Below are 46533 nucleotides of genomic sequence, written 5' to 3' on the forward strand. Positions count from 1 at the left end.
TTCCTCAATATGGGCTGCAACTATTTTTTCTCGGAGATCCACTGAATATGCTTTCATGACAGTATTATCTTTATTATTACTAACTGTACCTCATAACTTCGGAAACTGCTGTAATACCATTTGCCTACTTGTCAAGTAATTTTTATGTCACCACATCAGACTTTAATCCCCATGATTTTTAATATCTTCTTAGTTCCTGTTATACTTGTAAAAGTGATGTTTTTGTAGCTATTACAGAATCGTAAAATCTACATTGACAAGATGGCTGGATAAAATATTATAAAATATTAGTTCTATTTAATGGAGGGTAAATTAGTTAATGAAAGAACAGTTAAAAATCGCCTTGCGGAAAGCATCAAGTCAGGGACTAATAGTGTTACTTCCTATTTTGGGAAGTTTCCTATTTTTAACTAGTGCGAGTGCCAATTTTAATGGTAATTTGACGATTAATGTGGCAGGCATAAAAAACCAATCTGGAAAAATTTGTGCTAGTCTTTTTTCTGGAAGTAAGGGATTTCCTAGTGATAGTGAAAAAGCTGTACAATCCGAATGTATCAAGATCACAGAAAATCCTCAAAAACTGAGTTTTAAGAACTTAAAACCAGGGAATTATGCCGTTGCTTTAATTCATGATGCTAATGAAGATGGTATGATGAATACTAATTCTTTTGGTATTCCCGTAGAAGGTTTTGGGTTTTCTAACAATCCAGCAATTCTGACAGGTCCACCTAAATTTAATCAAGCGGCTGTTTTGGTAGCAGGTTCAAATACTGATCTTCAAATCAAAATGCAATATCTTTTGGGTCGTTGATTTACAACAAGTTCAGCTTGAGTGAGGTAGACCTTATGCGGGCAAGATGCCCGCACCACAAGAGTTTTATCATTAATATCTGTACTTTGTGAATACCGGTAACTGCTGTATGTTGATGTAAATATTGGCGTTGCATAATAGCGGTATGAATTTAGCAACGCCTAAATATTCTGAGGTCATTATTGATAATGCTTGGAAATTTTGTATACCCAGCTACAGCTAACAAACCATAAAACAAAATAAAGAAATCCAACTTTCATCTCGCAAACCCATAAAATAATAATAGTATTAGGTAATACATAAAAACTATATTTACTGTCATCAAAGCAACGATTCTGAAGCAATGAGTACAACTGAATATATCTGAAAATATCTTACCTAAATAGCTGCAAAGTCTTACAGGTTAAGGGATTTGTTTTGAGTACAAAAATGCTGTATCCCTCAACCAAAAATACCAGTACCCCTATCATAAAAAGCTAGTACCCCTACCCCAACAGAAAATGTAAAGTTCTGTTAAAGAGGGGTTTAAACCCATTGAGTACAAAGGTAATAAATTTAATAAATCTAATCTGCGTTACTAATTTTGTCCCTTGGAAAGTTATCTGATATAAGCATGAAAACACTACAGGATCTTTTCACCTCACAGTATCAATGCACCAGTCTTTAAACAGTATCAGTAAAACCGAAAATGTCAATACAAAGCTGAAAAAACATGAACCTTCTGGACTATTTTTAGAACCGTTAATTAGTGATTTTCGGATGATTTTTGAGCGTGATCCAGCCGCTTCTAATTGGTTAGAGGTGATATTTTGTTATCCTGGGTTTCATGCCCTTTGTTTACATCGTCTTGCCCATTGGTTACACCTCCATAAAGTGAGTTTTATTCCTCGGTTTATCTCCCATTGGGGACGGTTTTTGACAGGAATTGAGATTCACCCAGGGGCAAAAATTGGCAAAGGCGTATTTATTGATCATGGTATGGGTGTGGTAATTGGTGAAACTGCGATTATCGGAGATTATGCTCTTATTTATCAGGGTGTAACATTGGGAGGAACTGGTAAAGAAAGCGGTAAACGTCATCCTACTTTAGGTGATAATGTTGTCGTCGGTGCCGGTGCGAAAGTATTAGGAAATATTCAAATTAGCGATCGCGTTCGTATTGGTGCAGGTTCAATTGTCTTGAGTGATGTGCCTCCAGATGCCACTGTAGTCGGCGTTCCGGGAAGGATTATTTCTCGTAAGTCGAATAACCACATTTCACCCTTAGAACATGACAAATTACCCGATCTAGAAGCAGGTGTAATTCGTTCTTTACTTTCTCGGATTGACCAACTGGAAAAACAAATACAAATTCTCACAAATCATCATCAAGATGATTAATCAAGTCAACTTTATCCAGTTTGAATTACTCATGCCACACAATTGTAATTTTTTAAATATTGGTGAACAAATTTTGCAAATTCCTCTGGGTGATAGATGGTGTATTTATCACCGTTTGCAAGAGTTAATGATTTCTTGTTCCTGTCCCCCGGATGGGTCTTTGCGTATCCAAGTGAATAACCTTCAAGAAGCGATTCTAGTTCGTAGTACATTAATGCAATTTTTTGCTTCTCGTCATCAATTAGTGACATGGTTAGAGAATTGTTTGTGTAACGGTGTGGAGTTTTGATCAGTATGAATGATGACTATTAATGATTTTGGGAATATCTAATCAAAAGCATATCAATCCTAAGTCATTGTTCGCTCACAAACTATCTTGCATATTCAAGATAATTCACCTAAGCTTAGGTTCACCCAGTTTGCTCAAACTAAAATAATTAGTCATTGCTTATGGGAATAACTTGTACTTTATATTGATTTCGATTGTCAATGTCCAATTATGGTGATTAATAGTAGTAATAAGAAGTTATTGCAATTCCTACAAAAAGAACTAGCACTTTCCACCGCTGATATTGCAGTAGCAACGCGACACCCTGAATTTAATCATTGTCCTTTACCGATGCTGCTTTGGCAATATGGTTTAGTGGATTTACAGCAATTAGACAGAATTTTTGATTGGCTTGCAGAACATTCTTAGTGAAGGTAGATGAAAAATTATCAGTGAACATCAGAGGTAAAATTATGATTACTAGCTTCATTGCTGGCTTGAGTATGTTATTTTTTACAGGATTTGTTAATGTTTATCTGGGTTATTGGCTGCTGACAAAATCCACAAATAATACCACCAAAAATATTTGAGCAGTGATACCAGTTTTTGGTTTCATACCATACAGATGCAACGGAAATATTGGAGTAATAATTAAGGATCGTAAATCATGATTCATGATTTATTCGCTCAATCAAGTATTTATTGCACATCTACCCTTACTCAGACCTTACTCAGAATTGTAGCGAACAAGGATATTACAAAAAAACTCCGCTAGAGGGATGTTAAAATGTATCAAATCATGATTAATGATACGACATTACGCGATGGAGAACAAGCGGCAGGTGTTGCTTTTAACTTAGAGGAAAAAGTAGCGATCGCTCAATTCTTAGATACCATTGGTGTCCATGAATTAGAAGTAGGAATTCCCGCCATGGGAGAGGAAGAAATTCGCGCCATTGTTGCCATTCGTAACTTAGATTTACAAGCTAAATTATTAGGTTGGAATCGCGCTGTATTATCAGATATAAAAGCTTCTATAGCCTGTGGATTGCAGCGAGTACATATTGCTATTCCTGTATCTGGAGTACAAATTGCGGCTAAATTTCATGGTCAATGGCGAGTAAGTTTACAAAGACTAAAAGACTGTATTAGCTTTGCATTAGATGAAGGTCTTTGGGTATCAGTTGGTGGCGAAGATTCTTCTAGAGCAGATGAAAATTTTCTCCAAGATGTTGCGTTATTATCCCAAGAATGGGGAGCGTCACGGTTTCGTTTTTGTGATACAGTTGGGGTACTTGATCCCTTCAGCACTCACATAAAAGTTCAGCGTTTAGTATCAACCCTATCAATTCCTATTGAGATTCACACCCATAATGATTTTGGACTAGCAACTGCTAACGCCTTAGCCGGAATCAAAGCTGGTGCTATGTCTGTAAATACCACCGTTAATGGATTAGGAGAAAGAGCCGGAAATGCAGCCCTAGAGGAAGTAATTATGGCTCTCAAATGTATCTACGGTGTTGATTTAGAAATTAAAACTCAACACTTGTTAAAACTATCTCAATTAGTTGCTAGAGCTTCCGGTGCTAACGTTCAACCTTGGAAAGCAATTGTGGGTGAAAATACCTTTGCTCATGAGTCTGGTATTCATGCTCATGGTGTACTCCAAAACCCCATTACTTATGAACCATTTTCCCCTGAAGATGTGGGCTGGGAACGGCGTTTAGTCATAGGTAAACACTCTGGCCGCCATTCATTATCTAACTTATTAGAACAGCATGGAATCTTTCTTGATTCTCAAGAAACCCAAGCTATTTTGGATATAGTTCGTCAACAATCAATTCTCAAAAAACGTAGTCTCACTACAGAAGAATTATTAAATTTAGTCAGCGAAAAAAGGTATTCCCATGCAACGTGATGAAATAGAACTGAACTCGCAACCTATTTTTGAAATTGGTCAAAAAGTCCGAGTTAAGAAACTAATCAAAAACGATGGAACTTTTCCTGGTCGAGAAATTGGGGAAGTTTTAGCAAGAATTGGTGATGTGGGTTATGTATCCAGTATCGGCACATTTTTGCAAGCTTATTATATCTATGCTGTACATTTTTTGGAAACAGGGTACATCATCGGTTGTCGAAAAAGAGAACTAGAATCTGCTGAGGAAAAACATGAGAGTAATGTTGCGAATGAATGATGCTGGTACTTTAGTTGTCTATGTCGCTAAAAAAGACTTAGAAGAAGAAGTAGTCAAACAAACAGATAGTGAAACAGGTAAAATTTTGACTTTAGCTAATGGTTGGGAATTAGAATTTAGTGAAATACCAGATAAAAGCTGTTTACCTTTAACTGTGGAAGCTAAACGTCTTTCTTAAAAACTGAGAAAATATCAAGAAGGTAAAAGTTAGAAATCTCTTTTTTCCTCTTCCTTCTTGCTGGTAATTATCAATATTACCCCAGTAAAATGGGGTTTATTATTTTCTTTTACAAAGGTTGAGTTATTGAAAATGAGTGAAAAATATCTGACATTATCGGAATTAAATATTGAGGGACAATTTTTAGGATTTGTGGGTAAGGAAACAGGTAAATGTAAACATTTACGGTTGGGAATTGGCTCAGGAAATATCAAAATCAAAATTCCTAAAAATTTACGTTGTTCTCTCGGTTCATCTTTATTACCTGGTGAACAAATTCGCATTAATGCTATTAGTAAATTAAACCCCCACAGCCATAAGCTAAAACTCCAAGCTGATCACATCCAAGCGGTTGGTTTTTGTCCTCTGAAAAATCCCCTTCCTCAACCTAAAGCCAAGATTATGGTATGTCAAAAATCTGGTTGTTTGAAACGAGGTGGAAAGGGTTTATTATCAGAGTTAGAAAAAACGTTGGGCGATCGCGGTTTATCTGATCAAGTCATAATTGAACATACTGATTGTCAAAAACGCTGTAGTAGCGCCCCTAATTGTGTTTTAATGTTAGGTAAAAAGCAATACAATAAAGTTCATCCAGAAGCGATCGCCTCTTTGTTAGAGAATCATTTAAGTTGTCAAACCCCATAGCTTAAAAACTGAGTGAGTTACTTAAATAGTTCCGGCACTCGTATTGCCAACTCTTGATTTAACCTGGGTAAATCTTCGCACATTTGCAGATACCAATTGCGCCGCTGCCGATAATGTTGAGACAATAAACGATGGTCTTTGACCCATTGGTAAGCATTCTTGGCTAATTGCTGCTGCCACACCGTATCCTTGATTAATTGCCGTAGTTTTGTTTCAAACTCTAATTCTGAACGGTAAATCAAACCTGTCTGTCCTTCGATAATAGAGTTTTCATACACAGTAGGACTCGCTAAAACTGTGACACCATGACCAGCACACTCAATGAATTTTAGATCCGATTTCATACTATTAAATCGGTTAAAATTCAGTGGAAGCAAAGCAATATCACACTCTTTCATTAATTCCTGATATCGTTCGTAAGCACAGAAAGGTTCTAACTGTTTTTGTGAAGTTGCTAAAGCATCAAAAAATTTCTGGTCATAAATAACTTGTACAGAAACAGTTTCTGGATAGTCAGCTAAAACCCGATTTAAGGCTGGCATAATTACCGACCAATCTTCTTCTCGATTGATTGCGCCAAAAAACAGCCTGATAGTACCATCTGTTTTGTATTCCCTTGGTGGTGGTAAATGAGCCAGTTGATTTTGAAAAACCACAACATTGGGATTAATTTGGCGCAAAAATTCTGCTATTGGCTCCGTTGAAGTTTGGATACAGTGACAAGCTTTATAAGTAAAAAACTCATTATCTGCATAAGCAGGCCAGCGCATGGGGTCATCGTCCATTTCTGCCACAATCAAATAGTTCTGCTGCAGCAGTTTTTGAACTTTAGGAAGATCATCTGGATTTTGCAACAGGCCGCGTTGCCAAATAAATACTTTTTCTTCTCCTGGTTGGGAGATATCCAAATCAGCAGTTTTTACTGTTGATACAGTGCGGATACCAGGAATTGTTAAACTGAGACGATCTGGTTCTAATACCCGCACTCTGTCACAGGCAGCAGGAGCCATCATCATAGTTTGAATTAATAGTCTGCGGGGTGGTTGTTGTGACTTCAACGCCCTAACTACATACTGCAACGCCCCCGTTTGGATGGCAAATTGGGCGGCATCAAGACCTAATGCTTGAACCACTGGGGATAAAATTTGTTGAAATGCCTGATAATTTTCCTCTTTGCGTCCCCGCCTCCGAATTTCATAAATTTGCAACCCGGCTTCGGCAAACCACTTTTTAATACTATTCAAGGTAAAAAAGCGTAAATGGGTACGGTCTAACAATCCTTCATCCTCGTATTCCCAGACACCGCGCAATATTTTGTCAATTAAACTCCAATGTTGGATGTTGGGGATACAAGCTAATATTTGCCCTTCTGGTTTGAGCCAAGCAATATGACGATTTAATACAGCCCAAGGATCTTGCATATGTTCCAGCACATCGCCATAAACAAGACAATCAACGCTATTAAGGTCAATTCCTGTGGCTAACGTGGGGTCGTCCGCATTGCCGACAATAACGCGGTCTAGTCTGGTAGTGGCAATCTCGGCTGCGGTGGGATTTAGTTCTAGCCCAATATATTGACAGTGGGGATTAATCTGTTTGTACTGTGCGCCTAATGCTCCAGCACCACAACCTACCTCGACTATAACCTTAGCATCTGCTGGTAATAATTTTAGTAAGTCTGGATTAATGCGATTGTAATATTCAATAGAGGTTTGAGAATTTTGGTTGATTTGTTGGTTGTGAACTGCTATCTCTGGCTTTGCTAAAGGCAGTTTTTCCTCTTTAACCATTTTTTGAGAGCCTTTTTCAATTTGATTTTGAGTTTAGTATACAATTTAATCGAACTAAGTAGGTTGGTGTTAAAAATAATCGTTATAGCAAGGCAAGGAGCCAAGACTTACGCAACTGGCACCAGCGATCGCTACAGAAGGAAGCGGATGATTTTAAATCAGACCAAATACATTTGAACATCTGGACGTTTTAGTGGCTGAATTAAATAATTAGACAGTAAATTGTGCTTGATTTTATAAATAGTTTGACCTGTTTGATAGGCTAAATTTTTTAATCTCAGCCAAACCAACATAGCACAAGCAAGTTTATAATATTTTGTCATATTTTGTCTGATAGCGAAGCGTGGCGTTAGCCATATCAGGATAACGAGGATTAGATGATTAACAGGATGGTTATTTGATGGTTAATGGCTGGTGTTTATAATATTTTATTTTGTCAGAATCAGGATAACGAGGATTATAGGATTAACAGGATGGTTATTTGATGGTTAATGGCTGGTGTTTATGTATTTATTCTTACATCTCGCTTTAAGAATATTTACTTTTCTCTATCCTAATCATCAACAACTAACGAATAATTAAACAATCACATCCTGTACATCCTGATTCAGAGAATAATATGCTATTTTGAATATAGGATATATCAAAGTAACCATTAACTCAGAGTAATTGTTAATTAACAATTATGCTAAATCAACCTATTTCCACTGTTTTAACCCAAGTACAGCAAAAGTTAAAACAACTTTATGGAGAACAGTTAGAAAAACTAATTTTATATGGTTCACAAGCTAGAGGAACAGCACAACCAGATTCAGATATTGATATTTTAATTGTGTTAAAAGATGTTTTTAACTATTCCCAAGAAAGTGAGAAGATTAGTCAATTAATCGCTGATTTGTGCCTAGAATATAATGTTTTAATCAGTTGTGCCTTTGCTAATTCTGAACAATTAGAAAATTATGATAGTGGTTTTTTTGGTAATGTGAGAAAAGATGGTTTAGTAATTTAGTAATATGAATCTTTGTCAGAATCAGGATATCCAGGATGATAGGATTTACAGGATAAAAGTTATATTTTCCTCCATTATCAATTAATAAAGGGATTTTCAATCTTTAGTCCAGTAATTCCTTTAAAATCACCGACATTTCTTGTTACTAAAAATGCGTCTTGATTTATTGCTGTAGCTGCGATAATTGCATCAGGAAGTTTAATTTTATATTGTCGTTTGATTTGGATTGTCTGATTTTCAATTTCTCGTAACAATGGAACTGTGTTAAACTGGGATAGCAAATCTTCAATAGACTGTTCCTCTTCTTTTGATAAGCCAGTAAAACTCAGTAATTCAATGCGGATAATCGGTGAAATTAAAATTTCGTGCAAATTCAAAAACTCTTCTGTAAACTATGAATTAACTGTTATATCATCGGCTAGATAGTAAATAAAAATATTGGTATCATAAAGATATTTCATTCTTCCCATTCCTGACGCAGAGTATCTAAATGAGCTAACATTGCTGCTTTTTTATGCTTTAAAATTCCTTTAGCTTGAATAATTTTTTGATAGTCTTTTTTCCAATGTGATAGCATTGATTCTGGTACATCTACTGTAATTGAATCTTCATCTTGAGATACAAGATAATGTCTTGGTATTTTGATTAATGGCATAGTTTTATGCTCCTGTTTCTCTCAATTCCGATTGTAACATATTGTCAGAATCAGGATAACCAGGATGAAAGGATTAACAGGATGGTTATTTGATGGTTAATGGCTGGTGTTTATCATATTTTATTTTGTCAGAATCAGGATAACCAGGATTAGAGGATTAACAGGATTGTTATTTGATGGTTAATGGCTGGTGTTTATAATATTTTGTCAGAATCAGGATAACCAGGATTAGAGGATTAACAGGATTGTTATTTGATGGTTAATGGCTGGTGTTTATCATATTTTATTTTGTCAGAATCAGGATAACCAGGATTAACAGGATTAACAGGATGGTTATTTGATGGTTAATGGCTGGTGTTTATCATATTTTATTTTGTCAGAATCAGGATAACCAGGATTAGAGGATTTACAGGATGGTTATTTGATGGTTAATGGCTGGTGTTTATAATATTTTGTCAGAATCAGGATAACCAGGATTAACAGGATTAACAGGATTGTTATTTGATGGTTAATGGCTGGTGTTTATCATATTTTATTTTGTCAGAATCAGGATAACCAGCATGATAGGATTTACAGGATGGTTATTTGATGGTTAATGGCTGGTGTTTATCATATTTTGTCAGAATCAGGATAACCAGGATTAACAAGATTAACAGGATTGTTATTTGATGATTGATAGATGAGATTCATATATTTATTCTTCCATCTCACTTCATAAATATTCACTTTTCTCTATCCTAATCATCAACAGCCAACCAATAATTAAACAATCACATCCCGTACATCCTTAAATCCTGGACATCCTGATATGGCTACGCCACGCTTCGCTATCAGACAATAATCTTCTATCTCACTTCATAAATATTTACTTTTCTCTATCCTAATCATCAACAACTAACGAATAATTAAACAATCACATCCTGTACATCCTCAAATCCTGGACATTATCTCGACTTCGCTCGATAACCACCTGATTCTGACAATCTTAAAATTATGTAAACAAATAACAAAATGCCCTAAATATGCTATTTTAGATACAGCATACATGAAACCAACCATTAACCAATCATGAATCATCCACAACAACCGCGAGAATACGATGCTGTGCTTGGTGGTAATAGTCCATCACTAGAAGGTGCGGCGGTTTTAGGTGGTATTGAAGGGGTAAAATTGCGGTTGCAAAATCCAGATGCAAAGGTGAGAATTGCTGCACTTGAGCAAGCTGTGAATTATGGAGAACAGGGTTTAGATTTAGTAATTGCAGGTTTAAAGGATGAATCTTGGGATATTAAAAATGCGGCTTATTTAATATTAAATAAAAGAACAGAAACAAGAATTAAGGAAATATTAGAAAATCTTAATCAACTAGGTTTTAAACTAGAACAAATTGAAGTAGTCACAACTAACAAATATGGCGAAATTATTCAGCGTCAGCCCTGTGTAGCTAGATATTTTATAGAAGATTTGGGTAATGGTGTGACATTAGAAATGGCTGCAATTCCTGGTGGTACTTTTATGATGGGTTCACCAGAAAATGAAGAGGGAAGAAGGGATGATGAAAGTCCCCAGCATCAAGTTACTGTTCCAGGTTTCTTCATGGGAAAATATCCAGTAACACAGGCACAATATCAAGCTATTATGGGAACTAACCCTTCTTTTTCTAAAGGTAGTAATCGCCCTGTTAAAAGCGTTAGTTGGAATGATGCGGTTAAATTCTGTGAAAAGTTAAGCCAAAGGACAGGAAAAAAATACACCCTACCCAGCGAAGCACAATGGGAGTATGCTTGTAGAGCCGAAACTACCACACCATTTCACTTTGGAGAGACGATTACAACGGATTTAGCTAACTATAATGGTAATTATACTTACGCTTCTGCTCCTAAAGGTAAGTATCGTAGACAAACTACAGATGTAGGCTCTTTTCCCCCTAACGCTTTTGGATTATATGATATGCACGGAAACGTCTGGGAGTGGTGTTTGGATGATTGGGTAAATAGCTATAATAACGCGCCTACAAATGGTAGTGCTGTGACAAGCTCAACTACGTCAAAGCTGCTGCGCGGTGGTTCGTGGGACTTCTATCCTGGGAATTGCCGTTCTGCTGCTCGCTTCAACGACGGCCTCCTCGACGGCTACTACGACTTTATTGGTTTTCGGGTTGTATGTAGTGGTGCGGCGAGGACTTAATAGCACTATGCGCTTTTTCCCTCTTGCTCTTTTCTTGTCTTATCTCTCTCGCACAGCGAGAAAATTTTTTTGTCAGAATCAGGATATCCAGGATTAAAGGATTTACAGGATTGTAATTTGATGATTGATAGATGAGATTCATATATTTATTCTTCTATCTCACTTCATAAATATCTATTTACTTTTCTCTATCCTAATCATCAACAACTGACGAATAATTAAACAATCACATCTTGTACATCCTCAAATCCTGGACATCCTGATATGGCTACGCCACGCTTCGCTATCAGACAATAATCTTCCATCTCACTTCATAAATATTCACTTTTCTCCATACTAATCATCAATAACTAACAAATAATCAAACAATCACATCCTGTACATCCTCAAATCCTGGACATCCTGATTCTAACAATAATCTTCTATCTCACTTCATAAATATTTATTTACTTTCCTCTATCCTAATCATCAACAACTAACGAATAATCAAACAATCACATCCTGTACATCCTCAAATCCTGGACATTATCTCGACTTCGCTCGATAACCACCTGATTCTGACAATCTTAAAATTATGTAAACAAATAACGAAATGCCTTAAATATGCTATTTTAGATACAGCATACATCCAACCAACCATTAACGAATCATGAATCATCCACAACAACCGCGAGAATACGATGCTGTGCTTGGTGGTAATAGTCCATCACTAGAAGGTGCTGCGGTTTTAGGTGGTATTGAAGGGGTAAAATTGCGGTTGCAAAATCCAGATGCAAAGGTGAGAATTGCTGCACTTGAGCAAGCTGTGAATTATGGAGAACAGGGTTTAGATTTAGTAATTGCAGGTTTAAAGGATGAATCTTGGGATATTCAAAATGCGGCTTATTTAATATTAAGTGACAAAACAGAACCAAGAATTAAGCAAATATTACAAGATCCTTATAAACTAGGGTTTAAACTAGAACAAATTGAAGTAGTCACAGTCGACGACGAAGACAACGAATTTGACGACGAATTTGACGACTTTATCTTCAAATCCGATAAAGTCGGCGAATTTCAATATGAAATCGGCGAATATCAATTTATTATTCACCGTCAGCCGCGTATAGCTAGATATTTTATGGAATATTTGGGTAATGGTGTTACTTTGGAAATGGCTGCAATTCCTGGTGGTACTTTTATGATGGGTTCACCAGAAAATGAAGAGGGAAGAAGGGATAGTGAAAATCCTCAACATCAAGTTACTGTTCCAGGTTTCTTCATGGGGAAATATCCAGTAACACAGGCACAATATCAAGCTATTATGGGAACTAACCCTTCTTTTTTTAAAGGTAGTAATCGCCCTGTTGAAAGCGTTAGTTGGCATGATGCGGTTAAATTCTGTGAAAAGTTAAGCCAAAGGACAGGAAAAACCTACAGATTACCTAGTGAAGCTGAATGGGAATATGCTTGTAGAGCGGGAACTACTACACCATTTCACTTTGGAAAGACGATTACAACGCATTTGGCTAACTATAATTACGATAATGGTAACCATAGTTATACTTATGGCGTTGGGAACGATAGTTATATTTATGGCTTTGGGATTGAAGGAATTACAACAGTAGTAGGCAGCTTTGGAGTAGCTAACAATTTTGGATTATATGATATGCACGGCAATGTATCGGAGTGGTGTCAAGATAATTGGCATAGTAACTATAAAGGTGCGCCTACAGATGGAAGCGCATGGTTAAATAATATATCAAGTAGTGATGAATATCTGATGCGCGGTGGTTCGTGCCTCTTCGGTTCTCTTACTTGCCGTTCTGCTTGTCGCTACGACGACTACCTCGCCGACGACGGCAGCTTCTATATTGGTTTTCGGGTTGTATGTAGTGGTGCGGCGAGGACTTAATAGCACTATGCGCTTTTGCCCTCTTGCTCTTTTCTTGTCTTATCTCTCTCGCACAGCGAGAAAAATTTTTTGTCAGAATCAGGATAACCAGGATTATAGGATTGACAGGATTGTTATTTGATGGTTAATGACTGGTGTTTATGTATTTATTCTGACATCTCGCTTCATAAATATTCACTTTCCTCTATCCTAATCATCAACAACTAACGAATAATCAAACAATCACATCCTGTACATCCTCAAATCCTGGACATCCTGATTCTGACAATAATCTTACATCTCACTTCATAAATATTTATTTACTTTTCTCTATCCTAATCATCAACAACTAACGAATAATTAAACAATCACATCCTGTACATCCTCAAATCTTGGACATCCTGATTCTGACAATAATCTTCTATCTCACTTCATAAATATTTATTTACTTTCCTCTATCCTAATCATCAACAACTAACGAATAATCAAACAATCATATCCTGTACATCCTCAAATCCTGGACATCCTGATTCTGACAATAATCTTCTATCTCACTTCATAAATATTTATTTACTTTTCTCTATCCTAATCATCAACAATTAACGAATAATTAAACAATCACATCCCGTACATCCTCAAATCCTGGACATCCTGATTCTGACAATAATCTTCTATCTCACTTCATAAATATTTATTTACTTTTCTCTATCCTAATCATCAACAACTAACGAATAATTAAACAATCACATCCTGTACATCCTCAAATCCTGGATATTATCTCGACTTCGCTCGATAACCACCTGATTCTGACAATCTTAAAATTATGTAAACAAATAACGAAATGTCCTAAATATGCTATTTTAAATACAGCATACATCAAACCAACGATTAACGAATCATGAATAATAACAACTAACCAATAATCAAACAATCACATCCTGTACATCCTCAAATCTTGGTTATTATCTCGACTTCGCTCGATAACCACCTGATTCTGACAAAAAATTTTCTTCTTTGCGTCTTTGCTCCTTTGCGACTTGGCGCGAAATAAAAACCCAATAAACTAACAACTAATCCCCCTATTTATACATAATGAATAACCCCCATCAACAACTACTCCAACAAATAGACCTCATGCTTCGCGCCCGCTATCCCCTACTATATATAGTCGGAGTCGAAGAAGAACCAATAGAACAAGTCCTCCAACAACTCACCCAAATATCCCAGACACCACGACAACTATTATTATGGGATATCGTCACCGGTTGGGATGATAATGGAAGTGATAAAGGTTCAGTCATGGGTGCATTATCAAGAATTACCAAAACCTCAGAAAATACAACCACAATTTTTGTATTGCGAGACATACATTTTATCCTCAAAAACTCCGAAACAGAAAAAAATGCTCCCGTAATTCGGGCTATCAAAAACCTCACCCGTCAACTGAAACGCACACGCCAAACTCTCATCCTCACTAGTCATATATTAACCATTCCTCCAGAATTACAAGAAGAAGTTACAGTTATTGATTTTCCCTTACCCAACATCGAAGAAATTGATTATTTAATTCAGCAATTAATAGTCCCGGAAAAACTTAACTTAAATGGACTAGGAAAAGAACAATTAATCAAAGCCTGTCAAGGATTAAGTCGGGCGAGAATTAGAAGAGTTTTAGCCGCCGCTTTAGCAGCCAAAGGACAAGTTAACGAAACAGATATTGATAGAGTTTTAGAAGAGAAAAAACAAGCAGTTAAACAAACCGGAATTTTAGAATTTTACACGGCCAATGAATCATTAAAAAACGTCGGTGGCTTGGAAAATCTCAAACAGTGGGTAAGAATGCGTCAAGATGCTTTTACCGAAGAAGCACGACGTTATGGAATACCCAACCCCAAAGGCGTTTTATTAGTAGGAATCCAAGGCACAGGTAAATCATTATCGGCTAAAACTATCGCCCACGAATGGCGTTTACCATTGTTACGTTTGGACGTGGGGAGATTATTTGGGGGTATAGTGGGAGAAAGTGAAAGTCGCATTCGGCAAATGATACAATTAGCAGAAGCAATATCACCTTGTGTATTATGGATGGATGAAGTAGATAAGGCTTTTGGTAATATTAATAGTGGTACAGATGGTGACTCTGGAACATCGCGCCGGGTATTTGGTACACTCATTACCTGGATGCAAGAAAAAACTAGTCCGGTGTTTATGGTGGCTACTGCTAATAATGTGCAAATATTACCAGCGGAGTTATTAAGGAAAGGGCGATTTGATGAAATATTCTTTTTAAATTTACCTACGGAAAAAGAACGCCATGATATTTTTAAAGTCCACTTGCAAAAAATCCGTCCTTCCCGACTGCGAGAATTTGATTTACAGAAACTTGCAAGTCATAGCGAAAATTTTAGCGGTGCGGAAATTCAACAGGTAATTATTGATGGTATGCACCGCGCTTTTGGTAGTTTAATTGATGGTAATAGGCGGGATTTTAGCACGGAAGATATTTTAGCTGCGGTATCGGAAACTGTTCCTTTGGCGGCTATTGCTAAGGAACAAATTACTAGTTTAAAACGCTGGGCTGCGGAAGCTGGCGCAAGAACGGCTTCTATTGATACGCTGTTAATTGAGGAGTTGAAGGTTTATTCTCAGCAGCAGGGTTTGGGTCCTTTGGAGGTGGATTAAATTCAATATTTTTTTAACGAACCACAGAGGCACAGAGGACGCGGAGGGAAGAGGTTTTGGAGAGTTTTTTATAGGAGTTGATTTTTTATGTCTCATTTTACAACTATCAAGGTGCAAATTAAGCAGGGTGAAGTTTTGCTTGAGGTTTTGCAGGAGTTGGGTTATCAGGTTGAACAAAATACTCAGGTTCGGGGTTATATGGGTGATAAAACTAATGCTGAGTATGTGATTAAGCAAGCTAATGGTTATGATTTGGGTTTTCGTCAAAATGGAGAAGGTTATGAGTTAGTGGCTGATTTTTGGGGTGCGAAAATTAATCAGCAGGAGTTTGTTAATCATATTAGTCAAAGATACGCTCATAAAACTTTGATGGAAACAATTCAAACTGAGGGTTTTAATGTGGAGGAAGAGGAAGTTTTAGCAGATGGTACGCTGCGGGTTATTGTTGGTAGATGGGTTTAAATAAGAATAAATAAGATCCCTGACTTCTTTTTAATATAGAACTTACGCAAGATATAACTGAAACCCTGATTATTTCCTAGGGGTAATTCATGAATTACCCCTACTTTCTTTCTATTTTGCGTAAGTCTTGTAATATTTTATCAATCAATGATTAAATAAGATAAGAAGTCGGGGACCTCAGGACAAAAGGAAAAATCATTATGGCTGAATATCAAAAGATTGAATATCGCATTGGTAAAGATGGTAAAGTTGTGGAACGGGTTTTAAATGTCACTGGTTCTAGTTGTGTGGAAACAACAAAGGGGTTAGAAAAATCTTTAGGTGAAATAGAATCTCAGGAATTGTTACCGGAATATTATCAAGATGATGAGTTAATGACAATTTCCGAAAATCAATCTTTACAACAACAATAATTCCTCTATAAGTAGGGTGTATTAGCGATAGCGTAATGCACCATCTCCATTTATTACGTTATTACGGTGCGTTACGGTTTGCACCTAACGCACCCTACAATATACTATCTCCATTTATTACGGTGCGTTACGGTTTGCACCTAACGCACCCTACAATATATTCTGTATTGGACTAAAAAAACAATATGTTAGCACAAATTAATCAAGTCGCTTTTGCTGTAATTCTCGTAATCATTGTTTATCTTATTCTGCGGTTTTTATTCCCAGCAAATAATCAAGATATACCTATTAATAATGAATCTGTAACTTCTCCAGACACAGAACAGAAGATTAAAGAGTTAGAATTTCAATGTCAACGACTCAGGGAGGAATTAAAACAACAATCTCAACAATTACAAACTGATTTTCAACAGGAAACTTTTACCCACTTACAAACTTTACTCGCTAACTATCCCACAGTTAAAAAAATGGCTTTAGCTAAACCAGAGTTACCAGCTAAAAACCTGGTTTCTCTATTTACATCTTTAGATAATCTAATTACCAATTGGGGTTATACTGTTATTGGGGAAACTTGGGAACAGGTTAATTATAATCCCCAATTACATCAAGCTGATAGTGATGACATTCAAGAGGGGGAATTAGTCTATATTCGTTTTATTGGTTATCAGGATGGTGATAAAGTTCTCTATCCTGCAAAAGTTAGTCGCACTTTACCAGCAGGGTTTAATAATAATTAAATTATCATACAATTATCATACAATTATTATACAATCTTGTGGGGTGGGCATCCTGCCCGCCCAAATATTTGTTTTATTGGTTATCAGGATGGTGATAAGGTTCTCTATCCTGCAAAAGTTAGTCGCACTTTACCAGCAGGGTTTAATAATAATTAAATTATCATACAATTATCATACAATTATTATACAATCTTGTGGGGTGGGCATCCTGCCCGCCCAAATATACAAATATCATAGCAGGTAAGATGATAATAGCAGGTAAGATGATAATAGCAGGCAAGATGCCTGCTCCACAAGACAACCACAATATGATTAATAATTATGACAACTATTGCAATTGATTTTGGTACAAGTAATACTGTAATCAGTATTTTAGAGGCTGATACTCAACAACCTAAAAGTTTACGTTTTCCTAATTTATCCCGTTTGTTTTTGGGTGTCAATCCTGATGGTGAAAGAGTAGAATATCCTGTTATTCCTAGTTTAATGTTTATTAAATCAGGTAATAATATTGTATTAGGTGAAGGTGTGAGAAGTCAACGTTTAGGACTTTCTCAAAGTTATCCTCCTGAACGGTTATTTAAAAAGTTTAAACGCGATTTGGCGGGAGATTATCAACCACCAGCAATCCAAATTGATGGTATAAATTATCATACTGTCTCTGTTTGTGAGTTATTTATGCAAACTATTTGGACAGAAATTAAACAGCAAAATATCGAACCTAGTCATTTGATTTTTACTGTTCCCGTTGGTGCTTTTGAGCGTTATTTAGATTGGTTTCGAGATTTAGGAAAAAAGTTAAATGTTCCAAAGGTATCTATCGTTGATGAATCTACTGCTGCGGCTTTAGGATATGCTATAAAACATCCTGGTAAGTTAATTTTAGTAGTAGATTTTGGTGGGGGAACTCTTGATTTAAGTTTAGTGAGAACTGTTGCAAATTCTGATAATAATGGAAATTTAAGTGCTGAGGTTTTAGCTAAGTCGGAAGCATACATAGGTGGGGAAGATATTGATGTTTGGATAGTTGATGATTATTTACGTTCTCAAAATTTAACAGCGGAACAAGTAGGAAAAATTGGTTATCAGAATTTATTAGAAATTGCTGAACGGTTAAAGATTCAATTATCAAAAAATCAATCTGTGGCTGAAAGTTGGTTTGATGATGAATCTTTTATGTCCTATGAGTTAAAGATTAATCGTGAAAAATTAGAGGAAATTTTAGAATATAGACAGTTTTTACAACAGTTACGAAATACTTTAGATGAGGTTTTAGCTTCTGCTTTGCGAAAGGGTATTAGTAAAAATGATATTGAACAGGTTTTATTGGTGGGAGGAAGTTGTTTAATTCCCGCAGTTCAACAACTAATTATATCTTATTTTGGTAAAGCTAAGGTAAAACTAAATAAACCTTTTGATGCTGTCTCTCATGGTGCATTAGCAATAACGCAGATTACCGAAATAGATGATTTTTTACGTCATAGTTACGCAATTCGTTTATGGGAAAGTTACAGCAAAAGTTATATTTATCATCGACTATTTACTAAAGGTGACAAATATCCTTGTCAACGTCAAGAATGGTTAACTTTACAAACAGCAAATAATGGACAAACAGAAATTCGTTTAGATATTGGTGAATTAGCTGATATGACACAAACGGAAATAGCTTTTGATGCTTGGGGAAGAATGACTTCTAGCACTCTTCAACATCAAGAAAGTTACCGTTCTCTAGATACTCAACATCAACAGGTATGTGTTGCTAAACTTAACCCACCAGGTGAGGCAGGTATTGATAGAATATCTGTGTTATTTGAGGTAGATTCTCGACGGACTTTATTAGCAACTGTGAAGGATTTATTGAGAGGAGAGATATTAGTTGATAGGGGAGAAATTTATAAATTGAGCTAAAATTATAAGAGAATTATATTCTCATTATACAGCAAGTAGCTTTGAGTGAGATACACTTTATGCGGGCAAGACTTGTACTGAGATTGGTCGAAGTATGCCCGCACCACAAGAGTTTTATTATTAATATCTGTACTTCATAATACCGGGAACTGCTGTATATTAGCCACTGTATCTATCAAACCCTCTAAAACTTGTTGTAAATCACTCGTCAACTCAGCTACACATTGTTTAGCAGCAACTCGACTACTTTTATAAACAGGATAACGTTCAGAAACAGAAATTGGTTCACCCACAGTTATCTTCACCTGCTGCTTACCCAATTGGGGACGATTTAAGGTCATATTTCCCTTAATTTTATTAATCATATCCCATAAAAGTAAAGTCATTTCTGCAAATCTTTCTACCGTTGGTTTTTCGCGGATATAAGTTCCAGAAACAGCTACAAAACTCTCAACTAATCTCATGTGCCACATCCGAAAATTTGCTTCTTCAGCAATTCTATCTCCTAAACTTTTCTCAATGGTTGATATTAATTTAATATCCTTAAAATCTTCCCTAAATATGTAATTCCAACCGGCTTGTTCTACTCGTCTACATCTATCATTCCAATGACCTCTAGATGGTAAATCAAAATATTGTTCTGCAATAAATAAAGCAATATTCATCACAGATTGTAACCGATAAGCTAAAGCCTCATTTCTATCTGTAATTTCCCCATTGGTAATTTTTTGATCTGGTAATTTTTGATGATAGAACTTAGTGTAAAATTGCTCCATTATCCCTAACAAATGTTCGGCTAAACTTAATAATCGGGGATAAAGTACAGTAAAAGTAGCCTCTGTTTTTTCCTGATTTATCAATAAACCACTGGCTGCTTCTAATTCAGTTAATAAATTTGCTATATTATCCCAAGGCTCATTCACATAACTATATTTAATCCCAATTGGTAAAATTAAAACTTCCTCTTCTCTTCCGGCTTTTTGCAAATCCTCTACACACCAAAAACCCATCTGGGCTATACCCGGTTCTAAAGGACTAATAATCTCTGATAAACCATTTGTACCACCTTCCGGCGCAGCAGCCATGGGAAACTGACCATTAATATACAAATCTCGCGCAGAACGCAACCCAGTCCAGTCAGCTTTACCACGTTGAATGGGAGTTCCCCCCAAATGGGAAATGACCCAACCTACATGATCTCCTGCCCAGAGGGGAATGCCCCGATCATAGATAAAATGAGCATGAGGTGGATATTGTAGCTGTATACCCCCAATTCGTGCTACTTTAGGCAAGATTTGGGACAGTAAATAAGTTAAACAAAGCGGGTCTGCTGTTTGCGGATGACGAAATGCTAACATAAACCGGATTTTACCATCCTGAAATCGTTGATAGCAATTGGCTAAAGTTTCAACGTTGTTTGCTTCAATGTTGCTAATGGGTGTTTTCCACTGCATCCAGTTAGGTAAAACTAAATGTACCAATTTTAACAATAAAGGGTTAAAAGCTGGCGGGATAAATTCTAAAGGTGGTTGGGCTTGATACATTTTATTGGTAATAGGTAATGGGTAATAGGTAATAGATAAACATTTTCTGCACCCTGTTCCCTATTTTCTTCTGACGTGGAAACATTTTAAACCTACGCGATTTGAAAAGTTAGTAAGTAAAGGTAAAAACAATGCGATTATCACAGATGTTATTTGTTACACTAAGAGATGATCCGGCTGATGCGGAAATCCCTAGCCATAAATTACTACTCCGTGCTGGTTATATCCGTCGCATTGGTAGTGGGATTTATGCTTATCTTCCCCTAATGTGGCGAGTTTTGCAAAAGGTTTCTCAAATTGTGCGCGAAGAAATGAATGCTACTGGCGCACAAGAATGTTTATTACCGCAGTTACAACCGGCGGAATTATGGCAAGAGTCGGGAAGATGGGATACTTATACTAAGGCTGAAGGAATTATGTTTTCTTTGGTTGATAGAAGAGAACAACAATTAGGATTAGGTCCAACTCATGAGGAAGTAATTACTACTGTTGCCCGTGATATGATTCGTTCATATCGTCAATTACCTGTACATTTATATCAAATCCAAACTAAATTTCGTGATGAAATTCGTCCCCGGTTTGGTTTAATGCGCGGACGAGAGTTTATTATGAAGGATGGTTATTCTTTCCATGCTGATGAGGAAAGTTTGCAGAAAACTTACCGGGAAATGTATACTGCTTATAGTAATATGTTGCGGCGTTCTGGTTTAGCTTTTCGGGCTGTGGAAGCTGATTCTGGGGCTATTGGTGGTTCTGGTTCGACGGAGTTTATGGTGTTAGCAGATGCAGGAGAAGATGAGGTTCTCTATACTGAAGATGGTAAATATGCAGCCAATGTAGAAAAAGCGGTTTCTTTACCAGCAGCAGCGGAAATTTCACTTTTTACAAGTTACGAGCAACGGGAAACTCCGGGAACTGATACTATTGAAAAACTTTGTAGTTTCTTAAAATGTTCTTCTACCCAAGTGGTCAAAAACGTTTTATATCAAACTGTTTATGATAATGGTTTAACGGTTTTGGTGTTGATTAGTATTCGTGGAGATCAGGAAATTAATGAAGTTAAGTTACAAAATGAATTAACTAAATTAGCTCCTGGATTTGGTGCTAAAACGATTCTAACTTTAACTGTACCAAATGTTGAAGCTCAAGGAACATGGCAAGCTAAATCTTTACCTTTAGGTTATATTGCACCAGATATTAGTGATGATTATATTGGGGTTAATAAACAGGTAAATTCTCAGTTTGTCCGGTTGGTAGATAAAACTGCTGTGGAGTTAAAGAACTTTGTCACTGGTGCTAATACCAGCGGTTTCCACGTGGTTGGTGCAAATTGGGGTGAGCAATTTACATTACCTGCGATAACCGTAGATGTTCGTAAGGCTAGACCAGGCGATCGCTCTGTGCATGACCCAAACCAAAGCCTACAAACAGCTAGAGGCATCGAAGCTGGTCATATTTTCCAACTGGGTACAAAATACTCTCAAGCCATGGGTGCAACTTATACCAATGAACAAGGGGAAGAAAAGCCTTTAGTTATGGGTTGTTATGGTGTGGGTGTGTCACGGTTAGCACAATCAGCGGTAGAACAATCTTATGATCAAGATGGCATAATTTGGCCAATAGCGATCGCCCCCTATCACGCCATTATCACAATTCCTAACATTAAAGATGCTCAACAAATCGCCGTTGCTGAAAAACTTTACACAGAACTTAATCAAGCAGGAGTAGAAACCTTATTAGATGATAGAGATGAACGAGCGGGTGTTAAATTCAAAGATGCGGATTTAATTGGTATTCCCTTCAGAATTGTCACCGGTCGCGCCATTACAAATGGTAAAGTCGAAATAGTCAAACGCGCAACTCGTGAATCTCAAGAAATAGCCATTGAAGAAGTCGTTAATACATTACAACAATGGATTAAGGACGCAATAGCAGGTTAAGACTCAAACCTTGTGGGGTGGGCATACTTCGACCAATCTCAGTACAAGTCTTGCCCGCCATATCAAGTCAAGACTCAAACCTTGTGGGGTGGGCATACTTCGACCAATCTCAGTACAAGTCTTGCCCGCCCTTTGATAAATATGACGACTTGTGGTAATTTATTTTCATACCCATACAGGTAGTAAGTTTTATGTCAGAAGAAGCTGAATATCAAAAACTTCAGGGGGAAAATAGAAAACCATCTGGAAATTCTTCAGGGTCAAACCCACCTCCCATAAAACGCAGACAATTTTTAATTTATGCTGGTTTAGGAGGAACAGGTTTAGTTACCACTGTTGTATTTAGTCAGATTTTTCAGGTACAACCTAAATTATTAACATTTGAGTTTGAAACGGTAACAGTTGACAAAACAGGAAAAATAGTTAATCAAGAGAATCATCAAGCTAAATATTTTAAAGAAGATTTAGGTAATGGTATCACCCTGGATATGGTACAAATCCCTGGTGGTTCTTTTATGATGGGTTCACCAACATCAGAAAAAGGTTGGAGTGAAAGTGAAAGTCCACAACATCAGGTAAATGTACCTGGTTTTTCTATGGGTAAATTTGTTGTGACTCAAGAACAGTACCAACAAATCATGGGTAACAATCCTTCTCGTTTCTCAGGAGCAAAACGTCCTGTGGAACAAGTGTCTTGGAATGATGCTGTAGAGTTTTGTCAAAAGTTGAGTCAACAGACCGGACGGGAATATCGTCTACCCAGCGAAGCAGAATGGGAATATGCTTGTCGTGGGGGGACGACTACACCCTTTCATTTTGGGGAAACGATTACAACTGACTTAGCTAATTATAATGGAACTTACACCTATGCTTCTGAGCCAAAAGGTAAATATCTTGAACGAACAACAGATGTAGGTAGTTTTCCCCCTAATGCTTTTGGATTATACGATATGCACGGCAATGTCTGGGAATGGTGTCAAGACGATTGGCATAATAATTATATAGATGCGCCTAAAGATGGTAGTGTTTGGACAAGTCGAAGCGGTAATAGTAAGGTGCTGCGGGGCGGGTCTTCGTTCAACGTTCCTCTTTACTGCCGTTCTGCGTCTCGCACCTTCAGCTATTTGGTCGAGGTCGACATCTACAACAGTATTGGTTTTCGTGTTGTCTGCGTTGTTGGGAGAACTTAGTAGCCCTTTGCACTCTTGCGCTTTTGCCCTTTGCTCTTCTTTTCTTTACCTTTAAAAGCGTAGTGGAACGGAGCGATCTAAAAATTTTTTTTGAGGATTATCCTTGGAAACAGAATCTAAGTAGGTGGGCGTTAAAAATTGTCGTTATGACAAGGGAACAGGGAACAGGTTTTGGGCAACTTTACTTTTCGTTACTTATGTCGGTTTTTTTTCCGTTCACCTACTTAGTTTAAACTTCAATTCCCGCATTTAGCAATCGTTTCTCCAATTCTGCTAAACGTTGTAAAGCAGCTTCCTTTTCTCGTCGTTCCTGCTCAACCGACTCAAACCCCCACAATAACAAATTACCCTGTTTATCCCACCAGCGCAACCAGTAACCATCACGGTTTTCGCGCTTTCCTGACCACACACCAATAAATAATTCCATCTCCTCTAACCAATAACGGTTATTTTCATCAGGAGAACGTAATTCATATTTTCCCGAATTTTGTAACCGATGTACCTCCAAAATGCCCGTGTCAGGTGCAAAAATCAGGTAATTGGCAACTTTTAAAACTTCTTCATAAAAAAACCATTTACCGGGGGGAAAAGTCCGTTTACTGGAATATTCACTCCCATTTGTATCCGAAAGAAATTCCATCACCACAATCGGTATTTCACCCTGTTTGTGAGGAGTATAACTACGTTGTATTTCCTCTCTAGATACGGTAATTTTCGGTATATAAGCCCAATCAGGTGCTTTGATCACAATTTTGTTGTTAACTGTAGCACAGATGCCATAATTAGTCGTAGCCAGGGCTGTTTCTGGTAGTTTCCCCGCCAATTGTAGACTTTCGGTTAGCGCCGCAGCTAAAGAGGGTTGATTGACATTATCCACAGGTTCATCTTCTAAAACAAAATCTTCAGGTAAGAGTTCCCAGGTAATCTTGCAGGTCGAAGCAGTAACAACCATAGCCACCACATCAGAGGGATTCATGAATTATACTATAACTAATCAACTTATTTTTCAGGAAACCTGCAAAAATTACATTTCTTAAACTTTTACCCTAACTCTTACCCTCCGCGCCTCTGCGCCCCTGGGTGAAAACAACATAAATTATACTTTTTCATCTGGTAAAATAACTAATATTTATCACCAACTGACTTGTACAAGTAAGTGAACGGAAAAAACCGACACAAGTAACGAAAAGTAAAGTTGCTCAAAACCTCTTCCCTGTTCCCTGTTCCCAGTTAAGAGTTCCCTGTTCCCAGTTAAGAGTTCCCTGTTCCCTTGTCATAACGACAATTTTTCACGCCAACCTACTTACCACATTTTGCCCAATTTTAATTTAAATCTTTTTTCAAGAAATCATGGAATTTAGATCAAGAGATAGGTGACAGACCCCAAAGGATAACTCTACAATTGGAGTGAAAAGGGGCAAAACCAGCAAGAGTAGTTTATGTATAAATCAAAGCCAAAGATTTGTACCAGAGATATAACCTCTATAAACAGGCTACTTATATACTTATATTACGAATACTATTTCAGTCCTTAGTCAACTAGGTTTTAGATATGAATGACCAACAAAGAACTAACAGTATTTCTTCCGGTCTAGTAGCAGCCATTTCGGTAGCGGTGGTAGCGGTAAGCGGTGGAGTAGCTTGGTTTTCTTCCCAGAGCGCCAATACTCCCACACCTACCAACCCCTCGGAAATCATTAAAAAGCCAATACAGGAATCGAACAGCCAACAGGGTAATGAACAAACTGCTAATATATATTGGCTCAGGTCTAAGGAAAATCGTTTTGATTTAGTTGCCCAACCTCTGAAAATTGCTGCTACCCAACCCGACCAAGTTTTAGAAACAGCTTTTAAAACTTTATTAGCCGGACCTCCTCAAGGAACAGACTCTACTACTATTCCCCAGGGGACCAAACTACTGGGACTCAAAGCCGAAAATAATGATGTTCACGTCAACTTATCTGAAAACTTTACCACCGGTGGCGGTAGCAGTTCCATGATCGGAAGAATTGGACAAGTTGTATATACTGCTACTAGTTTAAACCCTCGAGCTAAAGTTTACATTGAAGTCAACGGTAAACCCTTGGAGGTTTTAGGTGGTGAAGGTGTGGAATTAGAACAGCCACTCACCCGGGAAAGTTTTCAGAAAAATTATCCCCTTTAGTCAGTTTCCCTGTTCCCTGTTCCCAGTTAAGAGTTCCCTGTTCCCTATTTAATAATTAATCGGGGTTAATTCTCATCAAAGGTTGACCATATTCCACTGGTTCACCATTTTGAACTAAAATTTCCATCACCTGTCCAGAGACTTCGGCTTCAATTTCGTTCATAAGCTTCATTGCTTCAATAATACACACACTTTGACTAGATTTGACGCGATCGCCCACTTCCACAAAGGGACTTTCTCCTGGTGCTGGGGCGCGGTAAAATGTCCCCACCATAGGAGATAATACGTCAACCAATTTTTGATTAATGGGTGAAGGAGAAACAACAGGTTGAATTATGGAATTATCCACAACTTTATTTATGACCATTTCTGGTGAAGTTGTAGATCCCAAATGGGTTACACCAGCACTCACCACACCACTAACTATTCCTTGGGCATTATTGCTAAAACTGATAGCTTTGCGTACCGTTAATTCAAACTCATTATTTTTGAGTGTAACTTCCGCAATATCAGTTTGGGCAATAGTTACCAGTAGTTGGCGGATTTCATTAAAGTCTAATGTCACAATTATTTTACCTCGACCTAACCGTTAAATTAAAATTCTAAGTAAGGCAGGGATTTAATCCCTCTATAAAAAAGGGATTCAAATCATGATTACCAAGGGTTTTAGTCTTCACTACTCCCAGTTGGTATCAAAAAAATAGGAAAATTATTCCCTGCCTAAATACTTATCTTCTCTGGTATCAATTTTGATGCGCTCCCCTTGAGCAATAAACAAGGGAACCATGATAGTTGCTCCAGTTTCTAGAATTGCAGGTTTAGTACCACCTGTAGCAGTATCACCCTTAACACCAGGATCTGTTTGCACAATTTCCAAGACTACAGAATTAGGTAGTTCAACTTCTAGCACCTGTTCGCCCCAGCGAATCACATTCACTTCCATACCATCTTTGAGGTACTTGACGCGATCGCCAATTTGCGCTGAAGTTAATCTACCTTCTTCATAAGTCTCCATATCCATAAAGATAAACTCATCACCTTCTTTATAGGTATGTTGCATCGTTACCTTTTCCAGAGTAGCCTGGGGGACAGTTTCCCCAGCCCGAAAAGTTTTTTCTAATTGTTTACCACTTTGGACATTTTTCAGGGTTGTCCGCACGAAAGCAGAACCCTTACCTGGCTTAACATGAAGAAAATCTATCACGCGCCAGACCGAACCATCTAATACAATTGAAACACCAGGTCGAAAGTCGTTACTAGAGATCATGAAACTTTCAAATTTTGCAAGACAATCGGCATTCATTGTACCCTTCTAGGGTCATTAATGGTTAGTTATTCAAGAAGAGGTCATGGGTCATGGTAAATTCTCCCCTGCAACTCCTGTGCTTCACCTAATTCTTTTGCTTCCCCACTGTCTTCAATCTCCAGACTCCCAATGTGGGAAGATAATCAATAAGTTACTTCCAATCAACACTTTGATACTAAAGAAAGAGAAATTTGATGTTGAACTTATTAAAGTCCTGGGTGAAGAACAGTCTCAAACTAATATTGTTAATAACAATATTTTTAGGCATAAGTACGGCTGGGTGGACTCCCACTAGTAACGCCGGCTTACCAGCGGGAAACGCAATTACCGACGGAAAGGCCTTGTTACGCTATGCACTCCCGATAGATAATCAACCTGTACGTAAACTACAAGCCAGTTTAGAAGACATTTCTAACCAACTGCGAGCGAATAAGCGGTGGAGCGCGGTTAATAATGATCTCAAGCAAGCATCGCGGATACTCGATAAACCTTCCCAAATATTAGCAAGTATTCCGGAAGAACGCCAAGCTCAAGCTCAAGCTTGGATGACTGAATTGAAATCTGGGATAACAGAACTGCAAGAAATAGTTAAAACTAAGCGAAAGGAAGCAGTTCTTGAGGGAAGAGCCAAATTACTCGATCTTGTCAGCTTGTTAGAAGAATCAATGGTCAAGGAATTTCCCTTTGCAGTTCCGGCTGAGTACAGTAATTTACCCCAACTCAAAGGACGCGCTACCATTGCTTTTAAAACTAATAAAGGCGATCTTACCGTAGTGGTAGATGGCTATAGCGCCCCTGTCACTGCTGGTAATTTTGTAGATTTAGTACAACGCGGTTTTTATAATGGTTTAGAATTTACCCGTTCGGAAGAATCTTACTTTTTACAAACTGGAGATCCTGTTGGTCAAGAAGTTGGTTTTATTGACCCGGAAACTAGCAAATATCGGGCTATTCCTTTAGAGATTTTAGTCCAAGGTGAAAAAGAACCAACCTACGGTATTACGCTCGAAGAATCTGGACGTTATTTAGATATGCCAGTTTTACCTTTTTCTTCTTTTGGCGCTTTAGTTATGGCCCGGCCAGAAAATGAACCTAATGGTGGTTCTTCTCAAGTTTTCTTCTTTCTGTTTGAACCAGAACTTACCCCCGCAGGACGTAATCTTTTAGATGGTCGTTATGCTGTATTTGGTTATCTGACTGAAGGGAGAGAGATTTTAGATAAACTCAAAGCTGGTGACAAAATTGAATCTGCGACTGTTATTCAAGGTGTGGAAAATTTAGTTCAGCCGCAAGCAGTTTCATAAAAGATTAAAATCAAAAGGTAGGGATGTTTGAATTTGGTAAACATCTCTACTTTCTCAAAGCGACTTTAGCTCTTTCCGCTTGCGGTTAGTAGTAATAACGTCTTTCAATTAATTTTTGAGTCTATCCATTATTTTCCTTAATTTAGCTAGAACCTTTTTTTCTAAACTTGTAGACCAACGATAGTTATAATCTTTATGCTGGTATATACTAACCTTTTCCTTGAGGTTTTCTATATATTGGATCAGTTCTACCAAATCTTTTTCAGTTTTAACACCCCTAATAATACCAGCAGTCTTGAGGTAATAACTCGCTATTACATCTGCTTCTGCTTCTGAAGCATTATGATCTTTACGGTAATGGCGGATTTTACCATTCATTTCTTCAAAATACGAGGCTAGACTTCTGATAAGAGCAAAATCTAGTTCATCTAGTTTTTTAGGTTCATAATTAATTTTTTCCTGAACTGATTTAGGAGGAGTGTCTGGTTCATAAATAAAAGCAGAAGTTTGGATTGGATCTGAATTTTGAGACTCAGCATTACTAAAGATATACTCTAGAGTTTTTACGCAGTCCAAGAAAGATGAGATATTGCGGGCAATTACCTGTTTTGTGTGAGTAGTGATAATGGCATAGCCAGAACCTTCATTGACTACAGCATATTGCCCTTGTACTGTCACATAGGCGTTTGTGTCTATTCTTTTGGTGTCGCTCATTTGGGAAACTAAAAAGACAACTGTTTTTTAATATACTCTAATTGGAACATGATTTGGCATAACTAGATATTGAAACCAGGTGCAGATAAATTAAGCTATCATGGGTTCTCCTAATCGTTTTAAAATTTGTGGGTTTGATCTAAATTAATATGCGTAAGCGTTGCGCTCTGTAGGAATCACCTATTTTTGAAAATATAAATATTAAAACCTCAAATCCAGTCAGTGTAAGCTTGTTAGGGATATTTTACCGAAAATATCATCAAGGGAGCGGTAGAGCCATTTATATTTTTAATATAAGTAGGTGAACGGAAAAAAACCGACATAAGTAACAAAAAGTAAAGTTGCCGAAAACCTCTTCCCAGTTAAGAGTTCCCTGTTCCCTGTTCCCTTGCCCCAACGACAATTTTTAACGCCCACCTACTTAAGCAAATTAAAATTAAACTTCCCAATCTTCAAACTGTAAACCATTTACCCGGCTAAATTCCTTGACATTATGCGTCACCAAGATCAAATTATTTGCGATCGCAAATATCATTTGTAATTAGTCAACACCACCTGAATCACCCTCAGTATCAATAGGAATTATTTCAACTTTTTTGTCCTGGTGAGAACAATGGCGGCAAGTATAGACAACTAATCTTTGTCCTTCATTTTCAGTTGTAGCCTTTCTTATAATTTCACTAGAAGTTACAGTCATGGTTAATCCCCCACAATGACTACAAGTTTTAAATATATCTGATAAACTAACATAGCCCCGTAGATGGATAGAATTACGATCAATTTTTGTACAACAGCTTTGACAATACCATGCCTCAAAATAAATACTTTTAATTCGCATAGCGGTGATTTGTTTTTCATTTAAAAAATCAACTACCGATTTTATTAGTTTGAGTTCTTTTTTGCATTTATCACAATATATTGGTCGTAAAGATTTGCGTTTATTAATTTTTCCTAAAATTCCTATTAATCCTTGATAGATTATTTGTATAAAACATAAGAAACTAAAACATAGGAAACTAAAACATAAGAAATCACCAAAACTAATACTGAAAGAAAAATCAAAAAACCTAGTAATCATACCGAAATTCGGATAATTATTTGTGTATGACTCACTAGCTAAAGTGTACAAGAAATTAAAGAAAGGAAGTGATATGCAAAAAGATCCTATATAAAAGGCAAAATGAATTATGCCATCATGCTCATCATTACCTTTAATTTGTATACCTTTCGTCGGAGGAATAAAAACAGGTCTTGAGGATAATAATATTCCTGCTATAAAACTCAAAATGCCTAGAATATATAAAATATAGTCAAATTTCAACTGTAGTAGAGGCTTGATAGATATCCAACTTAGCATTATTTTTATCTCCTTTGTTTTTCAGAAATATTCAAAATTGCTTTCATGTATAATGCCAAAAATAAAAATTTATCTTTAGCATTCAGATAGAAATATTTGCTATTCCAAACCTACCGTAATTGATGATGTTTATGGCTCTGATAACATCCAATTTTCGAGATTCAAATATCAGATATTAATTATTTTTTGCTTTCCCATGATTGTAGGATAGTAATCACGATTGACAACCCCATAAAGAAAGAAAAAATCGAAGCAAGTAAACCTGATAGATGAATTCCAATATCACTTTGAAGGATTGTAAATAGGTTTAATAAACCTACGATTAGGTTGGCTATCCCAAAGATAGCAGCATAGACAAAATATACTTTGCCTCTTGGCTCTTTTCTCCAGGCTATTATTACTGAATAAAGTATTCCCCAGCCTAAGCAAAAGTTACCTAAACCTGGATTGAATTTAAATAAAGGTAATGGATTGTGATAACCTGATATGTAGGTGAACGATGCTTGACCTCTGAGGGCTGATGAAATACTTGACCAAATCATTAAAGAGCCAACCACTATTCCAGAAATTTGACCTGCCAATGTTACTAATAAAATTGCAGCCCCTACTAACCAGACAGGCAAACCTACTAACAAGCCAAACAAACCTATTAACAATTCACACAAAGCAAGAGAAGTTTCTTTTATTCTTTTGTAGTATTTAGTATCTTTGTTAGGTTTTAATCTTCTTTTAGATATTGGTGGTTCAGGCATACCACGCCTGCGTATTTCGGCTCGAATTACCTGTTCAGCTTCTTCTGTATAGTTAGAAAGCTCTTTAGCTGCAACCTCAAGCCGGTGATCGCTTTTCTGTCTCCATAATTCCTCTAAGCTCATAAATCCTCCCTGATTATTTGTTAGCAATAGTCAAATTTGTTTTCATGTATGATACCAAAAAAAATTTATCTTGAGCATTCAGCTAGACAAGTTTACTAATCTAAACTCACGATAATTGATGATGCTTCTAACTTTGAAAACTTCCAGTTTTGGCAGATAGACTTTTTCAAAAAACCAACCATATAGTAGGGTATATTGAGCTAAAGAATTATCTTTCTACCAAAAGTGGATACTGCTAGTTTTCATGAAAAATTTTCGTTTCAGATGATTGAAATTCTCTTAGTAGACAAAAAACCTTTTTTGGTATGGTGAAGCCAGATATGGCTTTTTAAGGACAACAAGCACAATTATCATTATTGTCACCGCCATTACCGCCATTACTGTTATTGCCACCGCCCAATAGACCCAACAAAGTTAATAATATTGGTAACCACCACCACCAAGGCCACTCGGAAGCTTTGTCCGAGGTAGTTTGATTATTCTCAAGGTTAGATGTTGGTGTATTGCCAGAACTTGGATTATTTTCGGCTACCTGAGATATTACAAATTCAGAGCTATTCCAATTATTGGAATAGTTATGAGTATTAGCCAGCAGAGGGAAAAAGCTACTCATTGCTAGGACTAATATAAATGATAACAGTGCAATTAGTATTGCTTTCAACCCAGGCAATCGAAGAAAATTCAAGGCTGGTTTGGGTATAATCCAGTAACCACGAGTGTTTATTCGTTGGTACTGAACATTCTGAGCGAATCGGATATTTGATGGCGGCCAAATATCAATTGGTGGGAGTTCATTAAATATTTTTTCATAGCTAATTAGCGTTTCGTTATACCATCTGCGATATTTTTCCTGCTCGCCATAACCGCCACTACTAGGATTATGATGCAATGATTTATGTAAGATTTTGCCACAAAACTCATCCCAGTATGAGTGAGTATAGGTTAAGTGCAAATGCCAAGCTTGATCCACTTGAGAAGAAGGACTAACAGGATGCCCAGCGATCATGGCAAGAAAGGCAAACTTTTTGTATTCGTTAATAACACGTTGGGTGTATTCAATTGTCCAACCGTTGTCTTTTGCTAATCGTTGAGTAAATGATAAAACTGCATCAGCATCATCTAGAGAAAATTTTTGAATATTTTGATAAAGCTCTTTCTGTTGAGTATTCATTAGTAACTCCTTTAAAGTGTTGAAAGTTAAATTGTCAAAACTAACCAATAGGTAATAGAATCAACGACGGATGAGTTCTTGAAAGTTATTTGTGTAAATCCTAATTTTGGCTTACTCAACAGTAATCATCCGTTTTTCGGTAAAACACATAGCAGTACCTTTCTCGTAATAAGCAGCTTCATTGATAAAGATGGGATAGACACTAGAGTTTCCTTGATAGCTAATTATCTGACCATCAAATGTTAAGAACATAGGATCACCAGGATGCAAAACTTCATAATCTTGAAACTGAAGATGAGGATGGATCATAGCTTGAATTTCTCCCTGTTCGTTTCTCGGATAATCAATTTTTTCTAGATATTCATAGCAGATTAGGTTATTTGAAAAAGATGGAACTTTTTCCTGGTTGTACAGTTCCAAATAATCTAAAATTGTGTATATTATGGCTTCAGTTTTCAGAAAAAACTCTGCATTTAAAACACCTTGAGGAACAGATCCCACCTCAATACAAATTCCAAATCTGCCAAGCGATCGCAGTGAATCATGACTGCGACCAGAGTTTCCCAAATTACAAACCTTGATTGCAGGATTAATATAATTAAGATAAGCGGCTAATTGCAAATTGAATGGTTCATCATTATCTACAATTATGGTTATGCCCATATTAGCAGTGGTACTATGTAAATCAACGATAAAATCAACAGGAGTTTTACCATTTTTTCCAAACAGATAGTTAATCTCTTTAGCTCGTAAATCTTCATAACTAGATAGTGTTAAATCCTTTAAATTTTCGGGTAGGAAGCAGCGATTCAAATCTTTATTGATGTATCGTCTTACTGCTGTAAAGGCTTGAGGATTAGCCAAAAAAGTCAGTGTTTCAAAACCGGATCTATTAATTAATTGCGGGAATTGCTCAAACTTTTTAATCAAGTATACTCCAGTAAACTCATTCCCGTGAGTTCCACCGACAATTAACACCCGACTGAGTTGATGATCAGACTTCATTTTTGGTTCTCCAGTGACAATTGGTTGTGTTGTTCTGAATATATCCGAGAAAACCATGATACAATCACCTTATTTATGCAACATTCCATGACTAAAACGTCATAATGCTGAAACAACAAGAATCTTTAGCCATGATGATTAACCTCAAACTGCACGATGATCACAAATGGTCGAATTGGGATCAACTCGAACTGTGTCATCTGAAATATGCGATCGCTGTCAATGATAAGCAGGGATTTACCAACGCTGCTGCATATCTGGAAATTGATCAGGGATTTCTGAGTAAGCAAATAAAATGGCTGGAGAAAAAAATTGGATTTCAAATATTTGATCGTCACCAGCGCCCATTAAAATTAACAGATGCTGGAAATGAGTTTTTGCAAACAGCCCGTCAAATTCTCCATCAGATTGAACAATCAATTGAATTAGGTCAACGATTAAATCGTGGCGAAAAAGGACGATTAATTATAGGAATTAATACCTCAATTGCTAACAGTAAATTACCCGACATTCTTAGAGTATTTCATAATAAATTCCCAGAAGTAGAACTTGTATTACAGGAGTTAGCTTCTTATGAGCAAATTGAGAAATTGCGAACACGACAAATTGATTTAGGTTTCTTTCACGTCCATAATATCCAGAACAATAATGATAATGTCTTGACTTTTATACCTGTTCTGCAAGAATCTTTGGTGATTGTTTTACCTGAAAATCATCGTTTCGCAAGACGAACTAGTATTTCACTTGCAGCACTGGCAAATGAGGAATTTATCCTCCCACCACATAACCTGTTATATAATTTGCGTGAGCAAATTAATGATCTTTGTCTGGATGCAGGTTTTCAGCCAAAAGTTAAACAAGAAGCTGCATGGATATCAACTGTTCTCAGTTTAGTTGCCGGTGGAATGGGCATTTCGCTACTTCCAGCAAATGTACAAAATTTGCAACGACATGGTGTAATCTATCGTTCTATACAAGGAAAATCCCCATTATTAGAACTTGTTGCTGTTTGGAGAAGTGATAATGTGTCTATAATTTTGAAAAATTTCCTGGAAGTAATTTCTAATTTAGCCTAAATTATCATCATTAAGGCTAAATAAAATCTGACATTATTTGATCAATATTGAATTGATCAATATTTAACAATCGTAAATCGAAAATCCAAAATAGTAAAATTATGAATAGTGATTTATCTTCCTTACAAATTCGAGATATTGGTGAACAAGGTCTTTTAGAAAGATTACAACGCTTTTGTCCACCAGGTATGATTGGTGATGATGGGGCAGTATTAGTAACGGATTCTGATAAATGTTTAATAGTTACCACTGATATGCTCGTTGACGGCGTGCATTTTAGTGATGTTACCACCTCTGCTCAGGATGCTGGTTGGCGGGCTGCGGCGGCGAATTTATCTGATTTAGCAGCAATGGGGGCAACTCCCATGGGGATAACTGTGGGATTGGGTTTACCCGGAAATGTAACTGTAAGTTGGGTTGAGGGATTATATGCGGGCATGACAGAATGCTTGGCAAAGTATCATATTCCCATAGTTGGTGGTGATATTGTGCGATCGCCTATTACTACTTTAGCTATTACGGCATTTGGTCAAGCTCACCCTAATTTGATTATTCGTCGTGGCACTGCTCAGGTAGAAGATGCTATTGTCCTGACAGGGGTACATGGAGCGTCCCGTGGGGGCTTAGAATTACTTTTACATCCCCAAATAGGTCAAAATCTCAAAGCTGAAGCCAAGACGGCTTTAATTACCGCCCACCAGCGTCCCAACCCCCGGTTAGATGTCTTACCTATTTTGTGGGAAATTGTAGAATCCCAATGCAAAATCCCAAATCTCAAATCTCAAATTACCGTTGCTGGTATGGATAGCAGTGACGGTTTAGCAGATGCAATATTACAAATTTGTCGAGCCAGTCAGGTCGGTGCAGTGATAGAATCCAGTAAAATACCATTACCAGCAGCCTTTGGAGGATGGTTAACTGAGGAGAAATGCTTAGAATATGCCCTTTATGGTGGGGAAGATTTTGAATTAGTCCTGTGTTTACCAATAGAACCGGCATTAAAATTGGTAGAACAACTGGGAAATGGTGCGGCAATAATCGGTAAAATTACCCCAGGCTCAAAAGTAATTTTAGAAGATCAAAAAGGAGAAATACCCGACCGAGTTCTTAACCTCAGTCAGGGATTTCAACATTTTTAATTAGTTAGGGAATAGGGAATAGGGAATAGGGAATAGGGAATAGGTAATAGGTAATAGGTAATAGGTAATAGGTAATAGGTAATAGGTAATAGGTAATTTGCTTTTTTCTCTGTCCCCGTGGCGTAGCGCCTGTTCCCTGTTAAGAGTTCCCTCTCACCTGTCACCTCTGGCCTGTCACCTCTGGCCTGTCAACTATCACCTCTGGCCTGTCACCTGTCACCTCTGGCCTGTCACCTGTCAACTGTCACCTGTCACCTCTGGCCTGTTCCCTGTTCCCTGTTAAGAGTTCCCTGTTCCCTGTCACCTAAATTAAACCCATTTTTCAGCTACTAACTCAGCCAAATCGAGAACACGTTGGCTATAACCCCACTCATTGTCATACCATGCCATGACTTTCACGATGTCACTGCCCATAACGATAGTCAAATTGGCATCAACAATAGAAGATTCGTCTGTACCTTGATAGTCAGAAGAGACAAGTTCCAATTCGCTGTAACCCAAAATGCCTTTTAGAGGACCTTCAGCGGCAGCTTTAAGAGCTTGGTTAACTTCTTCAGCAATGGTGCGCTTCTCAGTTTGAACTACAAAATCCACCATAGAAACGTTAGGGGTAGGTACGCGCAAAGCCACACCATTGAGCTTACCCTTCAATTGAGGAAGAACCAAAGCCACCGCTTTTGCAGCACCAGTGGAGGTGGGTACAATATTGATAGCTGCTGCTCTTGCCCGACGCAAATCACGGTGAGAAGCGTCTAATAAACGCTGATCACCTGTGTAGCTGTGGGTAGTAGTCATTACGCCTTTGATGATCCCAAATTTTTCATCTAATACCTTAGCGATGGGAGCTAAACAGTTGGTTGTACAACTAGCATTACTGATGATGTTATGGATGTTGTGGTCATAATCATGATGATTGACACCGACGACAAAAGTACCATCTTCATTTTTGCCAGGGGCGGTAATCAAAACCTTTTTAGCTCCAGCATTTACGTGCCTCATTGCCCCTTCTTTGCTGGTAAAAACCCCTGTTGATTCGATAATCAGGTCAATTTCCCATTCTTTCCAGGGTAAGTTATCTGGGTTGCGATCAGATACACATTTAATGGTTTTACCATTAAGAGTGATGGAATTATCATCAGCGGCAATGTCCACACCTTGTAATTTGCCTAGCATAGAGTCATATCTAAGCAGGTGAGCATTAGTTCTGGGATCAGATGTGTCATTAATAGCAACCAATTCGATCTTGCTATTTTCTCTGCCCACCCAGCAGCGTGCAAAGTTGCGTCCAATGCGCCCGAAACCGTTAATTGCAACTCTAATCACAGTGTGTTCCCCTCTGTATTTATGCCTATAAGTTGATATCGTTGACCATAATCATATCGCAAAGGGGGAATCTGTTTATAACGATAAAGTTTTAGATTCACAAAAAATTACAGAATTTATTTATAAATTGTTGGAGGTGAGGGAGCGGCTGGTAGATTTCTGACTTATGACTAATGACTAATGATGATTTCTCTAAATTGAATAATAGTTGCACTACCAATGTAATATTGTAGTCAATTCCGACAGAGGCTTTAGGCAAGTGATGCAAGTTGCTGTGCTTCAAGCTATTTTACTTAGTTTTAAAAAAGACACAATAAAATGTATTTAAATTTACACAATTTTCTTTCCCGATGTAGCAGAAATTTTCAGAATAATCTTATGAGCAGATTAGAATTGGTCAAAATGTTCGGATGGGGGATCATTTGGCTTAGGAGACAAAACCAAAACCAAAGTCAAAATTTAATCATTCAACAGGAATGAATATTTTGGATGGGATAGTTAGTTTCTGTAAAAATCAGAATCCTGTTATGATCCGCGTGTCTGATATGGTTCTGGTGTGGTGTAAGAGGAGAATAAAATGAGTAATTCTATAGATTTTAGTGGCAGACCATTTCATTTCATTGGCGTTGGAGGTATCGGAATGTCTGCTTTGGCTTATGTTTTAACCAAACGTCAATTACCAGTATCTGGTTCAGATTCGCGTCCTAATCATATTACGCACAAATTAGAATCTCTGGGTGTTCACATTTTTAGTAAACAAGAAGCCAACAATCTGGAGTTTTTTCTGCCTCAAGTAGCTAGTGATGAGGTATTATTAACTAGAGCAAAAACCAATTTGCCGCAGGTGATTTGTTCCACAGCTATTAATGCGAATAATTTGGAATATAAAGCTGCTTTGGAATTAGGTTGCCCGATTTTGCATCGTTCTGATGTTCTAGCTGCTTTAATTGCTGATTATTACAGTATTGCTGTAGCAGGCACTCATGGGAAAACCACCACCAGTAGCATGATTGGTTATATGCTATTGCAAGCTGGACTTGATCCGACGATTTTGGTTGGTGGGGAAGTCAAAGCTTGGGAAGGTAATGCGAGAATGGGGGAAAGCCGTTATTTAGTAGCAGAGGCTGATGAGTCTGATGGTTCTTTGGTGAAACACGCTCCTGAGATTGGAATTATCACTAATATTGAATTAGATCATCCTGATCATTACGAGACTTTAGAAGAAGTAGTTGATACCTTTCAAACCTTTGCTCGAGGTTGCAAAACCTTGGTAGGGAGCATTGATTGTGACACAGTGCGCCATCGCTTGAAACCAAGTATTAGCTATAGTCTTGACCCAGATCAAGGTGCTGACTATACCGTTAGTAATGTCAATTATCGGGCGGATGGGACAACAGCTTTGGTGTGGGAAAAAGGTCAAGCTTTAGGTGTATTAAATTTACAGCTATTGGGTCGTCATAACCTGAGCAATTCCTTAGCAGCAGTGGCGGTGGGTAGATTCTTAGGCTTAGAATTTGGGCAAATTGCCGAAGGTCTTGCCACTTTTGAAGGCGCAAGACGAAGGTTTGAGTTCCGAGGTGAAGCTGCTGGGGTGACTTTTATTGATGACTATGCCCATCATCCTAGTGAAATTCGTGCTACTCTAGCCGCAGCTAATCTTCAATCTAGACCTGGACAAAGGGTAGTGGCTATTTTTCAACCCCATCGTTATACTCGGACATTAACGTTTTTAGAAGAGTTTGCTGAGTCTTTTGCTCATGCTGATCTGGTTGTGCTAACTGATATTTACAGTGCTGGTGAACCTGATTTGGGTCAAGTCAGTGGAGAAGATTTAGCCACTGCAATTAGTAAACACAACCCTCAAGTAGTTTATCAACCAAATTTACCTTTAGTTAGTGAATTTTTACTGGAAAACCTGCGTTCAGGAGATTTAGCACTGTTTTTAGGTGCTGGTAATTTAAATCAGACTATTCCTGAATTGATTACCACCATGAGTAAACCAGCAAAAAGCTACATCTGAGAAAGATAACTGCATCTAGCAGTGGGGTGATAAGTTAACTGCAAGACCGGATTTTTACGGTAAATAAATCACATAAGTCAAAAATTCACCAATTGAAGTAAAGATGATAACTTCCCAGGAACTTGGCAAAATCTGTAATTTTTCTGATTTGACCCCGCAAAGACAAATTAAAGATCATGGGGATAATGGTAAATCAATTTACTTACCAGGGACTGATTGTTCTCTCAAGACTCATACTTCCTTGTCAGGGTTTACTTCTTATCGAGTTGGGGGGGAGGCTGAATACTATGTTTCTCCTCAGAATTTAGAGGCTTTAAAAGCAAGTATTGAGTTTGCCAAAGAGAATTATTTAGCGATAACAATCTTAGGCGCTGGTTCTAATTTGTTAGTGAGCGATCACGGTATACCTGGATTAGTCATTGCCACTCGTCATCTCCGCTCTAAATATTTTAACCCAGATACAGGTCAATTAACCGTATCTGCGGGAGAATCGATTCCTGCTTTAGCATGGGACGCTGCTGCTTTGGGATGGGAAGGATTAGAATGGGCTGTGGGTATCCCTGGAACGGTAGGGGGTGCGGTGGTGATGAATGCTGGGGCGCATAGTAGCTGTATTGCAGATATGTTAGTTAGCGCTCAAGTTCTTTGTCCTGATGGAACTTTGGTAACTCTCACCCCGGAGGAATTAGGCTATACATATCGGAGTTCACGGCTACAAGGTGGGAAATGGATTGTGACTCAAGCGACCTTGCAACTGCAACCAGGGGCAGATCCTGTGGTAGTGACAGATAGAACCAAAGACCATAAAAAACACCGACTCAGCACCCAACCATACAGCTACCCCAGTTGTGGTAGTGTGTTTAGAAATCCTCAACCCTATACTGCGGGTTGGTTAATTGAACAAACTGGACTCAAAGGCTATCAATTAGGGGGAGCGCAAGTTGCCCAACTCCATGCTAATTTTATTGTCAATCGGGGGGGAGCTAAAGCCAGCGACATTTTTTCTCTCATTCGTCATGTTCAAAATCAGGTGCAAGAACGCTGGTCAATTTGGTTAGAACCAGAGGTAAAAATGTTAGGTGAGTTTCCAGCGGTTTTCTAAAGGGAATAGGGAATAGGGAATAGGGAATAGGGTTTGAAACTGTAACTTAAATTCTAGCCAGATATAGACAAACTTGCCGAAATCTACTATTTTAGATTAAATAGTAATCAAAACATTGGAGGTTTAACAATCCATCTATAATTGAATTTGATTTGTCAGTAATCGTACAGCGGATAACCAGTTATGACAGGAAAAGGACAGGGATTTGGCTTTGGCTTAGGCAAAATGAAAGAATTAGCCGAAGCTTTTAAAAAAGCGCAGCAAGTTCAAGAGGGTGCAAAACGTCTTCAAGAAGAATTAGAGGAAATGGAGATTCTGGGAGAATCTGGTGGTGGACTGGTTAGGGTGATTGTCAGTGGCAACCAAGAACCCAAACGAGTGGAAATTGCTCAATCTGCTTTAGAAGAAGGTGCAGAAGTGCTTTCTGATTTAGTCGCTGCGGCCATGAAAGATGCTTATAAAAAGTCTACCGAAACCATGCGGGAACGGATGGAAGATCTAACCAGTGGATTGGAGTTACCTGGATTGTAGTCAATAGCTAGTGGTCAGTGGTCAGTGGTATAAAGTAACTGGCAACTGACACAAAAAATCAAAATAGATGACTTATAAGTTACTGTTTGTCTGCCTTGGTAATATTTGTCGCTCACCGTCGGCTGAAAATATTATGAATCATCTGATTTCGCAAAGGGGTTTAACTAAAACAATTCTTTGCGATTCTGCAGGTACTGCTGGTTATCATATTGGTAACGCACCGGATAGACGCATGAGCGCCGCAGCAGAGAATAAGTTAGGATTTAAACTCCAAGGCCGAGCGCGTCAATTTCAAAGCTCCGATTTTCAAGAGTTTGATTTGATTTTGGCCATGGACCGTAGTAATTATGATGATATCCTAGCTCTTGATCCTTCTGGGCAATATCATTCTCAAGTTAGGCTGATGTGTGATTTTTGCTCTCAATATACCCTCAAGGAAGTTCCAGACCCTTATTATGGAGGAGTTGAGGGTTTTAATTTTGTGATTGATTTACTGATGGATGCCTGTGAAGGTTTACTAAAGTATATTACTGAGAAGTAATCCAAAGTATCATATTTCTTAGATCCTCGATTTATTGACAAAATCGGGGATTTAACTTTTGGATTTGGGGATTTGGGTTTTTTAGATTAACTAACCACAGAGGACACAGAGGACACGGAGTTAGGAAGAAAATACAGCTTTGATTCTCACTATTTCAAAGTTTAAAATTTTGTAAAATATTTTCTTTTTTTGTCGGGGTAGTTGACTTTCCCCCGTGGGCGTGATATTGTGATAATGGGAATGCGTCCCTCAATAAAAATTTTGCTCACACTCCATTATATTTATATGACTATAATACCACGCCGAAAGCAACCCGAACCCTAAAAATAAAAAATTTTTTTCAAAAAAACTTATTTAAAATTGTATTTAGATAAATAAAACTTATGAGTTGTGTAAAAGTTCAGTTTTTTGGTAGATATTGTAAATTCTGAGTCGGAAAATATCTGAAAATAAATAATTAATATTCAATATTCTAGTTGGCCATGAAAAGTGAAGATTGTCAACGGGTAGAAATATTTCTGCAAAAGTGGAAAGGTTCTCAGGGGAACGAGAGAGCAAATTATCAGGGTTTCTTTTTAGAACTTTGTGATGCTCTGGGGGTAGAGCGTCCATCACCTAAAGGCAGTATAGCAGGCGATCGCTATTGTTTTGATAAAGATATCAAAATTTTTAACAAAGATGGAGTTACGACCAACTTTGCAGACTTCTATAAAGAAGGACATTTTTTAATTGAAGCCAAACAAGGGGGAAACGCAAATAAACGGGGTACAGCCAAACGAGGGACAAAAACCTACGATATAGCCATGGAAAAGGCCTTTTATCAAGCACAAAGCTATACACCTTTTCTACCTAGTAAACCTCCCTTTTTAATTACCTGTGATATTGGTTCACATTTGGAAATTTGGATGAGTTTTAGTGGTAACTATGGTGGTTATGGAGCGCGGGAAAAAATTGATCTTGATCAGCTTTTACATGAGAAAGTATTTAATCGCTTTGTTGCGATATTTAATGATCCGCAAAGTTTAAACCCGGAAAAATATCGAGCGCGGGTAACAAGAGAAGTAGCGGATACCTTAGCTAAATTAGCGCGGTGGTTAGAACAACAAGGACACGAACCGAAAGAAGTGGCAAATTTTCTCATGCGCTGCATTTTTACCATGTTTGCAGAAGATGTGAAATTATTGCCAGGAGAAGTTTTTACTAAAGCATTAAAAGAACGTTGGTTGGTTGAACCCAAGACATTTAAAACCCAGATTGAAAGACTGTGGAAAGTGATGAATACTGGGGGAGAATTTAACTTTGATGAAATTCCCCAATTTAACGGCAGCTTTTTTGCTCATGCAACAGCTTTTGATTTACCCAAAGAACAGTTAGAAGTGCTGTATGAAGCTGCAAATAAAGATTGGACTGAGGTAGAACCGGCGATTTTTGGGACTTTATTAGAACGAGCTTTAGATAGTAAAGAACGGAAAAGTTTAGGAGCGCATTACACACCCCGATCCTATGTTGAGCGGTTAGTGCGTCCCGTAGTCATAGAACCTTTGCGGTCAGAATGGTTATTAGTGGAATCGGAGGTTAATCGCTTTTTAACTCTGAAAGAAACACAGCAAAAACCGACAAAGACACAAATAGAAAAAGCTGAACATGAGATTCGGGGATTTTTAGAGAAGTTACAACAAATTCGTATTCTTGACCCGGCTTGTGGTTCGGGTAATTTCTTGTATGTAACATTAGATTTATTAAAGACATTGGAGCAAGAAGTACAGACGCGGTTACTGGATGTTTTGGGAGAGGTAACAACGAATTTATTAGAGGAATTTGATCCGCGTTTAGCAGGAAGAAAACAGGTAAATCCGTCGCAATTTTTAGGGATTGAAATTAATCCTAGAGCGGCTGCTATTGCAGAGTTAGTAATTTGGATTGGTTATTTACAATGGCATTTTAAACGCTATGGAAGTACACCACCACCAGAACCGATTTTACAGGATTTTCATAATGTTGAACATCGTGATGCGGTGTTAGATTATGATGGGAAGGAGTTAGATATTGATCCTAAAACGGGTCAGGTAAAAACGCGCTGGGGTGGAAAAATGATCAAGCATCCTGTGACGGGGGAAGATGTTCCAGATCCGAGTGATCAAGTTCCTATTTATCGTTATCTTCATCCTCGTCCTGCTATATGGCCAAATGCAGATTATATTGTTTCTAATCCTCCTTTTATTGGTAATTATCGGATGCGTGAAGCTCTAGGAGACGGGTATACAGAAGCAGTACGACAAGTCTATAAAGATGTACCTGATACTGTAGATTTTGTTATGTATTGGTGGCATAAAGCGGCTGATTTAGTTAGAACGGGTAATTTACGAAGATTTGGATTAATTACAACTAATAGTATTAGTCAAACGTTTCAAAGAAAGGTGATTGATTTTCATCAGAATCAAAAAAACTCCATTCGTTTAATTTTTGCAATTTCTGATCATCCTTGGGTTGATGGAGGTGCAGCAGTTAGAATTGCAATGACTGGAGTAGAGTTAAATGATTCAAAAAATCAACGAATACCCCAGTTAGGTAGTATAATATTTGAAAATGAGGCATTAACCCCAGAAGATCAAGCTGATAATATTAAGATTGAGTTTTGCAATGCTAACACAATTTTTAGTAATCTATGTGTTGGAGTTGATTTCACACGAACTCGGCCACTTATTAGTAATAAAAAACTATGCTGTCGAGGTGTTCAACTTATTGGTAAAGGATTTGAGCTAACTCATGCACAAACTTTAAATATAGAAACAGAAATTGTTCATCCTTATCTAAATGGACGAGACTTATTACACATTTCTAGAAATGCACTTGTAATTGATTTATTTGGTCTTTCAGAAAATATAGTTAGAGAGCAATATCCAAAAGCATATCAATGGGTTTATGAACGAGTTAAACCAGAAAGAGATCAAAATAATCGAGGATCATATCGAAAAAATTGGTGGATATTTGGAGAGCCAAGAGCTACTTTAAGAGATTCAATAAGAGCAATCAACAAATTTATTGTAACTGTTGAAACTTCAAAACATCATGTATTTTTTATGCTTGATAAAAGTGTAATTCCTGATAATAGGCTTATCATATTTTCTCTTGATGATGCTTACTTTTTAGGGATTTTATCAAGTCATTTTCATAAAATTTGGGCATTAGCAGCAGGTGGAAATTTAGGAGGAAATACACCATGTTATAATAAAACTGTTTGTTTTGATCCTTTCCCTTTTCCAAATCCTACACCAGAACAAAAACAGAAAATCCGAGAATTAGGAGAAAAATTAGACTCCCACCGTAAACGAGTACAAACACAACATCCTGAAATCACAATTACGGGAATGTATAACCTGCTAGAAAAACTCCGCAAAGGAGAAACATTTACCGAAGCAGATAAAACATATAATAATAAAGCCTTAGTTTCCACCCTCAAACAAATTCATGATGAATTAGATCACGCTGTTTTTGATGCTTATGAATGGCAAGATTTAAAAGATAATCAAAAAACAAAGGCCGAAATTGAGGAAATAATTTTATCAAGATTAGTCGCGCTCAATGCTGAACGTGCAGAAGAAGAACGTAACGGAATAATTCGCTGGTTGCGTCCCGAATATCAAGCACCAAATGAAGTTACCCAACAACTACTAACGGAAGTTATGGAAACAGAAGAAACTGTGATTATTCCCACAGAACAAAAAACTTTTCCCAAACAACCAAAAGACCAACTTGCAACTATCCGCGATTTACTTCGCACCAATACCAACGAGTGGACAGTGGAACAAATTGCTGCTCAATTTAAAAATGGTGGAAAATATAAAAATACTATTACCGAAAATCTGGAGAGATTAGAATGGTTTGGGATTTTAATGTGTCGAGAAATAGGAGAAAGTAAATATTGGCAATATGTGGAAATATAGTAGAATGTCTGATAGCGAAGCGTGGCCTTAGCTATATCAGGATTGACAGGATTTCAGGATTGACAGGATGCTTATTTGTGTTATAATTCTTTTATCTGAAACTTGATGGTCAGCGGTTCGAGTTTCCCGAAAATTTTAAAAAATTAAACAATTCTCAAAAAAATTCTAAAAATTTTAAAAAAAATTTCTTTTTTTTGGTCTTAACCGATTGACTTGCGCTGCGCGGCATGATATTCTGATAATGGGAATGTGTCCCTCGATAAAAATTTTGCTTACACTCCATTATATTTATATGACTATAATAACACGCCGAAAGCGACACGAACCCTAAAAATAAAAAATTTTTCTCAAAAAAACTTATTTAAAATAGAAAATCTATAACTTTAACTTATATATATCCCATATATTAATGGTTACAGAGGTTGGGGAGCTAATATTTTATTTGTCTAAATCAGGATTGACAGGATGCTTATTTGTGTTATAATTTTGTTATCTGAAACTTGATGGTGAGTGGTTCGAGTTTCCCGAAAAATTTGAAAAAATTAAAAAATTCTCAAAAAAATTCTAAAAATTTTAAAAAAAATTTCTTTTTTTTGGTCTTAACCGATTGACTTGTGCCGCGCGGCATGATATCCTAATAATGGGAATGCGTCCTTCAATAAAAATTTTGCTTACACTCCATTATATTTATATGACTATAATAACACGCCGAAAGCGACACGAACCCTAAAAATAAAAAATTTTTTTCAAAAAAACTTATTTAAAATAGAAAATCTATAACTTTAACTTATGAATTAGTCATAACATGAATATAAATTACCATTACAGCGGATTAATATAAGGGTGAGGTACACTTTTGGCGGGCAAGATGCCCGCACCACAAGAGTTTTATTATTAATATCTGTACTTCATAATATCGGAAACTGCTATACATCACTATTTTACAGCACTTCCCGGTGTTATGAGGTACAGTAACAACAATTAGTGAACCAATTTTTTAAATGTTGAGGATTCATCAAATCGAGAGCAACAGAAATAACTTTATCAACTATTTC

At 37.3% G+C, this 46533-nt stretch carries 39 protein-coding genes and 2 pseudogenes; 27 read left to right on the top strand and 14 right to left on the bottom strand.

The window, feature by feature from the left end:
- Positions 1–319 precede the first annotated feature (319 nt).
- From H6F39_RS14515 to H6F39_RS14550, 8 genes are all read left to right on the top strand, one after another.
- Positions 320–811 (top strand): DUF2141 domain-containing protein, encoded by a 492-nt coding sequence (locus H6F39_RS14515; protein ID WP_137907132.1) that lies wholly within the window; start codon positions 320–322, stop codon positions 809–811.
- A gap of 651 nt (positions 812–1462) precedes the next feature.
- The gene (gene cysE, locus H6F39_RS14520) at positions 1463–2191 is read left to right on the top strand and encodes a serine O-acetyltransferase (RefSeq protein WP_190372036.1); all 729 of its coding nucleotides are present in this window, start codon (positions 1463–1465) and stop codon (positions 2189–2191) included.
- A gap of 31 nt (positions 2192–2222) precedes the next feature.
- On the top strand, positions 2223–2480 hold the full coding sequence (locus H6F39_RS14525) for an Asr1405/Asl0597 family protein (protein ID WP_035367753.1): 258 nt from the start codon (positions 2223–2225) through the stop codon (positions 2478–2480).
- A 210-nt stretch (positions 2481–2690) separates the two neighbouring features.
- Complete coding sequence (locus H6F39_RS14530) at positions 2691–2888, top strand: DUF2949 domain-containing protein (RefSeq protein ID WP_028083314.1); 198 nt, start codon at positions 2691–2693, stop codon at positions 2886–2888.
- Positions 2889–3246: 358 nt separating this feature from the next.
- Entirely contained in the window at positions 3247–4377 is a 1131-nt protein-coding gene (gene nifV / locus H6F39_RS14535; protein WP_137907130.1) for a homocitrate synthase, read from the top strand.
- On the top strand, positions 4367–4654 hold the full coding sequence (locus H6F39_RS14540) for a nitrogen fixation protein NifZ (protein ID WP_028083316.1): 288 nt from the start codon (positions 4367–4369) through the stop codon (positions 4652–4654). Before nifV ends, H6F39_RS14540 begins: the two co-directional genes overlap by 11 nt.
- On the top strand, positions 4629–4832 hold the full coding sequence (nifT, locus tag H6F39_RS14545) for a putative nitrogen fixation protein NifT (protein ID WP_190372034.1): 204 nt from the start codon (positions 4629–4631) through the stop codon (positions 4830–4832). Before H6F39_RS14540 ends, nifT begins: the two co-directional genes overlap by 26 nt.
- 132 nt (positions 4833–4964) lie before the next feature.
- Positions 4965–5516 carry a (2Fe-2S) ferredoxin domain-containing protein gene (locus tag H6F39_RS14550; protein ID WP_190396918.1) on the top strand — a complete coding sequence of 184 codons (552 nt, stop codon included), beginning with the start codon at positions 4965–4967 and terminating at the stop codon, positions 5514–5516.
- A 17-nt stretch (positions 5517–5533) separates the two neighbouring features.
- On the opposite strand, the gene H6F39_RS14555 is transcribed toward H6F39_RS14550, so the two are convergent.
- Positions 5534–7306 carry a methyltransferase domain-containing protein gene (locus tag H6F39_RS14555; protein WP_137907127.1) on the bottom strand — a complete coding sequence of 591 codons (1773 nt, stop codon included), beginning with the start codon at positions 7304–7306 and terminating at the stop codon, positions 5534–5536.
- 685 nt (positions 7307–7991) lie between these two features.
- Here H6F39_RS14555 and H6F39_RS14560 point away from each other — a divergent pair.
- Complete coding sequence (locus H6F39_RS14560) at positions 7992–8315, top strand: nucleotidyltransferase domain-containing protein (protein WP_137907126.1); 324 nt, start codon at positions 7992–7994, stop codon at positions 8313–8315.
- A 77-nt stretch (positions 8316–8392) separates the two neighbouring features.
- Here H6F39_RS14560 and H6F39_RS14565 read toward each other — a convergent pair whose 3' ends face one another.
- On the bottom strand, positions 8393–8692 hold the full coding sequence (locus H6F39_RS14565) for a type II toxin-antitoxin system VapC family toxin (protein ID WP_236097073.1): 300 nt from the start codon (positions 8690–8692) through the stop codon (positions 8393–8395).
- Between the two features lie 80 nt (positions 8693–8772).
- A complete protein-coding gene (locus H6F39_RS14570; protein ID WP_137907125.1) occupies positions 8773–8970 on the bottom strand; it encodes a hypothetical protein in 198 nt (65 codons plus the stop codon).
- A gap of 1389 nt (positions 8971–10359) precedes the next feature.
- Here H6F39_RS14570 and H6F39_RS14575 point away from each other — a divergent pair.
- The 7 genes and pseudogenes from H6F39_RS14575 to H6F39_RS14605 form a co-directional block, all read left to right on the top strand.
- A pseudogene (locus H6F39_RS14575) lies at positions 10360–11157 on the top strand (formylglycine-generating enzyme family protein); the annotation flags it as partial.
- Between the two features lie 649 nt (positions 11158–11806).
- On the top strand, positions 11807–13051 hold the full coding sequence (locus tag H6F39_RS21205; RefSeq protein ID WP_190396920.1) for an SUMF1/EgtB/PvdO family nonheme iron enzyme: 1245 nt from the start codon (positions 11807–11809) through the stop codon (positions 13049–13051).
- A gap of 1071 nt (positions 13052–14122) precedes the next feature.
- Positions 14123–15712, top strand: a complete 1590-nt coding sequence (locus H6F39_RS14585) for an AAA family ATPase (protein WP_190396921.1) — start codon at positions 14123–14125, stop codon at positions 15710–15712.
- 87 nt (positions 15713–15799) lie between these two features.
- A complete protein-coding gene (locus H6F39_RS14590) occupies positions 15800–16174 on the top strand; it encodes a DUF1257 domain-containing protein (protein ID WP_190396922.1) in 375 nt (124 codons plus the stop codon).
- Positions 16175–16374: 200 nt separating this feature from the next.
- The gene (locus tag H6F39_RS14595) at positions 16375–16587 is read left to right on the top strand and encodes a DUF2997 domain-containing protein (RefSeq protein ID WP_137907118.1); all 213 of its coding nucleotides are present in this window, start codon (positions 16375–16377) and stop codon (positions 16585–16587) included.
- A gap of 185 nt (positions 16588–16772) precedes the next feature.
- Entirely contained in the window at positions 16773–17324 is a 552-nt protein-coding gene (locus tag H6F39_RS14600; protein ID WP_190396923.1) for a nucleotide exchange factor GrpE, read from the top strand.
- Positions 17325–17645: 321 nt separating this feature from the next.
- Entirely contained in the window at positions 17646–19232 is a 1587-nt protein-coding gene (locus tag H6F39_RS14605; RefSeq protein ID WP_190396924.1) for an Hsp70 family protein, read from the top strand.
- Between the two features lie 134 nt (positions 19233–19366).
- On the opposite strand, the gene H6F39_RS14610 is transcribed toward H6F39_RS14605, so the two are convergent.
- Positions 19367–20776, bottom strand: a complete 1410-nt coding sequence (locus H6F39_RS14610; protein WP_190396925.1) for a 1-acyl-sn-glycerol-3-phosphate acyltransferase — start codon at positions 20774–20776, stop codon at positions 19367–19369.
- A 131-nt stretch (positions 20777–20907) separates the two neighbouring features.
- Here H6F39_RS14610 and H6F39_RS14615 point away from each other — a divergent pair, with 131 nt between their 5' ends.
- Together H6F39_RS14615 and H6F39_RS14620 are read left to right on the top strand one after the other, a co-directional pair.
- A complete protein-coding gene (locus H6F39_RS14615; RefSeq protein ID WP_190396926.1) occupies positions 20908–22716 on the top strand; it encodes a proline--tRNA ligase in 1809 nt (602 codons plus the stop codon).
- A gap of 191 nt (positions 22717–22907) precedes the next feature.
- Positions 22908–23906: a formylglycine-generating enzyme family protein gene (locus H6F39_RS14620; protein WP_190396927.1), complete on the top strand. Its 999-nt coding sequence runs from the start codon at positions 22908–22910 to the stop codon at positions 23904–23906.
- A 229-nt stretch (positions 23907–24135) separates the two neighbouring features.
- On the opposite strand, the gene H6F39_RS14625 is transcribed toward H6F39_RS14620, so the two are convergent.
- On the bottom strand, positions 24136–24858 hold the full coding sequence (locus tag H6F39_RS14625; protein WP_190396929.1) for a Uma2 family endonuclease: 723 nt from the start codon (positions 24856–24858) through the stop codon (positions 24136–24138).
- Between the two features lie 600 nt (positions 24859–25458).
- Here H6F39_RS14625 and H6F39_RS14630 point away from each other — a divergent pair.
- Positions 25459–26070 carry a GerMN domain-containing protein gene (locus H6F39_RS14630; protein WP_190396928.1) on the top strand — a complete coding sequence of 204 codons (612 nt, stop codon included), beginning with the start codon at positions 25459–25461 and terminating at the stop codon, positions 26068–26070.
- A gap of 55 nt (positions 26071–26125) precedes the next feature.
- Here H6F39_RS14630 and accB read toward each other — a convergent pair whose 3' ends face one another.
- Positions 26126–26635, bottom strand: a complete 510-nt coding sequence (gene accB / locus H6F39_RS14635; protein WP_137907110.1) for an acetyl-CoA carboxylase biotin carboxyl carrier protein — start codon at positions 26633–26635, stop codon at positions 26126–26128.
- A 144-nt stretch (positions 26636–26779) separates the two neighbouring features.
- Complete coding sequence (efp, locus tag H6F39_RS14640) at positions 26780–27337, bottom strand: elongation factor P (RefSeq protein ID WP_190393421.1); 558 nt, start codon at positions 27335–27337, stop codon at positions 26780–26782.
- A gap of 233 nt (positions 27338–27570) precedes the next feature.
- Between efp and H6F39_RS14645 the strand changes: the two genes are divergently transcribed.
- Entirely contained in the window at positions 27571–28680 is a 1110-nt protein-coding gene (locus H6F39_RS14645; protein WP_137907108.1) for a peptidylprolyl isomerase, read from the top strand.
- A 108-nt stretch (positions 28681–28788) separates the two neighbouring features.
- Here the strand turns inward: H6F39_RS14645 and H6F39_RS14650 are convergent, their stop codons facing one another.
- The 6 genes and pseudogenes from H6F39_RS14650 to H6F39_RS14670 all read right to left on the bottom strand — a co-directional run bounded on the left by H6F39_RS14650 (position 28789) and on the right by H6F39_RS14670 (position 33802).
- Positions 28789–29394 carry a hypothetical protein gene (locus H6F39_RS14650; RefSeq protein WP_137907107.1) on the bottom strand — a complete coding sequence of 202 codons (606 nt, stop codon included), beginning with the start codon at positions 29392–29394 and terminating at the stop codon, positions 28789–28791.
- 436 nt (positions 29395–29830) lie between these two features.
- Positions 29831–29920, bottom strand: a pseudogene (locus H6F39_RS20795) (type II toxin-antitoxin system VapC family toxin); the annotation flags it as partial.
- Between the two features lie 15 nt (positions 29921–29935).
- Positions 29936–30751 carry a hypothetical protein gene (locus H6F39_RS14655; protein WP_190372019.1) on the bottom strand — a complete coding sequence of 272 codons (816 nt, stop codon included), beginning with the start codon at positions 30749–30751 and terminating at the stop codon, positions 29936–29938.
- A 179-nt stretch (positions 30752–30930) separates the two neighbouring features.
- Positions 30931–31626 carry a hypothetical protein gene (locus H6F39_RS14660; RefSeq protein WP_190372018.1) on the bottom strand — a complete coding sequence of 232 codons (696 nt, stop codon included), beginning with the start codon at positions 31624–31626 and terminating at the stop codon, positions 30931–30933.
- 328 nt (positions 31627–31954) lie between these two features.
- The gene (locus H6F39_RS14665) at positions 31955–32797 is read right to left on the bottom strand and encodes a hypothetical protein (protein WP_190372017.1); all 843 of its coding nucleotides are present in this window, start codon (positions 32795–32797) and stop codon (positions 31955–31957) included.
- Between the two features lie 111 nt (positions 32798–32908).
- Positions 32909–33802 carry an aspartoacylase gene (locus H6F39_RS14670; RefSeq protein WP_190372038.1) on the bottom strand — a complete coding sequence of 298 codons (894 nt, stop codon included), beginning with the start codon at positions 33800–33802 and terminating at the stop codon, positions 32909–32911.
- 104 nt (positions 33803–33906) lie between these two features.
- On the opposite strand from H6F39_RS14670, the gene H6F39_RS14675 reads away from it, so the two are divergent.
- Positions 33907–34878, top strand: coding sequence for a LysR family transcriptional regulator (locus tag H6F39_RS14675; protein WP_242025973.1), 972 nt, complete (start codon positions 33907–33909; stop codon positions 34876–34878).
- A 101-nt stretch (positions 34879–34979) separates the two neighbouring features.
- Positions 34980–36017, top strand: a complete 1038-nt coding sequence (thiL, locus tag H6F39_RS14680; protein ID WP_190372016.1) for a thiamine-phosphate kinase — start codon at positions 34980–34982, stop codon at positions 36015–36017.
- Positions 36018–36326: 309 nt separating this feature from the next.
- Here thiL and H6F39_RS14685 read toward each other — a convergent pair whose 3' ends face one another.
- Complete coding sequence (locus tag H6F39_RS14685; protein WP_137907105.1) at positions 36327–37340, bottom strand: type I glyceraldehyde-3-phosphate dehydrogenase; 1014 nt, start codon at positions 37338–37340, stop codon at positions 36327–36329.
- A 577-nt stretch (positions 37341–37917) separates the two neighbouring features.
- On the opposite strand from H6F39_RS14685, the gene murC reads away from it, so the two are divergent.
- From murC to H6F39_RS14710, 5 genes are all read left to right on the top strand, one after another.
- A complete protein-coding gene (murC, locus tag H6F39_RS14690; protein WP_137907104.1) occupies positions 37918–39360 on the top strand; it encodes a UDP-N-acetylmuramate--L-alanine ligase in 1443 nt (480 codons plus the stop codon).
- Positions 39361–39463: 103 nt separating this feature from the next.
- On the top strand, positions 39464–40462 hold the full coding sequence (gene murB, locus H6F39_RS14695) for a UDP-N-acetylmuramate dehydrogenase (RefSeq protein ID WP_137907103.1): 999 nt from the start codon (positions 39464–39466) through the stop codon (positions 40460–40462).
- Between the two features lie 183 nt (positions 40463–40645).
- The gene (locus H6F39_RS14700; protein WP_137907102.1) at positions 40646–40993 is read left to right on the top strand and encodes a YbaB/EbfC family nucleoid-associated protein; all 348 of its coding nucleotides are present in this window, start codon (positions 40646–40648) and stop codon (positions 40991–40993) included.
- Positions 40994–41060: 67 nt separating this feature from the next.
- Positions 41061–41534 (top strand): low molecular weight protein-tyrosine-phosphatase, encoded by a 474-nt coding sequence (locus H6F39_RS14705; protein WP_137907101.1) that lies wholly within the window; start codon positions 41061–41063, stop codon positions 41532–41534.
- A 482-nt stretch (positions 41535–42016) separates the two neighbouring features.
- Positions 42017–45478 carry a class I SAM-dependent DNA methyltransferase gene (locus H6F39_RS14710; protein ID WP_190372015.1) on the top strand — a complete coding sequence of 1154 codons (3462 nt, stop codon included), beginning with the start codon at positions 42017–42019 and terminating at the stop codon, positions 45476–45478.
- Positions 45479–46533 lie beyond the last annotated feature (1055 nt).

Source organism: Dolichospermum sp. FACHB-1250, assembly GCF_014696335.1.
In the GTDB taxonomy this organism is placed as follows: domain Bacteria; phylum Cyanobacteriota; class Cyanobacteriia; order Cyanobacteriales; family Nostocaceae; genus Dolichospermum; species Dolichospermum planctonicum.

What these genes read in the sequence shown, in the direction of transcription:
- H6F39_RS14515 (WP_137907132.1), top strand. Translation starts at nt 320, where the DNA reads ATGAAAGAACAGTTAAAAATCGCCTTGCGGAAAGCATCAAGTCAGGGA.
- cysE (WP_190372036.1), top strand. Translation starts at nt 1,463, where the DNA reads ATGCACCAGTCTTTAAACAGTATCAGTAAAACCGAAAATGTCAATACA.
- H6F39_RS14525 (WP_035367753.1), top strand. Translation starts at nt 2,223, where the DNA reads ATGCCACACAATTGTAATTTTTTAAATATTGGTGAACAAATTTTGCAA.
- H6F39_RS14530 (WP_028083314.1), top strand. Translation starts at nt 2,691, where the DNA reads ATGGTGATTAATAGTAGTAATAAGAAGTTATTGCAATTCCTACAAAAA.
- nifV (WP_137907130.1), top strand. Translation starts at nt 3,247, where the DNA reads ATGTATCAAATCATGATTAATGATACGACATTACGCGATGGAGAACAA.
- H6F39_RS14540 (WP_028083316.1), top strand. Translation starts at nt 4,367, where the DNA reads ATGCAACGTGATGAAATAGAACTGAACTCGCAACCTATTTTTGAAATT.
- nifT (WP_190372034.1), top strand. Translation starts at nt 4,629, where the DNA reads ATGAGAGTAATGTTGCGAATGAATGATGCTGGTACTTTAGTTGTCTAT.
- H6F39_RS14550 (WP_190396918.1), top strand. Translation starts at nt 4,965, where the DNA reads ATGAGTGAAAAATATCTGACATTATCGGAATTAAATATTGAGGGACAA.
- H6F39_RS14555 (WP_137907127.1), bottom strand. Translation starts at nt 7,306, where the DNA reads ATGGTTAAAGAGGAAAAACTGCCTTTAGCAAAGCCAGAGATAGCAGTT.
- H6F39_RS14560 (WP_137907126.1), top strand. Translation starts at nt 7,992, where the DNA reads ATGCTAAATCAACCTATTTCCACTGTTTTAACCCAAGTACAGCAAAAG.
- H6F39_RS14570 (WP_137907125.1), bottom strand. Translation starts at nt 8,970, where the DNA reads ATGCCATTAATCAAAATACCAAGACATTATCTTGTATCTCAAGATGAA.
- H6F39_RS21205 (WP_190396920.1), top strand. Translation starts at nt 11,807, where the DNA reads ATGAATCATCCACAACAACCGCGAGAATACGATGCTGTGCTTGGTGGT.
- H6F39_RS14585 (WP_190396921.1), top strand. Translation starts at nt 14,123, where the DNA reads ATGAATAACCCCCATCAACAACTACTCCAACAAATAGACCTCATGCTT.
- H6F39_RS14590 (WP_190396922.1), top strand. Translation starts at nt 15,800, where the DNA reads ATGTCTCATTTTACAACTATCAAGGTGCAAATTAAGCAGGGTGAAGTT.
- H6F39_RS14595 (WP_137907118.1), top strand. Translation starts at nt 16,375, where the DNA reads ATGGCTGAATATCAAAAGATTGAATATCGCATTGGTAAAGATGGTAAA.
- H6F39_RS14600 (WP_190396923.1), top strand. Translation starts at nt 16,773, where the DNA reads ATGTTAGCACAAATTAATCAAGTCGCTTTTGCTGTAATTCTCGTAATC.
- H6F39_RS14605 (WP_190396924.1), top strand. Translation starts at nt 17,646, where the DNA reads ATGACAACTATTGCAATTGATTTTGGTACAAGTAATACTGTAATCAGT.
- H6F39_RS14610 (WP_190396925.1), bottom strand. Translation starts at nt 20,776, where the DNA reads ATGTATCAAGCCCAACCACCTTTAGAATTTATCCCGCCAGCTTTTAAC.
- H6F39_RS14615 (WP_190396926.1), top strand. Translation starts at nt 20,908, where the DNA reads ATGCGATTATCACAGATGTTATTTGTTACACTAAGAGATGATCCGGCT.
- H6F39_RS14620 (WP_190396927.1), top strand. Translation starts at nt 22,908, where the DNA reads ATGTCAGAAGAAGCTGAATATCAAAAACTTCAGGGGGAAAATAGAAAA.
- H6F39_RS14625 (WP_190396929.1), bottom strand. Translation starts at nt 24,858, where the DNA reads ATGGTTGTTACTGCTTCGACCTGCAAGATTACCTGGGAACTCTTACCT.
- H6F39_RS14630 (WP_190396928.1), top strand. Translation starts at nt 25,459, where the DNA reads ATGAATGACCAACAAAGAACTAACAGTATTTCTTCCGGTCTAGTAGCA.
- efp (WP_190393421.1), bottom strand. Translation starts at nt 27,337, where the DNA reads ATGATCTCTAGTAACGACTTTCGACCTGGTGTTTCAATTGTATTAGAT.
- H6F39_RS14645 (WP_137907108.1), top strand. Translation starts at nt 27,571, where the DNA reads ATGTTGAACTTATTAAAGTCCTGGGTGAAGAACAGTCTCAAACTAATA.
- H6F39_RS14650 (WP_137907107.1), bottom strand. Translation starts at nt 29,394, where the DNA reads ATGAGCGACACCAAAAGAATAGACACAAACGCCTATGTGACAGTACAA.
- H6F39_RS14655 (WP_190372019.1), bottom strand. Translation starts at nt 30,751, where the DNA reads ATGCTAAGTTGGATATCTATCAAGCCTCTACTACAGTTGAAATTTGAC.
- H6F39_RS14660 (WP_190372018.1), bottom strand. Translation starts at nt 31,626, where the DNA reads ATGAGCTTAGAGGAATTATGGAGACAGAAAAGCGATCACCGGCTTGAG.
- H6F39_RS14665 (WP_190372017.1), bottom strand. Translation starts at nt 32,797, where the DNA reads ATGAATACTCAACAGAAAGAGCTTTATCAAAATATTCAAAAATTTTCT.
- H6F39_RS14670 (WP_190372038.1), bottom strand. Translation starts at nt 33,802, where the DNA reads ATGAAGTCTGATCATCAACTCAGTCGGGTGTTAATTGTCGGTGGAACT.
- H6F39_RS14675 (WP_242025973.1), top strand. Translation starts at nt 33,907, where the DNA reads ATGCTGAAACAACAAGAATCTTTAGCCATGATGATTAACCTCAAACTG.
- thiL (WP_190372016.1), top strand. Translation starts at nt 34,980, where the DNA reads ATGAATAGTGATTTATCTTCCTTACAAATTCGAGATATTGGTGAACAA.
- murC (WP_137907104.1), top strand. Translation starts at nt 37,918, where the DNA reads ATGAGTAATTCTATAGATTTTAGTGGCAGACCATTTCATTTCATTGGC.
- murB (WP_137907103.1), top strand. Translation starts at nt 39,464, where the DNA reads ATGATAACTTCCCAGGAACTTGGCAAAATCTGTAATTTTTCTGATTTG.
- H6F39_RS14700 (WP_137907102.1), top strand. Translation starts at nt 40,646, where the DNA reads ATGACAGGAAAAGGACAGGGATTTGGCTTTGGCTTAGGCAAAATGAAA.
- H6F39_RS14705 (WP_137907101.1), top strand. Translation starts at nt 41,061, where the DNA reads ATGACTTATAAGTTACTGTTTGTCTGCCTTGGTAATATTTGTCGCTCA.
- H6F39_RS14710 (WP_190372015.1), top strand. Translation starts at nt 42,017, where the DNA reads ATGAAAAGTGAAGATTGTCAACGGGTAGAAATATTTCTGCAAAAGTGG.